Genomic DNA, 56,049 nt, shown 5'->3' with positions numbered 1-56,049 from the left:
GTGATTAACGCGGTGGCGCTGTCATAAATGGAGACCACCACGACTTCCCGGCGCTGGCGGGCTCTCCTGCTGGGCTCTGTGGCGGCCTGTGCTGCCTGCGGCCTGGTTTATGAGCTGGCACTACTGGCGCTGTCGGCTTCTCTTGGCCGCGGCGACGTCGTTGCGAATTCCCTGATTGTGGCCGGTTATGTCGCAGCGCTGGGTTTTGGCGCCGTGGCGGCGAAGCCGTTTGTGCGCCGTGCCGCGGTGTCTTTCCTCGGTATCGAGTGTGCTTTGGGTTTGCTTGGCGGTGTGTCCGCAACCGCTCTGTACTGGGTATTTTCGGTTACAGGTGAGAGCCTCGGAGCATTGGTCGCCGCCACTTTCATAATCGGAACGCTGGTTGGTGCCGAGGTGCCATTACTCATGACACTTCTGCAGACCGGCCGGACGTCCTCCGCCGAGGACACCGGTCGCGTGCTGGCGAATCTCAATGCTGCGGACTACTTCGGAGCCTTGGTCGGCGGTTTAATCTGGCCATTTGTGCTCCTGCCTACGGTGGGCATGCTGAAGGCCACTGCCATCGCTGGACTGATTAACGTCACCGCGGCATTGATAATCGCCGCGCTGCTACTGAAGCAGATGTTGACCCGCCGGGCACTGGTCGCATCTGTCGCCGCCCTCGTCGCGGCACTGGTTGGGTTGGTAGCGTTGCTGGCCGGAATCCGGGACATTGAGGCGACCGCCCGGCAGTCGCTCTACGCCCAGCCCATTGTTTTCGCCAAGCACTCGAAGTATCAGGACATCGTCGTCACTCGATTTGGCGGGGACCGGCGGCTTTATCTCGACGGGGGATTGCAGTACTCCAGTCGTGACGAGTACCGCTACACCGAGTCGCTGGTCTACCCGGCGGTGGATAAAGAAACGAAGTCGGCGTTGATTCTCGGCGGAGGCGATGGGTTGGCTGCCCGGGAGCTGCTGCGGATGCCCAACATCGAGCGCATTGTTCAGGTCGATTTGGATCCGGACGTCATCGAGGTCGCGCGCACTGTGCTGCGGGAGGACAACCGTGGCAGCCTGGACAATCCCCGAGTGGAGAAGATTGCTGCGGATGCTTTCGCATGGCTCCACGAGCAGGCACGTGGTAAGGCGCAGGTGCAGAAGTTCGACGCCATCTATGCAGACCTTCCCGATCCCGACAACGCAGTGCTAGCCAAGCTCTACTCTCAGGAGTTCTACGGGTTGATCCGCACGGTGGCCGCGCCGGGCGCAAAGTTGGTGGTGCAGTCGGGTTCGCCGTTTTCGACGCCGCAGGCCTTCTGGCGCACCGACAGTTCGATTCGCGCCGCAGGCTGGTCGACCACTCCGTACCACGTGCATGTTCCCACCTTCGGGGACTGGGGGTTTGTACTCGCGCAGGCCGGGCCTGAGCCTCCTACGCTCGAGCTTTACGACGACGCCCCGCCGCTGAAATTCCTCACTCCTGACGTGGCCCGGGCTGCGACCGTGTTCGGTGCCGATAACGGTCCGCAACGATTGGAACCGTCGACACTTGCTCATCCTCGAATTGTGGAGGATATTCGTCGAGGTTGGCGGCAGGCAGGGGAGTAGCCCGCCGAGTATTTCGCAAAGGGGCGGGCGAGTAGCAGGTCGGCGGTGTAGTCGGCTAACCTTTATAGCCGTGACTGACGCGAAGAAGACCCCTGAAAACACCGCCACCGTTCCTGAGCAGCTGCGCATTCGCCGCGAGAAGCGTGACCGCCTGCTCGAGGCTGGAATTCAGCCGTACCCGGTTGAGGTTCCCCGTACTCACTCTCTCAAGGATGTCCGTGAAGAGTGGGGCCACCTCGAGGCTGGCGAGGAGACTCAGGATGTCGTGACCGTCATTGGTCGTGTCATGTTTATTCGTAACACCGGCAAGCTCTGCTTTGCCGCTCTGCAGGAGGGTGACGGCACGACCCTGCAGGCCATGCTTTCCAAGGCTGAGGTCGGCGAGGACGCCCTGGCTGCTTGGAAGTCGGACGTAGATATGGGCGACTTCGTCCTCATTACTGGCCGCGTAATTTCTTCGCGCCGCGGCGAGTTGTCTGTGATGGCTACCGAGTGGCAGATGGCCTCGAAGGCTCTGCGTCCGCTGCCGGTGTCGTTCGCTGATCTGTCCGAGGACAGCCGCGTGCGTCACCGCTACACGGACCTGATTATGCGTGAGCAGGCTCGTACTAACGCACTGACTCGCATCAAGGTCATCCGCGAGCTGCGCCACGCACTTGAGCGTCGCGGTTTCCTCGAGGTCGAAACCCCGATGCTGCAGACTCTGCACGGCGGTGCAGCTGCACGTCCGTTCGTGACTCATTCCAACGCTTTGGACATCGATCTCTACCTGCGTATCGCGCCGGAGCTTTTCCTCAAGCGCTGCGTCGTCGGCGGTATGGAGCGCGTTTTCGAGATCAATCGCAACTTCCGCAACGAGGGCATCGACTCCTCGCACAGCCCGGAGTTCGCGATGCTGGAGTACTACGAGGCATTCGGCACCTACGATGACTCCGCCCGCACCGTCCGCGAGGTCATTCAGGAAATCTGCGTCGCGGTCTTCGGTTCGACGACTGTTACGCTTGCCGACGGTACGGAGTTCGACTTCGGCGGCGAGTGGAAGCAGATTGAGATGTACCCGTCGCTGAACGAGGCACTTGCTCGCAAGTTCCCTGGTCAGCCGGAAGTCACTATTGACTCGACCGTCGAGGAGCTAAAGGCAATCGCCGATGTGATTGGCCTTGAGGTTCCGGAGAAGGGCGGCTGGGGCCACGGCAAGCTGGTTGAGGAAATCTGGGAGCTGCTCTGTGAAGACCAGCTCGACGGTCCTATCTTTGTCCGCGACTTCCCGGTCGAGACCTCTCCGCTGACTCGTCAGCACCGCTCCAAGCCTGGCGTGACCGAGAAGTGGGATCTTTACGTCCGTGGCTTCGAGCTGGCTACCGGCTACTCCGAGCTGGTTGACCCGGTTGTCCAGCGTGAGCGCTTTGAGGATCAGGCGCGACTGGCCGCTGGCGGCGACGACGAGGCCATGGTTCTGGATGAGGACTTCCTGCACGCAATGGAGCAGGGCATGCCGCCGACGACCGGTGTGGGCATGGGCATTGACCGCCTGCTGATGGCCCTGACCGGCCTTGGCATTCGCGAAACCGTGCTGTTCCCGATCGTGAAGCCGGAAGCGTAAGCGACTGAATTCATGTGTAGTTATCCCGGTGTTATCACCGGGATTGTTTTTATCCCGTAATTTCTTCACCCGTGAATTCGGTAAATGGGAATAAGAAAATTGATCGGCGATCCGTATTGCGCTTGGGAGCAGTAGCGGGTGCGGGGGCTGTAGCGGTTGCCGTCAATAGCGTCGGGACGCGAGCAGTTGCATCGGCGGCCCCGAACCAGTCGCCGTTTCCATTCACCGGGTTGACCAGCGGCCTTGTTGTGACGGACCTGGAAGTCGTGACCGTGACCGCTACGTCGGTGACATTTTCGTGGGCGACGTATGCAGGCCCACACCCAGCGTGGGGAAAGCTGGCTCCACTGGCGCCGGCCGACACTGAAGTTGCGCTAGTGCCAGTCGATGCCGATGAGGGCGGCGAGCTACCCGTGGTACATAAGGACGAGACGCAGGTTGGCTACCACTTTGTGACCGTCGATAAGCTGCGGCCTGGGACCACGTACCGTTTCGAATGTCGATCGAATGGGCTGGTCGCAGAGCCGGGATTAATTACCCGAAATCTCCCCAATACACCCGAGCAAACTGGACAGTTCACGACGTTGGTCGCTCCGGAAGGGGAGTACCTGACCACGATTGCCATCCTTAATGACGCGCATATTGGCGAAAATGGGCACGGTATTATCACCGGCGATTTCCCCGCTCCTATCTTTTCTGAACCGGGTGCCGCGCCGTATCCCGAGGTCATGCTGACGGCTGCGCTCGCCGAGCTGCGGGGGATGGGGATTGAAAAGGTTTTCGTCAACGGTGATGCCACGTCGGAAGCACGTCCGGCGGAGGTGCGTCGATTTGCCGAGATTATGAATACTTTTGGTGCTCAGGAGCGGCAGTGGTTTGTCACCCGCGGCAATCATGATCGTCCGCATAAGCCGGATGCCGATCCATCTGCTGGCTACGACGAATTCCCGGTTTTGGAGGGTACCGAGAATCATCGCGATCCCTTCGGTGTTCTCCTGGGGCGTCCGCGGCAGGAACTGTGGGTCACTCAGCAGGGGCCGGTCCGTGTCATAGGGCTGGATTCATCGAAGTTGGATGAGTCCGGCGGCGAAATTAGCCCGGAACAGTTCGATGCACTGGAGCGGGAATTGCAGCGTGACCCCAGTAAGCCGACAGTTGTGCTGGCTCATCACCCAATTACCTCCGAGGCTGGTTGGACACATGCTGCCGGGCCCACCTTCATTCTCAACAGCGCTGATGCACGACGCTTGCAGCAGATGCTTAACGACGCTCCGGGTGTATTCTTTGCGGGGGCAGGTCACACCCACCGTGCAAAGCGTACTCGCGGTGATGTTGGGGCCGGCGTTGATTATTTGGAGACCGGCGCGTGCAAAGCATACCCCGGTGGCTACACACTGCTGCATGTCTACTCCGGTGGCTACCAGGTTAACTTTCACCGTTTGAGCAGCGAAGATGCGCTTGCGTGGACTGCGCGTGCCCGTTGGGCGATGTACGGTTTCGAGCCCGAGGCTCTGCTTGGTGAGCTCTCTGATCGCAACTACGTTGTTAACCGCGTTATCGCCTGACAAGTTAGAAGCCTGAAAGTTTTCTGTTACTTGGCAATGTTTTTTCAATTCTTGTGACAACGGTCACGTGATTGTTTTATTGTTATGCCAGTAATAGTTCTGACTCGAAAGGCCATGATCACATGAGCGAGAAGAAGAACCGCGAAGATTCGACTGTCGGCCGCAATAACCCTGGTCGCGACGCTATCGGAGCGGCAATGCGGTTCATCACGTCGATTACTGGTTCGGACTTCGCCCAGAAGTACGACCTTCAGCCAAAGATCGACCGCGTGGTGTACCAGTCCACCAAGTCCGGTTTTAAGACCCTTGGTGCCGCGAACCGTCAGTTTAAGAAGATTTCCGGTTCCGGTAAGCCGGAGCGTCCGGCTGAGGAAGCCCAGGCTGCACAGGAGGCCGCAGCCGAGGAGAAGGCAAAGAAGCTCTTCGACCTCACCCCGACCGAGGATCAGCAGATGATCGTCGAGACGGTTAAGGAGTTTGCTGAGTCGCGCTTGCGCGAGGCTGCTTACAAGTCCGACCACGAGGCAACTCCCCCGGAGAATCTCGTCTCTGAGGCTTCTGAGCTGGGCGTCACTATGATCAACGTCCCGGAGGCTTTCGAGGGCATCGCTACCGGCGAGGACGTCACCACCAACGCGCTGGTCGCGGAGGCTCTGTCCTACGGTGACATGGGTCTGGCTCTGGCAGTGCTGGCTCCGGCCGGTGTCGCTGCCACCCTGACCGCTCACGGCTCCGACTCGCAGCAGAAGACCTACCTGCCGGCATTCGCTGGCGAGAACGTCCCGGCCGCCGCTGTTGTTCTCGCAGAGCCGCGCCCGCTTTTCGACGCACGCAAGCCTGAAACCACCGCAAAGCGCGAGGGCGATTCGCTGGTCCTCAACGGTGTTAAGTCCTTCGTTCCGAACGCCGGCGCAGCTGAGCTGTTCATCATCGGTGTTGAGCTCGAGGGTAAGCCGGCTCTGGTTATCGTTGAGTCCGACACTGAAGGTCTCCACGTTGAGGCTGACCCGTCCATGGGTCTGCGCGGTGCCGCAATGGGTCGCGTCATCCTGAAGGATGTCAAGGTTCCGGCCGAGAACATTCTCGGCGGCGCTAGCACCTCGGCTGCAGACCGTGAAGAGGCATACCTCGACATTCTGCGTCGTTCCCGCCTCGGCTGGGCAGCTCTTGCAATGGGTACTTCTCAGGCAGTTCTCGACTACGTCATTCCTTACGTCAATGAGCGTCAGGCATTCGGCGAGCCGATTTCCCACCGCCAGGCAGTGGCCTTCATGGTCGCCGACATCAAGATTGAGCTCGATGGTCTCCGCATGATTACTCTCCGCGGTGCTTCCCGCGCTGACCAGGGTCGCGGCTTCGCTCGCGAGGCAGCTCTGGCTAAGACCTTCGCCACTGAAAAGGGTATGAAGATTGGTTCCGACGGTGTGCAGCTGCTCGGTGGCCACGGCTTCACCAAGGAGCACCCGGTTGAGCGTTGGTACCGTGACCTCCGCGCAATTGGTGTCGCCGAAGGCATCGTCGTTCTGTAAACCGCTAGATACTTCAGCCGAAAAGAATTAAGAGGAAAGAAAATGATTAACCTCGAACTGCCGAAGTTCCTCAAGGCGGGCGCGTCCCAGTCGCATCAGGCCGCCGCTGAGATCTTCCGACCGATTTCCCGTAAGTACGATCTCGCTGAGCACGAGTACCCGAAGGAACTCGACACCCTTGCCTCCATGATGGACGGCATGGCAGATGGTGGCCGTGGCTTCTCCGGTGCTTCCGGTGGACGTGGTGACGATAAGAAGCCGAAGCGCACCGGTGTAAAAAACGGTGGCAACATGGCTTCGCTGCTCAACGTTATTGAGACCTGCTGGGGTGACGTGGGTCTGACCCTGTCCCTGCCGTACCAGGGTCTAGGTAACGCAGCTATCGCAGCTGTTGCTACCGATGAGCAGCTGGAGGCTTTCGGTAAGACCTGGGCTTCCATGGCAATTACCGAGCCGTCCTTCGGTTCTGACTCCTCCGCAGTTTCCACCACCGCCAAGCTCGATGGTGATGAGTACGTCATCAACGGTGAGAAGATCTTCGTCACTGCTGGTGAGCGTTCCGACTCCGTCGTTGTGTGGGCGACCCTGGACAAGTCCAAGGGCCGTGCTGCCATCAAGTCCTTCCTGGTGAAGAAGGGCACTCCGGGCTTCACCGTTGAGCGCCTGGAGGAGAAGCTGGGTATTCGTTCCTCGGATACCGCAGTGCTCCGCCTGGACAATGTCCGCGTTCCGAAGGAGAACCTGCTGGGTTCCCCGGACATTGATGTTAAGAAGTCCTTCGCCGGCGCAATGGCGACCTTCGACAACACTCGTCCGCTGGTTGCGGGTATGGCCATCGGCGTCTCCCGTGCTTCGCTGGAAGAGCTGCGTCGCATCCTGGAAGAGGCTGGCATCGAGATTGACTACGATGCACCGGCACACACCCAGAGCGCTGCTGCAGCTGAGTACCTGAAGCTGGAGTCCGATTGGGAGGCTGCATACCTCCTGGCTCTGCGCGCTGCGTGGATGGCTGACAACAAGCAGCCGAACACTCTGGAAGCTTCCGAGTGTAAGGCCAAGGCCGGCCGTGCAGGCACCGAGATTTGCCTCCGTGCCGTTCAGCTGGCAGGTACCTTCGGTTACTCTGAGCGTAACCTGCTGGAGAAGTGGTCCCGCGACGTCAAGATCCTGGACATCTTCGAAGGTACCCAGCAGATTCAGCAGCTGGTCGTTGCTCGCCGCACCCTGGGCCTGTCCTCCAAGGAACTGAAGTAGTTACAGTTTCAGAGCAATCTACATACTGGTGAGCCGGTAAAAGCTCACAAAGATGCTCAAGCCACATTTTCCTAAAACACCGTCCTGCCATGACTTGGTAGGCGGTGTTTTATTTTGCGCTGTTTTGGCCGTGTGTCTCTTGTCGTTGCGTTCCTATTTTTCTGAGATTAGAGGGAGAGTTCATCTAATTTTCATCTTTAGGTTCTAGGCTTATTTGCCATGAGCATTTCCCGCCGGGCCTACCTCTCTGTTGCAACTCTTGCTGCAAGTTCAATGGCCGTCGCGAAAACCTCGGGAGCGTACGGCCTTGAGTACGTCACGTCGGGTCTGGGGCTTACCCAGTCGGATTCCAAGTCGTGGCAGGTACTGGCTAGCGACTTGGAGGTCATCACTGTCACAGACACGTCAGTGGCATTTACATGGGCAACATATGCTCCGGGAGTGCAGACAGCGTATGGCTTCATTAAGCCGACCGTTCCTTCGGATGAGCGGGTGCTGCTTGGTCCTGCGGATTCAACGCAGTTAGAGCTCGTGCACGAGGGGTACTCAGAGTCGGGCTACCACCATGTGGTCATTGACGGGTTGGAGCCGGGACGGGAGTACCGCTTTGAGTGCTGGTCACACAACTGTCGCGCGGTTCCGTCGCTGAATATCACCATGAGCAAAACGGCACCGGAGAAGACAGGCGTCGTAAGCACTCTGCCAGCGCTGGAGGGTGCACATTTGGCGACGTTCGCGCTGACGAATGACACACACATTGGTAAGCCCAATCATGACGGCATTCGCATTGGCAACCTCGGTCTTTCCTCCGGTCCGGGAGAGCAGCCTTTTGCCTCTATGCAATTGCAGGGTCTGGTGGACACGGTAAAGGCTGCCGGGTTAGACACTCTCGTCATCAATGGCGATTGCACGGATAGCAACCGCCCTGAGGAGTATGACGAACTCATCAGGGTTTTGGATACTTTCGGTGAGTTTGGGAAAAACTGGTTTGTCACCCGTGGTAATCACGATGTGCACCCGCCCGGGCTACCCAATATCAATGGTTTCCGGGGACGCGGAATCCGCAAAGGCAAGACCGCGGTTCCGGATTACTTCAGCCAGCGTCTTGTGCCGACGCAGCAGCACTGGTCGACTCGCGTCGGCGAAGTGCGCCTCATCGGTGTTGATACCGCCGAGTTTGGTTATGCAGGTGGACGTATTAATGAGCGGCAGATGCGTGCATTGCGTGCCGAACTCGCAGACGATCCAGAGCGTCCGACAATTTTGTTTGCGCATCACCCGTTTACTCAGGATGCGGTGCGTTCGCATTTCGGTGGTGAGGCATTCATGGTCGAGGCGCAGCAGGCCAAGATTTTTCAGGAGATTCTGGCCGCCACGCCGGGTGCCAAAGGCGTGTTCGCTGGTCATACGCACCGCAGCCGCCGTGGTATCGCTGACTACGGGGATACGGACTTCTGTGAGCGGGGTGCGGCACTCGGCTATCCGGGTGGATACACACAGATTCGAGTTCACACTGACGGTTACCAAATTAGCTACCACCGCACTACGACACCTCAGTCTCTGTCCTGGTCAACGAAGACTCGTTGGTCGATGTTCGGGTTGGAGCCAGAGTTTATGCTGGGAAAGATCTCCGATCGGAACTACGTCAATTTCTTCAAGAACAAAGTGCCACTCTGAGCTAGTGCTAGCTTCTAGCAGGGTACGCTGGGCAACGCATAGTGTTAATGGAAAATACGTAGTGGCAAGTTCCGCTGTGGGCGAAGTCGCAAGCCACCACGTTATTGGCCGAGCACAAGTGTGGCTCTGAAGTAATAAGGAATTTAGCGATGACCGACCAGTACAACCCGCGTTCGTCCTCCCCGCAGGATTGGGAGCAGGACGGTTATGCAACATCTGCCTGGGAGCAGCCGCAGGGTGGGGCTCAAGACGAGTACCAGCCTCAGTACCAGTACCAGTCGCAGGGGCCGAACCAGGGAGGTTCACCCCAGCAGTATCCGGCTTATCAGCAGGCTCCGGTACCTGAGCAGAAGAGCAACAACGGTCTGTACGTGGTTTTGGGCATCGTCGGTGTCGCACTTGCAGCGGTCGCCGGTATCGGTGGCGCGTACTACCTGAATAATTCCTCCGATAATTCCCCGCAGTCTCCCGATACGGTTGCGGCAGGGGACTCGTCGTCAAGCACTGCGTCCCCGGCGCCGGTGGAGACGTACACGGAAACCTATACCCAGACCGTCGAGCCGGAAACGACGAAGCAGCCGGAGAGCAGCGCTCCTACCACTACGCAGCGGGGAAACTTTGGTCTTCGCGCGTTCGGTATGAATCGCGATGATATCGATGCCAAAGGTTGGGTTGGCAGTACCGCTCGCTGCTCGGGTGGGTATTACGCGCGTGTGTTGGCGGAGACTTCTTCGGGTAAGGCCGTGATTTGTGAGAACTCCAATAACCGCCAGCAGCGCCATTACATTGGTGACTTCGGTGAGATTTCGGATACCCCGGATGCGTACACAGTAGATAGTTTCTCCGGGAACCGTGCTGTCGCGAAAAATGGTGGCTACACGTATACCGTCACTCCGAATGCGGTAACCGTGACCCAGGACGGCGAAGAGATTTTCCGTGAGCCCGTCACGGACTACGGTGTTTTGAACGCTGGCTAATCAGCTCTAGTTCTTCCTAGGACACGCAAAAAGGACGCGGTAACTTCCATAACGGAAGTTTTTACCGCGTCCTTTTCGTGTCTGCCGTTCGCTTTACGACGGTCCCTGCGCCCTAAGCCACCTTCTCCTCGGTGACATTCTCCCACGGCTTCGGCAGGTGGCGAGGAACCACCTTGCCGACTGCGTTGCGTGGCAGTTCATCGAGGAACACGGTCTCGCGCGGAACGGCGAATCGGCTGAGGCGCTGCTTGACGTATGTGCGAATCTGCTCATTGGTCAGGGCGCGGCCCTCAGGGGAGTCGTCGCGGACAACCCAGGCGACCAGGGCCTGACCGAAGCGCTCATCCGGGACACCTGCGACTGCGCACTCGCGGATACCCTCGAGCTGGCTGAGTGCATCTTCGGTCTGGCGTGGGAAGACGTTCTCGCCACCGGAGACAATCATGTCGTCCTCGCGACCGGAGATGTAGAGCAAGCCGTTTTCCATGCGACCCAGGTCACCGGTACAGACCATGCCGTCAATGACCTGCTTGTCCGCGCCCGGGCGGGTGTAGCCCTCGTACAACATGTTGTTGCCGACGAAGATTCGACCGGTCTCGCCGTCGGCGACGCGGTTGCCGTCTTCGTCGAGAATCTGGACACGAGTGCCCAGCGGTGCGCGACCAGCTGTGGTTGGGTTTGCCTTGAGCTCATCCGGGTTAGCAATGGTTGCCCAGCTGACCTCCGTGGAACCGTACTGGTTGTAGAGAACCGGCCCGAAGCGCTCGAGGGTCTTGGTGACAATTCCCTCTGGAATAGCCGAACCGCAGGATGCGATGACCTTTAGCGATGTCGCGCCGATGTCGTAGTTGTCCGGGAGAATCTCAATCATGCGCTGCAGCATGGTCGGCACCAGGAAGATGGTGTGCGGAGAGTGCTGCTCGATAATGCGCAGGCTGTCGGCTGGATCGAACTTGCGGCGCATAATCATGGTGGAACGCAGTGCGATGCACAGCTGCGCAGTCGCGAATCCCCAGGTGTGGAACAGCGGAGCCGCAAGGTAAGCCGGGCGGCGCTGACGCAGCGGAATGCGGCTCATGATGGAAGATGCCGGCATCCAGCTGCGCGGCTCCGGACGCTTGGCTCCCTTTGGAGTGCCGGTGGTTCCGGAGGTCAGAATAATAACGCGGCCACGGCGCGGACGGCTTGGCAGCTCGGAGGTCGGCCACTTTGCCGGCGGTGCAGTCTTCAGCATCTCCTGCATGGAGGTCCAGCCCTCGCGAACACAGGAGGTATCACCGTAGTTTTCAAACCACGACACTGCGACCGGGCACTCATCGAAGTCCTCCGGCAGCATGTGAGTGAATTCCTCATCAATGAACAGGAAGTCAATCTTCTGCTCGCGAATTACCGCTAGAGTCTGCTCGGCAGCGGCGCCAGTATTGAGCAGCACCAGATCGGTGCCGAGGCGACCGTGGGCGCACAGAGCCATAATGAAACCGCGGTGATTGCGAGCCAGCACACCGATGCGGTTGCGCTGCTGAATATCGCCGTGGCGGAGTGCCCGCGCCAGGGCAGTGGAGCGCTCGTGCAGCTCCTCGTAGGTCAGCGAGCCGCCGTCATCAATAATTGCGGTGTGGTGCGGATCGCGGCCGGCTGCAATGCCGAGGAGACCAGCTGGCAGGAAGTCCCAGCGGTAGATGGAATTTAATGCCTTACCAGCCGCGCCGGGTCCCATCGAGCCGAGGACACCAGCTTGCGTCACCGGTGCGAGACCGAGAACGAGGTCCGAGGTAGCTCGCGAAGCTTTGCGCACCTTATTGAGAATCGAGGTCTGTGGATCAGATGTCATAGTCACTCATCTTCCGTGGTTCATGTCCTGTGGTCTTCGGAGAGGCCTAATCAGGCGAAACCTCATCGGTAGGACCGCCGATTTAGTTTCTTTTACAGTAAGAATAAGTGTCCTAGGTCACTTTTGTGTAGCTTTTTGCAAAATTTTTTTATCAGAAACGAATGATTGTGAAGATATGTTGCGTGACTAGGGAATACGTTCAAAGGTGTGGGGCTTTTTTATCTCGAGCGATGTTGTCGCCGCACTTAGAGGCTCCGTTTTGAGGTAATTTCTCTAGAAAAAGTTCTTGAGAGATGTTCCAATTCAACTTCGCCCTCGTCGCCGTAGCGGAGGGTGAAGCCATTCGATATGTCCTAGGGGAACCCATGAAGTCCACTCTCAAGAGTCAAACTTTCCTACGCATTTCGGCAGCCCGAGTTGCCGTGGTCGGAGCAGCCGCAACCGGTGCGGCTTTCGGTCTTGCAGCATGTGGCGATAGCGATGACGTCGATCCGGCACCTGTCGAGACCACTACGGTGACTTCGACCGAGAGCGTGGACGACAATCGCAATGATCGCGATGATGACGATCATGACGATGACGACGACGATGATGACGACGACCGCGTGAACAACTAGGTGTCCGTTCCAGGATGAAACTGCCGTTGCGCCTCTCTTGACCAGACTGTTCGCTATTGGCGTACGGCTATAGGGATTAATCTGCGACGCGTCGCGTTTAAGCTAGGTGAAACAACCTTTATTGAATTACGGCAAAAATAGACACTTGAAAGGGCAGTGATGTTCGAGAGGTTTACGGACCGAGCACGTCGCGTTGTCGTCCTGGCACAGGATGAGGCACGCGAGCTCAATCACAATTACATCGGCACGGAGCACATCCTGCTCGGCCTGATTAGTGAAGGCGACGGTGTGGCTGCCAAGGCGCTCGAGTCCATGGGTATTTCCCTGGATGCTGTGCGCTCTGAGGTAGTCGACATTATTGGTCGTGGCTCCCAGCCGCCGAGCGGTCACGTGCCGTTTACTCCGCGTGCAAAGAAGGTGCTGGAGTACTCTCTGCGCGAGGCTCTGCAGCTGGGTCACAAGTACATCGGTACTGAGCACCTGCTGCTTGGACTGATTCGTGAGGGCGAAGGTGTTGCCGCTCAGGTACTGGTTAAGCTCGGCGCTGACCTGCCGCGCGTACGTCAGCAGGTTATTCAGCTGCTCAGCGGTTTCCAGGGTGATGAGTCGGATGGTTCTCCGGAGCAGCGTCCAGTCGGTGCTACTTCCGGCGCTCGTGTGCAGGAGGGTAACCACCAGTCCGGTTCGCTGGTGCTCGATCAGTTCGGTCGTAACCTGACCGTGGCTGCACGTGAGGGCAAGCTGGATCCGGTCATTGGCCGTGAGAAGGAAATCGAGCGCATTATGCAGGTTCTTTCTCGCCGTACCAAGAACAATCCTGTGCTGATTGGTGAGCCGGGCGTTGGTAAGACCGCCGTTGTGGAAGGCCTCGCGCTGGACATCGTCAACGGCCGTGTGCCGGAGACACTGAAGGATAAGCAGCTTTACTCCCTCGACCTGGGTTCCCTGGTTGCGGGTTCCCGTTACCGCGGTGACTTCGAGGAGCGTCTGAAGAAGGTGCTCAAGGAGATTAACCAGCGCGGTGACATCATTCTGTTTATTGACGAGATTCACACGCTGGTCGGTGCCGGTGCTGCAGAGGGCGCAATTGACGCGGCCTCGATTCTGAAGCCGAAGCTGGCTCGCGGTGAGCTGCAGACCATCGGTGCTACCACTTTGGATGAGTACCGTAAGCACATCGAGAAGGACGCCGCTCTCGAGCGTCGTTTCCAGCCGGTGAACGTGCCGGAGCCGAGCGTGGATCTCACTATCGAGATTCTGCGTGGTGTTCGCGATAAGTACGAGGCTCACCACCGCGTATCCATCTCGGACAAGGCGCTGGTTGCGGCAGCTACCCTCTCGGATCGTTACATCAACGACCGCTTCCTGCCGGATAAGGCTGTTGACCTTATTGACGAGGCCGGTGCTCGTATGCGCATCAAGCGCATGACTGCCCCGGCTGACCTGCAGGAGATCGACTCCAAGATTGCCGATGTGCGCCGCCAGAAGGAAGCCGCCATCGACGAGCAGGACTTCGAGAAGGCAGCTGGTCTGCGCGACAAGGAGCGCAAGCTGGGCGAAGAGCGCCGCGAGCGCGAGAAGAAGTGGCGTGCGGGCGAGTCCGACACCATCGCTGAGATTGGCGAGGAACAGATTGCGGAGGTCCTGGCTTCCTGGACTGGCATTCCGGTGTTCAAGCTCACCGAGGAAGAGTCCTCGCGTCTGCTGCGCATGGAGGATGAGCTGCACAAGCGCATCATCGGTCAGGAAGAGGCTGTCAGTGCTGTCTCCCGCGCTATTCGTCGTACCCGTGCTGGCCTGAAGGACCCGAAGCGTCCGTCCGGTTCGTTCATCTTCGCTGGTCCGTCCGGTGTTGGTAAGACCGAGCTGTCGAAGGCTCTGGCCGAGTTCCTCTTTGGTGAGGAAGACGCACTCATTCAGATTGATATGGGTGAGTTCCACGACCGCTTCACTGCTTCTCGTCTCTTCGGTGCTCCTCCCGGATACGTCGGCTACGAAGAGGGCGGCCAGCTCACCGAGAAGGTGCGCCGCAAGCCGTTCTCCGTCGTGCTTTTCGACGAGATTGAGAAGGCCCACAAGGAGATTTACAACACCTTGCTGCAGGTCCTGGAAGACGGTCGTCTGACTGACTCGCAGGGCCGAGTGGTGGACTTCAAGAACACGGTTCTGATCTTCACCTCGAACCTGGGTACCAGCGACATTTCCAAGGCTGTTGGTATGGGCTTCTCGGGGGTCGGCGAGGCCGATGAAGATGGCAAGTACGAGCGGATGAAGGACAAGGTCCACGACGAGCTGAAGAAGCACTTCCGTCCGGAGTTCCTGAACCGTATCGACGAGATTGTGGTCTTCAAGCAGCTGAGCCAGGCTGAGATTGTCCAGATGGTCGACCTTATGCTGGCCCGCGTCAGCGACCAGCTCGACGAGAAGCGCATCACCATGGAGATTTCCGACCGCGCCAAGAACCTGCTGGCCAAGCGTGGCTTTGATCCAGTGCTCGGTGCCCGTCCGCTGCGTCGCACGATCCAGCGCGAGATTGAGGATCAGCTCTCCGAGAAGATTCTCTACGGTGAGGTCGGTCTCGGCGAGACCGTCTTCATCGATGTCGAAGGCTGGGATGGTGAGTCCAAGGACGTCGACAAGGCGAAGTTCACCTTCACCAACAAGGGCAAGGTCGGTAACGTTGATGCCGACGGCGGTGCTCTGGGTGAGTCCGAGGAAGACAAGGACGTTCTCGGCAGCGCTGGTACCAGCGAGCCCGATATCATCACCCCGGATGTACTGGGTGACGGCGGTTCCACCGCCGCTGAAACCGACCTAGAGTCCGGTTCGGACTCCGATGACGACGGCCACAACCCGCCACCGGCTGGTGCGGGTGCTGGCCAGCCGCTCTAAGAGGTTTAGCTGCTAGCAGTACCAACGAACACTGCCACCCCAAGTTCCGACTCCGTTGTGGGAGGAACTGGGGTGGCAGTGTGTCTATATGCGGTCTTTCCTAAAAGCGCGGAGAGTCGTAGTTCTACTTGGCCACGCCGAGGTCGACCAATGCTTTCTTTGCCACTTCGGGGTCATCATTTTTGATCATGTACTCAACGATTCCCTGATCATCTGGGAGGATTTCCGCAACTGTGATGAGGGACTCCACTCGCTGCGCCTTGAATGTGGAACCGCGCGTTGATTCTGCCGGAATCTCAACGGCATCCAAGACGGGCTTGCCGTCACGAACGGCGGCGGTGGCGGCAGGGTCATCGGTGAAGACTACGTAACCAACGTCGGGTGCCTTCGTAGTATCCACGGAACAGTTGGTACCCATTGCCTGTGGGGCAGGGGCGCTATCCGCACCATAGTAGCTAAACACCACTTCATAGTCTGTGCAGGCCCGCACGAAACTAGCAATCGGTTCGGGTGCGTGGTCGGCAGAGGTGAGGCCGCCAGCGGTATCCCCACCAGTGGCACCGGTAGCGCCACCGTTGGAAGCGCCGGGATCGGCAGGTGCTTCAGCGGCGGACTGTGCGGGAGCAGCGGACTCGTCTGACTTGTCACTAAAGAGCGCGTCTTTAGCCGCAACGTAGGCAATCGCTAGCACCACGATGCCCGCTATCACTAAGGGGAGGAGTAATAGCTGCTTCTTTACACTGAGACCTTTCGATGCGCCGCTGGCCTGAGCACCTGTCGTGCCCGCACTGGAGTTTGACCTGGAGATAGCAGTCGTATTTGCTGGAGACGCTCCAGTTTCTAGTAACGAGCCATGCTTGATGTAATGGCGATAGCCATTTTGCGCAATAGCCAGGTTTTGCTCGATGTGTGATGTGTCTTCTGGCCCATTTAAGCGGTCGGGCGAACCCGGGTATGCAAGTCGAATCATTTTTCAGTCCACCACCGTGAATCAATGTCGGAGTACAGGGAGCGCATCGACTCTGCAAACTCTTCCAAGCTATTGCGATTGAGACGGTGCTTGTTTTCTTTCCATCGCTCAAACAGCTCAGTTGACGACACTGCACGCGAGGCCTCAGTTCGTGCCTCTCGGCCTGCGGTCAGAGCCCACTGGGCGGCAAATTGCACACGTTTCGCAGCCTTTTCTGTGAAACCGCTCCACACTTTATATGTGTTGTAGAGCTGGGCCACGACGGCCCAGCCGCCCTTGTAAGGCAGAACTGTGACGTTGCCCAGGTTGTCAAGTTCAAGGAACTCAAAATGGGATGGATCCTTCTTATCGGCGGTCACGAGGATCCTGCGGTTGGTGACAAACGCGGCACCATCCACCCCACTTGCTTTCGTGGCGGCGGCCTCGAGCACAATCTCGTCGACACCAAGACCTTCTACAACAGCGACGGCGGCAGTGCGCACAATCCCGGAATTACCGGTACGTTCAAGTGCGGCACCGAGATCTGGCCGGTCGGTCAATGCAATTTGGGGTCCTGTCATGCACACGAGACTAGCAACACAATAAAAACCGCGCCTGCCGTTCAGTGCTATGACATAACTCACCCCAGGTGTGGGGTGGTGTGTGAAGTAACGCTGACTCAACCCCGAAACCTCGGTACGTTCTGTGGGTATGAGCTCAACGTTCACGCCAGCAAAGTTTGATGATACTTGGATCTACCGCCTTACAAAGTTCCCATGGCCGGAACCGGCGCCGAGCAAAGATGAGGTGCGCCGCCACTCTTGGGGAATGGTGTACAAGAGCAATAAGGCGTTTGCGACCCCGCTAGGGGTTGAGGCCATCAACGCAAGGGCGGCCAAGTACTACAAAACATCTCTCGAGCAAAACTGGGGGGTCACTGGTGCACAGGAAGCGTATCAGGTTATTGATGCTCTGCTCGAAGGTGGCCAGCACGTGGAAAATGACCTGCTTTTACCGCTCGCATATGCAGTGAAGGACATCTCTGAGAACGAGCTCGAGGCAGAGATGGAGGAGCGAATCGAGTTTCTGAAAGACTTCTTTGTTGTCCAAGGCGTGGATCCGCGTGGTGCAGAACATAAGTTCCGTTACCTTGTACGGATGTTGCGCTCGGAGGGCTTTGCCAAAGCAGCGGCCCCGGCACTGCCCGCCACTACTCGCGCATGGGACATAATCCGTGTTCACAGCGTTGGTGGCGCGGCAACGGAGCTGGGGTGGATCTCTCCAGAAGAGTTCCTTCAGATTTCAGACAAGGCCGTGGCGGCGCTGCAGCGCTACTTCGTGTCGTGGGCTGACGTAGCCGCAAGTTTCTGGTGGGGTCGAATGATCTGGGCGAGTGATGGTGAGCCCGACGTCACCGCTGCGATGAAGGATCAATCGCAACGGCTCACCGAGCTGCTCGCACACAGTGATTCGCCTTGGGTGCGCGTGCCCTTGCACGACATCCAGGCCGAGGAGCCATTCGCATCCCTGGGCGGTTTGCACTAACTAGCTGTCGTCATTGTTCGGCGCGCTGTGGCGGTGGCCGGTTTCATGAGCTCACTAGGGGCGGTCACAAATAACGGATTGAGGCATCTATGGCGCAGGGACGGCGAGTTCAACGACATCTGCAAGGCGAAGTTACCTTCACCAATATGAGGCAAGGTCGGTAACGTTGATGCCGATGAGCGGTGCCTTGGCCGATTCTGAGGAAGATGACGGGCGTTCTCGGCAGCGCTGACGGTATCCTGAGCGTTTGTATCTGGCGACATCAAAGGTACTGCCAATCAGGCTACTGCCGAGGCAGAGACCGAATCTGATAACTCCGAGGGAGAGAACTAAATGGGGATTCAATTTCGCAAGAAGCAGAACCTGGACAAGGACACGTGGCTGAACTACTCGGGTTCGGGAGTCTCTGGTTCTAAGCGTATCGGTCCAGTGACCATTAACAGCCGTGGCGGTTACACCGTCCGACTGGGCAAAGGCTTGACCTTCCGCGGTCGCTGGAAGAAAAAGTAGCTGTATTTGCTAGATGGAGGAAAGTGGCGAATGTCGCCGCTAGTACCCCATTTTCTGATTCACCCACGCAAGCATCTCTTCGTGAGTGAGCACGTAGGCAAGGCCGTGCGTCCCATCACCGAGGTCAGTGTCGACCTCCACGTAGGTGATGTCGGCGCCGGCCTTTTGCCACTTCTGCACAAGCTCGCGTGCCGACGTCACGGGTAACACATCATCCAATGCATTATGGGTAACGAACACGGGCATACTGGGAGTCTTTGTGCCCAGAGCCTGTTCGTCCACGTGGCGTCGAACGGCGGGGGAGAGCTCCGGCGAGCGCAGATTCTCCGCTATCCCCAAGTCGTTGGCCGTAAATGCCTTGGTGTCATTGCGAGGCCAACGTTCGACAGTGGCGCCAATGCATTCATCGGCTGTGAGCTTCAAGAAGTCCTGCCCGAGCGGGCTCAGCATGCGCTCGATTGGTTCTTTTGTCTCTGGGTACTCTGCAATCAAGCCGTTCATGAAGTATCCAACGAGTCCCGCCAGCGCCGAGCCGCGAATATGCAGCGCAGTGTCGGTGAGATCGGCCGGAATAGCCCCGGCGTAAACAGCGCGGATGTTCAACTCCGAGGCGTACTCATCGGCTAGCTCGGCGGCTGCAGCGGTGGCACCTCCGCCCTGTGAGTAGCCGAACAGCGCAATGGGAGTATCTGCAGGTAGTTGTAAAGTTTCAATAGCCGCTCGCGCCATATCGAGCGTGTTATTCCCGGCAACCTCACGGTTGAGATACGGATGTACCCCGGGCGTGCCGAGCCCCTGGTAATCCACGATGGCAACATTCCATCCCTGTGCCAGCAACTGAGGTGCCGGAGGCGTCGGAGGTGCTTCGTAGCGCAGCGCAACCGAACTGGCACAGTTATCGGCCATCCCGAGAGTCCCCGGCGCAATCACCGCCAGAGGCCGTGGGGACTTCTCCGACCAGCGGGCATAGGGCTGCAATACGGTACCAGATACTGCTGTTTGGCGGTGGTCGCGTGCACCTGTGGAGGAAAACACGACCCGCTGTGCGCGTGGGGGCGCATTGACCGGAAATGGTGTCTGCGTAATTACCTGCCCCGGAGGCAATCGCTTCACCGCAGAAGAGTCAGAATCTGAGGAGCCGAAGTCGATGGAACCTAGTCCATCCACCGCTGAGCAACCGCTGATCCCACCCGCGCTAGTGCCAATCAGAGAAATTCCGAGCACCATGCTCAGTGCAATTCTGCGCTTACTAGCCCCAAAGAGACAGCGTTGGCGCTGAGATCGATGGAGCGAGGCATTCATGCTCCTAATTCTAGGCAACGCACTTGTTCGAATCTGGTCTTTACCGGAGCATTGCCTCGGTGTTAACGGGGCAACTGGAAGCGGCCATCGGGAGTTTGCTCCGCAAGACCGTCGTCAAGCAGGGAAAACAGTGCGCGGGAACGCTGATGTGCATCATCCCAGACCGCATCGAGAGCGGCCTGTTCGACGGGGGAGTCGGCGGCGCGGAGCACGTCGAGAAGCAAGCCCCGGACTTGGCGGTCGGTGCCTTCGAACTTCTGCACACGCCGTTTAGCAGCGGCGATTTCGTGGTCTTCGGGTTCGGGGCGACCGGCGGCAATCCATGCGCAACTGGTGGCGATGGGGCAGACCTCGCACTCGGGTGTCGTTCGACAGACGGTAGCGCCGAGTTCCATGAGCGCGACGGAAGTCTCGGCCGCAGTCGTGGGGTCGAGTGGTAGGAACTCTTCGACGAGCGCCATGTCGGCGCGTTTGGCGATGCCGGGTAGGTACGTGCCCTGGCGGTGTCGTCGGAGTACGCGGCGCACGTTGATGTCCACCACCGGCGTGCGCGCGCCAAAAGCAAACGCCGCTACCGCCCGAGCGGTGTAGTCTCCTACCCCCGGAAGGGCTAACAGTGTGTTCACGTCGCTTGGTACTTCGCCGTCGTGCTTTTCGACGATCTTTTCTGCGCATTCACGCAGCCGGAGTGCACGTCGGGGGTAGCCGAGTTTTCCCCACATACGTAGGACTTCATCCTTGGGCGCGACTGCCAAATCGGCTGGGGTGGGCCATTTTTCCAGCCAGGCGCGCCAGGAGGGGATGACGCGGGCGACGGGAGTCTGTTGACTCATCACTTCGCTGACGAGCACAGCCCATGGTGAAGTGCCTTCTTCGCGCCAGGGAAGTGGCCGCATGTTGGTGCGATACCAATCACGTAAGGCGGCATCGACGTGTTCGTCGAAGTCGTCGGATTGGTTAATTGCAGAGGTCAATCTACATTCTCGCTTTCCCATAAACAGCAGAGTCGTTGCACAATATAGCTATGAGCAATTCTGAGAGGACTCCTGAGAGTGTATGGCAATCGATGGTGCGCGGAAACCTCCGCTTCTGCGAGAGCAAGACTGCGCATCCTCGCCAGGACTTGGTTCGTCGTAAGCAGCTGACGCAGGGGCAGAAGCCGAAGGCCGTTGTGCTGGCTTGCTCGGATTCCCGCGCTCCGGTGGAGATTATTTTCGATCAGGGCTTGGGCGATGTATTTGTAATCCGTACTGCCGGTGAGATTACTGACCTGTCGGTGCTGGCTTCGCTGGAATTCGCAGTTGATGGTCTTGGAGTTCCGCTGGTGATTGTTCTCGGTCACGAGTCCTGCGGCGCTGTGGCTGCGGCGAAGAATGCACTGGATGGTGGCGAACTGCCGGGTGGTTTCCAGCGTGTGCTGATTGAAAAGGTCACCCCGTCGCTGCTGGCGGCTCGCAAGGATGGCGAGACTGAAATCGACGAATTTGAGCGTCGCCACGTGCGCGAGATTGTTAATCACATTATTGATCGCTCTCCGGAGATTTCGTCGCGACTGGAGACCGGCGAGGTAGGCGTTGTCGGTATGCGGTACCGCTTGGAGGACGGACGCGCTGAGACCGTCGTTACCCATGGAGTCAGCGAGAACCCGCTAACCTAAATGTGTGACCAATAAGCTGCCTCCAGAAATCTACCGGCGTCGGCGTATCGCCGCGGCGGTGTTGCTCGTTATCATCCTCGTTCTCCTGGGCTGGGGTATTTCCGCACTGGTAAACCGGGACAGCGAGGATTCTGAACCGGTGAATGTCACCAGGGATGACGGGAAAGAGGTGACTCCTCCGGAACAGCCCAAGGAACCTTACGCGCCTAAGTCTGACAAGGACTCGGAGAACGACAAGTCTGACAAGGACGCCAAGAAGGGCGACAAGGAAGGCGAAGACTCCGCGAAGGATGACGCTCAGGCGGCGCTTGCGAGCAAAAAGGACTGTACCCTTGCAGATCTGCAGGTGACGGCCACCTCGGATCAGCCGAACTACGGCGATGAGCAGCCGACTCTGGCGATTACCGTCCACAATCCCACCGGCGGTGAATGCCGCGTGAACCTTGATGAGCAGCAGTTGCGCTTCGAGGTGTACGACCTGGCAACGTATGAGCGAGTCTGGTCGGATGTGGATTGCAATGACTCCGAAGGCCACGGTGAACTGGTATTGGCACCGGGCGAGGAAGTCAACTATGCCGCCACCTGGTCGCGTCTGACCTCGGCGCCGAACAAGTGCTCCGAAGAAGACCGGGTCCCAGTTCCCTCCGGGTCGTACATCTTCTACGGCGTGATTGGTGACAACAACTCTGACGCCTACACGTTCAACATGCGCTAGCGCTTAGCTCCTAACCCAAGCTCAATGGCCTCGGCAACGGTGGCTGCTTCCAGCAGCTGCATCCCTGCCGGGCCTTTTGCGCCTCTGGGCACAATTGCCGTGTCGAAGCCCATTCGATGAGCTTCCTTAAGGCGCCACTCCAAATCGGTCACTCGCCGCACTTCGCCGGCCAACCCCAGTTCGCCGAGTGCAATGGTTTTGTCCTGGAAGGTCCGCTTAGTCATGGATGAGGCCAGTGCCAGCGCAATCGCCAGGTCCGCGGCCGGCTCCGACAGCGTCATTCCGCCGACGGTGGACACGTACATCTCCATGCGGGCCAACTGCTTGAAGTTACCGTGTTCAGTCAGCACGGCCGCGACCATCGGCACGCGCCTCGGGTCGAGACCAGAGACATTGCGTCGTGGATTATGTGCCTCGGTGTTGATTACCAGGCCCTGCACCTCCGCCAGCAGCGGTCTGCGGCCATCCATGGCCACGGTAATTGCAGTTCCCGAGGTCGGTGTTCGGTGATGCAAAAACAGCCCCGAGGGATCCTCAACTTCCGCAATACCGCCCGCGGTCTGCTCGAAGCAGCCCACCTCATCGGTGCTGCCGAAGCGGTTTTTCAGACCCCGCAAGAAGCGTAGCCCCGAGTGTCTATCGCCTTCGAAGTTGAGTACCACATCAACGAGGTGTTCCATCGTGCGCGGGCCGGCCACATTGCCGTCCTTGGTCACGTGCCCTACCAAGAAAATCGCAGTCCCGGTCTCCTTTGCCAACGCCGCCAGGGCAGAGGTTACGGCGCGGGCCTGAGCAACGCCACCGCGAGCACCTTCGACGTCGGCACGCATCGTCTGCACGGAGTCCACAATGAGCAGACCGGGGGAGAGCTCTAGCGTCAGATCGATGACGTCCTCGATATTCGACACCGCCGACAGGTACAGCGAGTCCGACAGCGCGCCAGTGCGCTCGGCACGCAGTCGCACCTGACCGACCGACTCCTCACCTGTGACGTAAAGTGTCGGCCCCAAATCGCCGTCCGCGCAGCGATAGGCCACTTCAAGCAGCAACGTCGACTTACCAACCCCCGGCTCGCCGGCCAAGAGCACCAACGAACCCGGCACAATACCCGAACCGAGCACCCGATCCAGCTCACCGATGCCCGTGCGCACCGCGTGCGCAGCTTTGGCGGAAATCCCGGTAATGGCCGTCAGCTCAGAAGAAGAAGTGGGGATTCGATCTGTTGCGGATGTCTCGGCGAGGAAACGTTCCTCCGCATCGTCGTCAAGCGCGCGCTGTGCTAAACGCTGGCTCTCAGCCGCGACGGAAGTGGAAGATGCTTTACGACGGTCACCTCGCGTGCCGGGCTCCGTTGTGGCAGCACTCCGGCGACGTTGCTTGGCTGCCCGGGTGGCGATTTTGTCCTCAAGGGTGGAGCCGGACTTCCCTCTGCTGGAGCGGATAGTGACCTTCTCCAGTGTGCCCCACTCTTTGCAGTTGGGACATTGACCAACCCATTTCGACACCTGCCAACCGCATGCCGAGCATTCGTAGGCTTCGTCTTTGGTCTTGGCCACGGTGCAACCGCCTTTGCTTCAAACGAGGGGGCGACAGACCCGACAACGTTTGGTGCGGGATGTGCGGGAAATGTCGCTAAAAAATTGCCCCAGATACGCGAGAACGGGCCAGGGCAGAGTCAATGACATGTGTCAAGGACTGACTGTACCGCCGTGGCCCGTATCAAGCGACCAATCGCCCATGCCCGCTCGATGAAGCTCCTCGCGTTATTTGCGGGACAGGACTGCGCTGTACCAGCGCCTAAAAGTGCGCTGCGCGCGAACAGCGCAGGAACACCACTGTGCTGCGATTACTTGGATTCAATCATGCCGTCAGCACCGCGGTTCGGTGCGCCAGCTTCCAGAATGTCAGCAGAGATGGTGATGTCCAGGTCGTAGGTGTTGGTCTGGCCCTGTGGGTCAGTGAACTCGAAGGTGGCCTCGCGGTTCTGGCCGGCAGCGCTGCTCTTGTCGCCAACCAGGGTGCTCGGGTCCAGCTCATTGGTGTAGTACGCGATGCAGCCGGTGTTGTCCTTAGCGGTCTTAGCCAGCGGATCGATGACGGACTTCGGGCCGGCAACGATCTGGCACTCACGCGGTAGGGAGTTCTCGCCCTTGGCAGCCTTAGCGAAGGAAGGAGTCTCAGCGACCTTCTTCAGCTCAACCTCGCCGATACCTTCAACGGTGACGGACTTCAGCGTGTAGACTGACTCGGCAGCGCGCTGCTGGTTGCTGGCGGAGAACTTCAGACCAGCGGTACCAGCCTCCGGGTCAACCAGGATGTGAGCGTCGCGGATGTTGACGAAGCCAAGAGCCGAGTTGGTGTTCTCAGCACCCTTGCCGGCAGCATCTTCGCCGCCGTTCATCGCACCGTCGACAGCCGGGTGCTGATTTGCGGTCTGCGAAATCTGACCGGCGCCACAAGCAGCAAGTGCAACTGCAGATGCTGCGGAGACGGTGATGAGGGCGCTGCGGCGAAGTACGGACTTGAAGGCCATGACTAGATTTCCTCCAGTAGCTTGAGGATGGGCGATAGGATTTTCAGTATTTAAAGAACACCTTAGTGTCTTCCTAAGATGTTCCCATACTACCCGTAAAATCATGGGGGGACATGATAGGGTGGAAGGCCGTTGGAAGGGCGTGTGCATTACATGGAATTCAGCATTGGCGATACCGTAGTTTATCCGCACCACGGAGCTGCGAAAATCGAAAACATCATTGAACGAGAGCTTAACGGTGAGACCGTTCAGTACCTCGTACTGCAGATTCTGCAGAGTGATCTGAATATCCAGGTGCCCGCCAAGAATGCCGAGCTGGTCGGTGTCCGCGATGTTGTCGGTGAAGAGGGGCTGCTGAAGGTCTTCTCCGTTCTGCGTGAGACCGACGTGGAAGAGGCCGGCAACTGGTCCCGTCGCTACAAGGCCAACCAGGAGCGCCTGGGTTCGGGCGACATTAACAAGGTCGCTGAGGTAGTTCGTGACCTGTGGCGCCGCGATCAGGATCGCGGTCTGTCCGCCGGCGAAAAGCGTATGTTGAGCAAGGCTCGCCAGGTTCTCGTCGGTGAGCTCGCGCTTGCCGACGGCGTTGATGAGGCCAAGGTCGAGGAAGTTTTTGCCCGCGTCGATGCCACTATCGAGCGTCACCGCGCGCTGGCACAGGAAGGTACCGCCGGTGAGAAGAAGGACGGGGCCGACGATAAGCCGGTGGACCTGGACGCAGACGCATAAGTCGTTTCCCTTCCCCGGTTCCTTCCAGTAGGGATTTTCTGCACTTTTCCGGTTAACGGCTAGCGCACATACATTGCCCGTGTGCGCTAGCCGTTTTCTCTTTTTCACCCGTATCTATTTCCCCGCTATGCTCGGGGCTGTGACTTTTCAAATCTTCGATACCGCAACCCGCCAACTGAAGGATTTTGAGCCTCTCCGCGAGGGGCATGCCTCCATTTACCTGTGCGGTGCGACTCCGCAGGCTCAGCCGCACATTGGCCATGTTCGCTCTGGCGTGGCCTTTGATATCTTGCGCCGTTGGCTGATCGCCAAGGGGTATGACGTCGCGTTTGTGCGTAACGTCACCGATATCGATGACAAGATCTTGAATAAGGCCGCCGAGCACGGCCGCCCTTGGTGGGAGTGGGTCTCCCGCTTTGAGCGCGAATTTACCTGGGCCTACAACCAGCTCGGTGTTCTTCCGCCGAGCGTTGAGCCGCGTGCCACCGGACATGTCACTCAGATGGTGGAGTATATGCAGCGTCTGATGGATAACGGCTTCGCCTACGCTGTCGATGGCAGCGTCTATTTTGACGTGGACGCCTGGTCCAAGGCTGAAGGCAGCGACTACGGTAGCCTGTCCGGCAACCGCGTTGACGAGATGGAGCAGGGCGAGACCAACACTCCGGGCAAGCGCGGTGCGCACGATTTCGCGCTGTGGAAGGCGGCCAAGCCGGGCGAGCCCTCGTGGCCGACGCCGTGGGGCAATGGCCGTCCGGGCTGGCACCTGGAGTGCTCCGCCATGGCCACCTACTACTTGGGCTCGGAGTTCGACATCCACTGTGGCGGTCTCGACCTGCAGTTCCCGCACCATGAAAACGAGATTGCGCAGTCGCACGCAGCCGGCGACGGCTTTGCTCGCTACTGGATGCACAATCACTGGGTCACAATGGCCGGCGAAAAGATGTCGAAGTCGCTCGGCAACGTGTTGTCCGTGCCGCATATCCTGACCATGGTTCGTCCGGTTGAGCTGCGTTACTACCTCGGTAGTGCGCACTACCGCTCCGTGCTGGAGTACTCCGAGGAGGCTCTGCAGGAAGCGGCAGCGGGCTACCGTCGTATCGAGGCGTTTATGCACCGTGCCGTCGATAAGCTCGGCGATATAGAAATCGGTGAGTGGACGCCGGCGTTCGAAGCAGCGCTCGACGACGACCTCGCCGTCCCACGCGCGCTCGCGGAAATCCACAACGCTGTTCGCGGAGGTAATCAGGCGCTTGCCGACGGCGACGAGACCAAGGCCAAGGAGATTGCCGGTGCTGTCCGCGCTATGGCCGCAGTCCTTGGGTTCGATCCGCTGAATGAGCAGTGGGCAACCTCCGATTCCGGTTCCGATGCGGCAATGCATGCGCTCGGTGTGCTGGTTGAGCACCAGTTGGAGGAACGCACCCGGGCTCGTGCAGAGAAGGACTGGGCTACGGCTGATGCTGTGCGCGACCGTCTGAAGGAAGCGGGTATCGAGGTAACTGATACCGCGGATGGTCCAGCATGGTCTGTCGCTGACTAGGGCTGAAAAGCTGGCTTTAGGCTAAAGAAAACTATTAACAACAGGAAGCAGGTAGCTATGGCAGGCAACGGTCGTCGTGGTGCAGTGCGCAAGGCAAGCAAGAAGAACGTTGGCGGCTCCGGTGGCCAAAAGCGTGGCTTGCGTGGCAAGGGGCCGACCCCGAAAGCAGAGGACCGCGTTTATCACGCAGCTCATAAGCGGGCGAAAGAGAAGCGCCGCCGTGACTCGGGGCGTCATGAGCGCAAGGGGGATGGCACCGAGCTGGTAGTTGGCCGTAACCCGGTCGTGGAGTGCCTGCATGCAAAGGTGCCAGCGGCCGCGCTGATTGTGGCGCTGGGTACCGACAATGACGAGCGCCTGCAGGAGTCAGTGCGTATTGCTAACTCCCGTGGTATCCCGATTCGCGAGGTACCCCGCCACGAGTTGGACACCATGACCGGCAACACCATGCACCAGGGTATCGGCCTGCAGATTCCGCCGTACAAGTACGCATCTGTCGAAGATCTGATTGATTCTGTGGCCCAGACCGGTGAGCCGGGCCTTATCGTCTGCCTGGATAACATCACTGATCCGCGTAACCTGGGTGCGGTCATTCGCTCGGTGGCGGCCTTTGGTGGTCACGGTGTGGTGATTCCGGAGCGTCGCTCGGCTGCCATTACGGGCGTCGCCTGGCGTACCTCTGCTGGTACTGCTGCGCGTCTGCCGGTTGCGCGGGCGACCAACATGGTGCGCTCGCTCAAGCAGTTCCAGAAGGCTGGTTACCAGGTCGTTGGACTGGATGCCGGTGGCGATCACACTCTGGACACTTACGACGGCACCACCCCGGTGGTTATGGTCGTCGGCTCTGAGGGCAAGGGACTTTCGCGCCTGGTGCGCGATACCTGTGACACCATCATGTCCATTCCGATGACCGGTTGGGTTGAGTCGCTCAACGCTTCCGTTGCTGCCGGCGTGACTCTGAGTGAGTTTGCCCGCCAGCGCCGGGCTAAGAGCAGTCAGTAGCGCATTTGATACCCCCGTAGGCGCCATTATCAATTCGTTATAGTAATGGCGTTTACGTGGGGTATTTTGCGTTCTAAATGGCGGCCGGTACTTATGGCTACCCCCAGTAGTTCAGCGCTTTAAAGATAATTCTATTTCCGGCGTGCGCTGCAGAAATGACGGCGTTATTATCACTTCCAACAGAAAATTATCCGTAGTTTCCTGAAGGGGAGGGCGGGCATATCATGCTCCTAGAAATGGGGGCGTAATTGGCCGTAGTTTAGGGAAGCGCACGGACCTAGCGGTGGCTTGTACAGCTAGCTTTGGGTCACTGAGATGTCAGACCACGACATCCTCAGCGTTAGTTTTTCTGTCTGCCGGGGCAACCCATTTCGGCAGTCTCGCAGTCTTAAAAAGAGCTGGGGGTATTGGAGTCTGCTTTTAGAGAATCCAGCAAAAATACGGGCAGCCCCTCGGTGGCGAGAGGGAAGGTGCGCACCTTCTCCGCAATCGTCACTCGAGGGGCTGCCCGATGTTTTTGTTGTTTTAAAAGCCACTCCGAAAAGCGTATGTGTCTATTTGCTCCACTTGGCAGCCTGGACGTCGTCACGCGTTGCCTTGCGCGATTGCACCGTTCCGATGGCGTAGCAGATCAGGTAGATGACAAATGCGATTGTCGTCACTAGAACGCTGACCGGGATGCCCGGTGCGAGTGAGAGAACAATGCCGCCGACGGCCGCGACCTCGGCGAAGATGGTCGACAGGATGATGGCCTTTACAGGAGAGGCGGTGACGAATGCGGCCGCAGCACCAGGGGTGATGATGAGGGCGATGACGAGCAGAGAGCCGACAATCTGTACGCCCTGGGCGGCGACGAGACCGGTGAGAATCGCGAAGTAAATCGATAGCGCCTTCACGTTGACACCACAGGCGGCGGCCATGATGGGGTCGGCGGAGGCGAATAGCAGCGGGCGCCATTTCCAGGTAACGCCGCCGACGACGATGACCGCGACGATGGCCATCGTCCATAGAGAAGTGTCAGTCAGACCAATGATTTGGCCGGTGAGAAGTGAAAACGCGGTACTTGTCCGGCCGGGGTAGAGGTGGATAAACAGCACCGATAAGCCCATGCCGAAGCTCAAGACCACGCCCACGACCGCATCTTGGCGCCCTCGAAGCGACAGTGCCGCCAGGACTATTGCGATGAGCACCGAACCGATAATGGCACCGCTGCTGACACTGACACCAAGTAGTAGGGCCGCGGATGCACCCATAAGTGCCAGCTCGCTGGTGCCGTGGACCGTGAAACTCATCTGTCGCATGACGATCAGGGGCGAAATGATGCCGGAGATTAGCCCGAGTAGAGCTGCCGCGATGAGAGCATTGTGGACGAACCCGACTTGGAGCAGAGCAGCGGTGTCGGAGAAATACTGAGTCAGTAGGGTCATTAGACGATAACCAGCTTTCCCTCGACACGGGCAACCGCAATGTTGGTTTGGTAGAGCTCCGAGAGCGTCTCTGAAGTGATAATTTCCTCGACTGACCCGACCGCATGTCCGTGCGGCGTCAGGTAGAGCACCCGGTCACAGACGCCCAGGATGGGGTTGATGTCGTGGGTGACAAAGACGACTGCCGTGTCGTTTTCCCTCCGATGCCGGTCCAGGCGCTCGACCGTGGTCCGTTGCGCCGCAGGGTCGAGGGAGAGCAGAGGCTCGTCGCAAAGCAAAAAATCTGGTGCCGAAACGAGCGCCTGCGCCTGACGGACAAGCTGCTGCTGACCGCCAGAGAGCGTGCCGACGCGACGGCCTGCAATACCGCCCGCGCCGACAAAGTCCAGCATTTCGTCGGTGGCGGAGCGGTTCTTGCCGGCCGCCAACTCGACGAGGTCGCGAACCCGAATGGGCAGTGAGGGCTCGAACATCCGCTGCTGTGGAATGTAGCCGAGGTTCCCGTCGACTTTTACTGAACCGTGAGTCAGCTGGCGCATGCCAAGGGCAGCGGTCAGCAGCGTGGATTTGCCGACGCCATTGGGGCCCAGGATGGCCAAGAACTCGCCGGGCTCGATATTCAAATTGAGACCGGACCACAGCGGCTCGACGGCTGCGTCAGTAAAAGTCAGTGAGGGCAAAGTTATGCGGACTCCATATCGGAAAGGGTTTTCTTGTAGAGGTCAAAGAACGACTGGTCAGCGCTCGGCGACTCAAAAACATCGACGATTTTAACGCCCTTTGCCTTGGCAGCCTCGACGAGTCGCTGCGAGACCTGGTCGTGGGTCTGCGGTGCGTCGATGAGGTAGTCCAACTCGCCGGACTCAATCAGCTTCAGCATTTCATTGACATCGCTTGCCGACGGCTCGGACTCATTCAGTGTGGACTGACGGTAGCCCTTCGGGGTGATGTCCTCGACCTTCGTGTCCTTCAGGATGTCATCGGCCAGCGGGTGAACCTGAGCAACCTTAGCGGCCTTGAGCTTGCTCTTGGCCTCTTCGATGTCCTTGATTTCCTTATCGACGGCCTTGGTGTCGGCCTTGGCGCCCAGCTTGGTCAGAGCTTCGGCGAGCTGCTCTGCAGTTTCTTCAACCGCATCGGTGTCGTACCAGACGTGTTCGTTGGCTTCGCCGTCATGGTGGTGGTGCTCGTGGCCTTCGTGGTCGTCGTGACCTTCGCCATCATGCTCGTGGCCTTCATGGTCGTGCTCGTGGCCCTCGTGATCATGGTCGTCGTGGCCCTCGTGATCATGGTCATGTTCGTGGTCATGGCCTTCTTCCTGCGGCAGCGCAGAGATGATGACCTTGTCCTTTGCGTCACGCAGAGAGGAGGTCAGCCATGCGTCGTAATGCCCGCCACCTGCGACGAGAATATCGGCGTCCTCTACCTTTGCCATGTCGGCTGCGGCCGGTTCGTAGGAGTGAGGGTCGATGTCGTTGGACGCGATAATCGGGTCGATGGAGACCTTCTCGTCGTCGGTGACTGCGTCGGCGACGTCTGCCCAGACCTTGGTGGAGGTGACCACCTTAATGGTGTCTTCGGACTTGCCCGCGGACGTAGCGCTGTCATCATTGCTGGAGCATGCGCCGAGACCTGCGACGAGGCCGGCGCTGGCGACTAGCGCCGCGATGCGCGTGGAAAAGCGTGCCTTCATATATGTATCCAATCCTGTTGCGGGCTGAATTATTCCTTTTATTCAGCTCCTGAGCATCAACCGCTATTGAAAACAGTTGTCTTTTAGTTCAAAGAACATAGTAGGGGCTGCGGAGACCCAGTCACAAGGCGGGCCTCTGCCGGAGTGGCCGAAATGACAGTCGCGCACATTCGTTGGGTAAAGTTGTCCGCGATTAGATGCGTGTGATGCTCGTTGTAGTTCTTTTCCATAAAATCGAGGTTTTCTACCTGAGGTAGCTGGACGAAGATATCTGAGCGGGCAGTCGCTGTTGGTTTTTCAAGAAGGGTCGGTATTCCGTGCAAAGTCGGCGTCGTCGTGGCACCTTGGCTTCCATCGCTGCAGAACTTGGGGTCTCGCGCACGACTGTGTCCAACGCGTACAACCGCCCTGACCAGCTCTCGGAGAAGTTGCGGGAGCACATCTTGGAAACTGCGGAGCGGCTTGGCTATCCCGGGCCGGACCCAATGGCTCGCGGTCTGCGCATGCGCCGGGTTGGCGCCATCGGCGTGCTGTTCACCGAGCACCTCCCGTTCGCTTTTGAAGACCCTGCGTCGGTGGATTTTCTCGCCGGCCTCGCAGAGGAGCTCGGCGAAATGGGCGACTCCATGTTGGTCATTCCAGCTTCCTCCGAGGAGGGCGGGGACGTAGATCTCAATCTGATTCGGCAAGCGGTGGTCGACGGTTTCGTGGTCTACTCCGTCGCGGACAACGACCCGTTCCTCGCTGCCGTGCGCGCCCGTGGCTTGCCGACGGTCGTGTGCGACCAGCCTGCAGATGCGGTGGCTCTACCGTTTGTGGGCATCGATGACCGTGAGGCCATCAAGCCCGCGGTGCGACACCTGACTGAACTGGGACATCGCAAGGTGGGAATCTTGTCAGTGCGATTGTCGCGTACCCCGAACTCGGGATATGTCACGGAGAAGCGGCTGGCAGAAGCTCATCACCAGGTGCAGAAGAACCGCGTCGAAGGTGCGCTGGAAGCGCTTGCCGAGGCTGGTATTCAGCAGGTGGATGTGCCTATCATCGAGCGCCACCTCAATGACCGCGAGAATAACCGCGATGCGGCTCGCCAGCTGCTGACCGACAACCCGGATCTCACGGCGGTGGTCTGTACCACGGATACTCAGGCAATTGCGGTCTTGGAATATGCCAAGGAGAACGGAATTCGTGTTCCGGAGGACCTGTCCATCACAGGCTTTGACGGAATCGAGCGCGCCCTCTTCCACAAGCTGACCACTGTAATTCAGCCGAATAGGCAGAAGGGCATTGCCGTCGGCCGCGCGCTGGCCGAGGAGCTTGAGGCCGCACGCGAGGACAGCGGTCGCGCTCCTCGCGTCTTGTTGGAGACTGAGTTTGTCGTTGGATCGACAACCGCAGCGCCGTCGGCACCGTCAGCCGGGTAGCGGGCCGACGAGGGTAACAACATCGTGGCGCTATCGGGGGCTCTTGGGGTGGTAAACCCCACCTCGTCTTTACTGTGTTCGGATTCAGATTAAGGTCTATTACATGACAGATTCAACAAATTCGAGCACCGACCGATCAGCTGCGGCTCTCAATAGTCCGGAAGCTACCCGCGACGACCATGTCGAACTTGGCGGCCCCGTCGAATTGGATGAAATGTCTATCCGTGGCGCGATGAGTGAGTTCACCACTGGCGTGACCATTATCGCCACCGAGGATGAAGGCGAAGCGTACGGTTTCGCCTGCCAGTCTTTTTCCTCGCTGAGTCTCACTCCACCGATGGTTCTGTTTACTGTCATGAAGACCTCGCGGTCCTGGCCGCATATACGGAACGCTGGACGCTTCTCCGTCAATGTGTTGGCCGAGGATCAGGAGGATATCTCGGCAGCCTTCGGCCGCAGTAATGGCGAAAAGTTCAAGACGGGGAAGTGGACCCGCTCTGAGCTGGGCAACCCTTTATTGCACGGCTGCTCCGTGTGGATTGATTGCACCGTCGTCGATGTTTACGAAGGCGGCGATCACTGGATTGTGACGGCGGATATTGTGGCTATCGGCAAGCGTGAAGAAATCAATCCGCTCATTTACCACCGCGGTTCTTACGCACGGGTTTCTCACCCCGGCACCGATGCGCCTGTCGATCAGAAGTGGCGTCAGCGCCCCTCGGTGTAACCCGAAGTTGTCGCAGTCCAGCCACGGCGATCCTCGCCTGGCTTGGGGTCTTTCATCTCTCGCATGCGCAGACCATTGTTGTCCTGCGTGTAGACGAATTCGCCCGCCACAATCTTGTGGAAACGCTCCGAATAGGTCTGCGCCTGGTCTGAGCAGTCCAAACTGCGAGTCTGCTCCGGGGTACCGAATTCGACCGCCTCGCCCTTCCACTGCAGCGAACCAGAGCCGTTGCCACAGGAATCAGCGAAGGTATATGTTGTCTGCCCCAACGTAATAGTCGGCGCCTGAGTTCCGTCCGGCACACCGTGGGGCAGGTTTGGGTCATCAAAGATCGCGGTTATCTGCCATTGCTTGCCGACGATCTCCGCTGCCGGCTTTGCCTGGCATGCGGTAGCCGTCATGGACACTGCCGCAACGACAGCTACTGCGGCAACCGCTTTTTTCCCGCTCCGACCCATGCTGCGTGACCCCGTTAGTTAGCTGCCTTCTTGGTGGTCTTCTTAGCAGCCTTCTTCGTCGTCTTCTTAGCGGCCTTCTTGGCAGCCTTCTTCGCCGTCTTACGAGTGGTCTTCTTTGCGGCCTTCTTGGTCGACTTCTTCGCAGTCTTCTTAGTGGACTTGCGTGTGCGCTTTGCGGTCTTCGGAGCGTTTTCCTTCACGTATTCCTCGTGAACCTTCTTGAAGCTCAGGCCTTCCTTCTCCACTCCGAGCATGCACATCAGAGTGACGGCATCGTAGAAATCCTCGGCGAAGGTAGCAACAATTCGCCGTGCGCCAGCAGCGGTCTTTTCTTCGACCTTGTGAAGAGCCTCGTTCTGAGCAGTGCGAGTGTCTGTGACCTTCGGTGGCACGAATCCTCCTGGCAAGCATGGCCTTAATTGCGCCCCATACACCTACTTCTGCCAGCCATCTCGCCACATGCTCCCGGCACTGAGCTCAACCGAGTTCAGTGAAGAAGGAATGGGATTGTGATGACGCAGTTTCAGCTTTAAGCGCTACTTACAATTCAAAAACCTTATTCTACCACGTTGTTGATAGGTCGCGCGGTGTGGATAATGCTCCCATGGATACGGCTAGTCCACGCAGCGGCTGTCCCGCGGATTGAGCAGTGGCTGCCCCGCGGAATGGCTAGTCCACACGCGGGTTCATACCGCCCTTGAAGCGGTAGTTGCGTGGACGGCGAGGCTTGTTCCGCGGATTCACAGGACGGATGCGACGCATACCGGCCCGGATTGGACGGGTCAGGCCACTGTCTTCGCGCAGTGCGCGAGGGCGACGGAGCCTGCGCGCCATCCATTCACCGAGGACAATACCCGCAGCTAGTGCCGTCGCAATGCCTAGCGCTGAGGCTAGCGCCGTAAACCCCTTGGTCGGGTGGTCGTGCAGCAGTGCGTGCATACCGCGGTAGATCGTCATACCCGGAAGCAGCGGGGTTACGCCTGCCACTGCCGTAATCAGCGGCGGGATGGACCAACGTCGTGCCAGCAGGCCACCGATGAGACCAATCAGCGTTGCTGCCGCGCCTGCGCTGGTCACCGGATGAACTCCCAGTGGAGTCAACACGTAGTAGTAGGTCATCGACCCCAGCAGAGCGACCGTTCCGGACACTGACAACGCGGTGAACCCAGCATTCGAGGCCAACGCAAATGCGATTGAGGCGGTAGTTCCCGCTATCACCCTCACTGTCGCCTGTGCCAGGTTGAGGTCAGAACCCGCGATGACGTCGGGAAGCGGAATGCCCAGCATTCCGGAAAACTCGATGCCCATTGCGATGCCAGCGACGATTCCGCCGGTCAACAACATGGTGTCGAAGAAGCGCGCGGAGCCAGTCACAGGTGCGCCGGTGATGCCGTCTTGCAGTGCTTGCACGAGGGTTAGGCCGGCGAGCATCACGATAATTCCCGAGGCGATCAGCCTGGATGGCTGCATCTCAAAGGGGAGATACGCCTGCGCCGCATTGAGCACAGCAGCGGAGAGCGTGGCAATGAGACCGCCGACTGCATTCTGAAAGAATGTGGGCAACTCGCGGGCAGCGAGTTCACCAATCACGATGACGATGGCCAGTGTGACCGCAGCCGCGATAAGGGCGACCTCGAAACTCGAGCCGAGCAGCACTGTCACAGATGAAGCCAGCAATGCCCAGCCAGTGTAGATGACGCGGAGGCGGTATTTTGCGGGCTCACGCTCGACCTTGTCGATAGCCTCAATAGCCTCCTCCAAGCTCAGGTGGCCCGCGCGAATTCGGCGGATGACACGGTCGGTGTGACGCAAGCGCTCGAAGTCGGGCACTGGTGCGGTGACAACGCGCATCGCGGTAATAGGGGTACGGCGCGCGCCGATGAGGTGGTAGACCGTCACGGAGGTCAACGTGATATCGACTTGGATTTGGGTGAGGCCATAGGCTGAGGTCACGGCCTTAATTTGTAGCTCGGTATCGCGGTTGCCCGAGCCACATGCCAGCAATAGCCCGCCGATGCGAGCAGCGAGATCGAGTACGGCCGTGACCTGACTCGGGTCGGAATAATCGATCGGTGCCAGCGGCAGCGGGGTAGTAGTCGAGTGCACTAGGTCGACAGTTGCCGTTGGGCCGGAAACGAAATCAATCACGCGCTGCTTGAAGGTGGACTGACCTTCGATTGCAGGAAACTGGGTCTGCGGAGTGTCGTCGTAAGAGACAGTGGCTTCAGCGTCGTAGAGATCATTCTTCGCAGCGGAGTTTTCTCCGGCGTTGGAATTGCTGTCACCAGCGAATGACATGTCGACACTTCCTTTCCCCGATACTGCCTGGGGTGCATTGCAGTGATGCTGCAAAGACGCGATGCGGAGACGTTGCAGAAACATAGCCCCAGTGATTTAGCGATAGTCACACTACCCCGTCAGTGACCGAGAATCTTAATTCGTTTTTGAGGCGGTGAATTTGCCTATCTGAGCGGGGCTTTTAGCGTGTGGAAAAGTGTTCAAGAAGTGCGGTTGCAGTTTTCCTGTGGTGTCGTTTTTAACTTCTGCTTGCCAACCTGTACAATCGCCTGTCAGCGGCACAGCTGAGTTCGATTCTCAGGTTGACTCTGATTCTTTCGAGCCAGCGACGGCTAACGCCAAAAGGTCGCTTTAAAGTTGCCGGGATGGCGCAATTGGTAGCGCAACTGATTTGTAATCAGTAGGTTACGGGTTCGAGTCCCGTTTCCGGCTCCAAAACCCCAGGCCAGGAAGTTTTCCGGCCTGGGGTTCTTTGGTTTAAAGGGTGCAACTCCGGAAAAACTCCGGAAAAACTCGGCCCGAGTCCAGAAAACCCCCTCGCGGAGGGCTAACCGAACAACCGCAGCGCGTCAGCGGCGAACGCCTCAATCACGGCGCTGTTGTCTACGTCTACAGCGCGATTGATGTAAGCGGCCTCGGTAGTGGAGGCTGACGCGTGACCAAGCTGCAAGGTCGCCAGCGCGGCGTTGCCGGTTGCAGCCATGGCAGTGGCTACCGTGTGACGGAGGTCATGGTAGGAGATAACCGGCGGCAGCAGTTCACGGTCGGCCTGCACCACGTCGTCGCCCGAGCGGTGCGGCAAGCGTGCCCACGTCAGAGCTTCGGTGAGGGTTTTGCCGGAGCGGGTCATGGGGCGGGTAGGGTCGTCGCGCATAGGCAGCACCCATGGAGAGAGCACCTGCTGGGAGCGCCAGCGTCGCAGCACAGGAATCACTGATGGTGGCAGGGCGATACGTTCCTGGACTCCGCCGGTATCCCGCTTCTTCTGTCGGTGCGGGGTGACCCACCACAGTCGGGAGTCGGTCATGTCAAAGTCCTCCCAGCGGAGGTTGTTCACCTCGGTAATGCGCAGACCAGTAGAAAGTAGCAGTGCGAGCTGGGGCACGAGCCACTGCGAACGCGGTGGAGTTGTCCGCAGCGTAGTGGTCTCCGTGTAGGCATGAACCGCGCGCATGAGTGCGCCCATCTGCTCACCGCGGAGAACACGCGGGGCTGACTTCCGTGCCGCCGGTACCGTAGGCTTGGCTATCTCACGCAAGGGGTTAGCGGGCACAACGCCGTTATCGGCTAGCGCAGTGTAGAGGCCACGCAGCACAACCCACGTCATTTCCGCGCGCGACGGATATAGCAGCGTCGCAGGGTCTACGTCAGGAATCGGCGCGGTTACGTCGGCAGGTAGCGGGTACGCGGCTAGCCCCTCGGAGCGGCGAACCGCCGCCCACTTATCCCAGGCGGCAACGATTTTCCGCTGCGTGTCGCGTCGCTTCTCGACCTGCGCCTGCTCCTTGGCAATATCTTCGGGAGTGGGGCGGCGCTGCAAGTAAATAAAGTCGCGCGCAGCTTTGTGCGTCACCTGCCCCACGGTGAGGTGCAGCCCCCGCTGGGGGTCGGCGATGTAGTCCGCGACGTAGCCGTACACGCGCGAGGTCTCTCCATGGACGCGGGTTAGGTCTTCGGTGTCGTCGCTGGTGCGCAGCTCAAGCCAGGCGCGCGCTGCGTCTGCCAGCGGAGTGTCGATAGTAACACCCGACCACGTGGACGAGGAGCCGCGCGCCAGTGCCGCGTCAACCTTGGCATGGGCTGCTTCCACCGCGTCCGTCTGCCGTACCCGGTGGACACGCACCTCGGAGGACTTACCGTCCCACCCGCAGTAATAGATTGTGCAGTTCCAGCTGCGAGCCTTGTGACCCGGCGTGTTGCGCACGGCACGCGGGATTGTTTTCCCGTCGCTGTCGAGCGGGGTCAGGGTAGGTTCTCCGCGCTGGCCGGGTGCAAGTTTCGGTCTGGGCATATGCCTAGTCTAGTAGGTACAGCGGATACCTTTTACCTGCACGCCCGCAGCCATGCAGCAGTCTCCACGCACGCGGCGGCATGCACTCCGGCCAAGGTGCCAGCGGGCACGCCTAACAGCGACTCCGCCTCGGCGGTAGAGATACCACGCGCAGCAGTGTGGACACCGGTCAGGGGCGCGGTGCCTGCGAGGATACTGCGAAGAGCTGCAAGGTCTGCCATGCGGGTCTCCCCGCCCCGGGCGCGGGGGAGGGGGATTGCGCCCGGGGCACGTCTGAATATAAAGCTACATTTGCCAGGCCGCGCGGCGAGGGTACCCGGTGCTAGTGAAACGGCCCCCTGCACCGTCCTCTGGCGCAGGGAGCCTAGCCCAGGGCCGACCACAAGGGGCGACCTGGCTATAGCCTACAGGTTCGCACGGCTGTGCGAAAGTGCCCGGCGCTAGTCCGGGGTGCCCGATACTGTGGCAGCGTATCTAGCCCAGGACACCTAGGAGTTGACCATGATTGACCTCGACAAGGCAGTATGCAACAACCGCACCATGATGATAACTTTCCCGGAAGCAGTGTTTTGCTACGACGACCGCGAGGTCTACACCCAGGCGGTATTGAAGCTGAACATGTTAATTTTTGGCTTCGCCTCGGGTATCAGCGACGCGTTACCGCAGATGAGCCTAGAGGAGCTAGAGGCGTACCTACCCAGCCCTCAGCAGCTCGTCACCCTGTAACCTCCGCAAGCCCGGTCGTCATGGCCGGGGTTTTCTCATGTCGCCAGCTGCATGGTCATTATGACCATGCAGGTATGGTCATAATGACCATGCCTTGCCAACCATTGCCATAACGACAATGGTTAGCGGGGGCTTTTCAGGCCGCCAGCCGCCGTAGCGCGCCAACCGTGGTCGTCATGACCACGGTTGGCCAGGACACCCTGTCGAGACGCTTATGCTGGCGGCGGTATCCAACCCCAGGGTTTCAGTCGTCCCTCTTAGGGGTACAACCGTCCCTCTTAGGGGTACAAATGACCGGGGTTTTCTCATGCCGCCAGCCGCCGCAGCGCGGCCACCGTGGCGGCCTCCTGCGCCGTAGCCGGGCGCTCGTGACCGTTCAGCAGTGAGGCGAGGCGGTAGGCGGCTACCGGACCACTGGCACCCGCCACAGGCCGCCCGACGCGGCTCACGGTTCCCTCGGTCAACTCTACGACGTACATTTTAGGTCTCCCTGGGCATAGAAAACATGTGTCAAAACTTGCCTCCTATTCTACTATTAGTGCAGGTAGAATAGGGTGCATGACACAGAGAATCGAAGTCAATATCGAAACCACACGGCACGCCGCGGTAGAGACCCGCGCCATTGCCGCCGACCTCCGCCAGCTCGCCGACGACACCGTGACGGAAATGCTTGCCGCAGTGAAAGCGGACTTTTCCCAGGCCAGCCAGGACGGCCAGGTATCGCCGCTGTTCACCGCCCCGCTAGCCGCCGTCGAGGCTGCACTGGAACGGTGGCGCGTGGCGCACTACGCCTACGCTGACAGCCTGGACAGGGCAGCCGCGGGGCTGGACGCGACCGCCAACGCAGCCGAGACAGCCGAGACGGACGCTGTAGCTGCCGCCGGGCGCGTGGAGCCGGGCACGGCGACCAGTCCAGACCGCGGGCCTGACTACACGCACCTCGTTGAAAGCAGCGTGCGGGAGCCTGACCGTGGCCCCGACCTCACCCACCTCGTCGAGAGCAGTGTGCGGGAGCCAGACAGGGGGCCTGACCTCACACAGCAGGTGGAAAGCCACGTATGGGAGGACGCGGAACCCGACTACACGGCGGAGGCAGAGCACGCAGTCCGCGGGCCACTGAAGCCGGGCGACGATGTACCGCACGAGTGGGAAAACTCCGAGGCGCTAGCGGCTCACGTCCGACGCGGAGTTGACTCCTCCGACGAGGGCAGCCGCGTCGGGCCGACCATCGACGGAAGCGGGGAGAGGGTGGAAAAGTCGCGTCGGGCCGTCTCCTGGACGGAAGACGTTTTCGCCGTGCCGCTACACACCGACTGAATCTAGCCCCGCGCCGCTTGGTGCGGGGCACACTTGGGGGACAAGGAAACCGCAGGTCGGCCCAGCGGTAGGGGAGTGGGGCGGGTAGCACGGGGAGGGTGGGGAGTCAACGCGGAACTGGCGGCGGGGGTGGGCGCTAGTGACCTGTAGAGATGTGTTGACACAGGTCAACGCATAAAAAAGACCTTGTAAAGTGGTCACGATTGGCCATATAATACGGGGGTGACCGAAACTCGACGAGGTAAGGAGCACCCCATGAGTCACATCACAGAGGCAGAGGCCGCCACCCGGCTCGGCGTATCCCGCCGGACGCTACGACGGTGGCGCGCGGCAGGCCGCGATGTTCCCGCACACGCCCGCCTGCACGGGCGAATCGTCTACGACCGCGAGGACGTAGAAGCGTGGACGACCCGCCAGTTCACCCCGCGAATCGCCGCCTAAGAAAAACGAAACCCCCGGGCGGTCACCCAGGGGCTTCAAACACAGTTACTAGAAAAGGAACTAACTCCTATGACTACAAGCGTATCAGACAACGCCCCGATTGTCTGCACTATCGACGACCCTGCCGCCCACGGTGAGCAGGTAAAAGCTACCGCGCGTGAGCTACTTGCCGCGGGTTTCCGCCCCATGCTGGTGGGCGCACCCCAGACCCTCGACAGCGAGGCCGACCGGCGCATGACCAAGGTTGGCGCGCCGCAGCTCCCCGGCGAGGAGGTGCGCTGGACAGCGAATAAGGGCACCGACGATATAGCCCACATCGACCGCGGCGTGGAGCTACGCGGCGGAATCGTGAACCTCGCTGTCGTACCGTCCGCCACCACCATGGCGGTTGACATTGACGGCGACCAGGAATGGGCCGCTTTTTCCACGGCAACGGGTCTCGACGAGGCCGCCGTTTACGAGACGACTCCGGGTAGCCACGCCCACGGGGAGCGTGCCGCGCACGACCAGGGCCGCCACGTCCTTATCACTATCGACGAGGGCGACACCGAGCTGCTAGAGGCCAAGGCAGAGCTAGGCAAGTCCCACACCTGGGATATCGACGGCACCTCCGTCCTGTTCCGGTTGAACGGTGGCTACGCTGTAACTTACCCCTCGGTGCGCGCAGACGGTCGTTTTAACGGCGGTCGTTACGAGCGCACGGGAGCAATCCGCAAATGTCCGCCTGCCCTGCGCGAGCACATCATCGCCGAAGCGGAGAAGAAGCGACAGGCAGAGGCCAAGCGCGACGCTGGCTGTAATGTGCAGGGAGCCGTCGAGGTCGCCACAGTAGACCCGGAGGCGTTGCCGTCCGGGTTCGGGCGCGTCGGCGAAGCAGCACGTGAGCACGAAACACTGCGCTGCACAGCTTTCCTGGCTGCATGGGAACAGGAACGCACCATTGAGTCCGTCCTCACTGACCCCCGTGTCCCGGAGGAGTGGCGCTTCGAGTACGCCGGTACCGACGGGGCGGGAGTAGAACAGTGGACAGCTCCTGGCCCACACACTAGCCCCCGGTCGGCAGTGGTAGGTCGCAGCACCACTACAGGTAACGAACTGCTCAACATCTTTTCGCCGAATGCTCCTGACGACCTCAAAGCAGCGTTTCACGACGCTACCGAGGGCAATCAGCCGTACGGTGCAGGCGCTTCCTACGGGGCGTGGCAGCTGACCGTAGCCCTGGTCTACCGCGGCGACTGGCGTGCGGCCAAGGTGGGCGAGGGGCTAGCCCTCCCGGAGTTCGCCGAGCAGGGTTTTGGTGTCCCGTTGCGGGCAGACATGACTGCGGAGAGGACATCTGCGGAGTATGACCAGTACCGCCGTGCGTACCTAGCGGCGCGGGGCTTCGAGTGGGCAGAGGACTACCCGGCACCGTGTCGATACATTGACGCTGTAACTGTGGACGGTCAAACTACCGTCTACGTGGAAACGTCGGGGGAGGGCAGCACTGGCCACGAGGAGGTGACGGGGGCGGACACTGCTGCAGCCACTACGGAGGAGGCAACACTGTACGCAGTACAGCTGAGCCAGTCGTCTGGTTTCCTGACGCTAGACCCGGAGGCAGGGACACTGACTGCCGCCCCTGCAGTGACAGAGTTGCCCACCGCCGAGCCACCCGTAACAGTTACCCCTGCAACATCGACCCCGCCACAGGTGGCAGCGGTGCAGCCGCAGGCGGTGCCGGAGCAGCCACAGCTGCAACCACAGGCAACAGGGGAGCAGCTGCAGGAGTCCACCCACGACCGTCTCATGCGGAAAATGAACGAGGTGCTGGATAAGTGGGTGCCGGAGATTGAGGCCGGTCTGGGGCGCGCGCTTACTGCCGAGCAGCGCGACGCGTTGGGGCGCACGCTGTACCCAACTGCGTTTCGACATGACCCACGCTTCACCGAGCTGCTGGACGTAATCGGCGCGCCGATGGGTACCGAGAACAACTGGTACAAGTCGGGTGGCCCGGTAGCTCCCGAGGTGGTGGCGCAGCTGTTCAACGACAGCGAGCTAACCCGGGCAATCTACTGGAATCACGTAGACAATAATCTGCCTGGCTCCCCGCTGGGCGGGATTATCGCCACCCTGCTGGGTACAGTCCGCCGGATTGACCCACGCGTGTCGTCCTCACCTATCGGTAACGGGCAACCCTTGAGTCTGTTCACAGCAGCGGTGGGGCGCGCAGGTATCGGTAAAACGTCCTCACTGGGTATCCCGAAAGGTATTCGGTTTACTGACCCAGGACATGCGGGCCCTGTCAGTGACGACGAAGTGCTGGACTATGACCGCGCGGAGCAGCCCATCTCCTCACGTGCCATGGGCGAGCTGTTGGTTACCCTAACCCCTGACCCGGAAACGAAGAAGCAGGTTTGGCGGCCTGCAAGCCACCCGACCATGCGCATTGTGGCCGACGAACTATCCATCTACCTGCGGGAGCTGTCAGGCTCCGACGTGTCGGGGCTGGGCACACTCACGGCAGCGTTCTCGGGAACCAACTTCGTTGCAGGTTCCTGCCGCAACGGGCACCTGAAAACCCCGGAGCACTACACGGTGACCCTGGAGGCAGGTATTCAGCAGGACACCGCGCACCTGCTGCTGGAGTCGGCTGGTTTGGGTCTGCTGCAGCGTTTCGTGTTGTTCCCGGCAGCGTGGCCGTGGTCGCAGGTACTCGACGAACGCGACATTGCCCGTCCACAGCGACCGTTGGCCGAGCAGCCACCCATCACACTGCCGATAGTGGGCGAAAGTTTTAAGTGGTGCCCCGAGATGTTCCAGGAGTACTACATGAGCCAGGAGCTGCGAGCAGCTGACCGTGTACCAGCATGGTTGGCAGCACGCGCACACGAGCTACCGCTGCAGTACCGCGTGGCGTGCATGTATGCCGCGGTGCAGGGGAGGGCCGACCTTACCGCAGCTGACTGGGATTGGGCGCGACTGCTGGTGAGCCGAGTCAGCTCCCGCACCCTGGACGGGCTGCAGGCTGCAGCCAAGGCACAGCAACGTCAGTCGTCTACAGCTAAGGGTGGTCAGCGTGCCTACGAGCGCCTGGGAGCGGAAGAGGCACTGGCAGCGGAGCAAGAGGAGCTGCTGCAGGACGTGCTGACTCGCCTGGGTGAAGAATACGGAAACGGCGACGGCTCCCCGGTGACCGAGAGTGCGGTGTGCCGCAGGTTCTCCGGCGGTAAGCGGCGACGCGTCAAGGACGCACTGACCACGCTGCTGGAGATGGGTAAGGTGGATATGGTTATCACTACTGGCAGTCGGGTAGGTAAGGCATACACACCACTCGATACGGCGGTGTAATCCCGCTGACAAAACCCCGCACCTTTTTACAGGGTGCGGGGTTTGTCATGTACGTACTGTGTAGATGGGTACCATGCGGAGGTATTTACAAGGGTGCATTCTGTATCTAAGGGCAAAAATACTGATGTCTCCTTAAAAGCGACGGTAAAAGCGACGGTAAAAGCGACGGTAAAAACCCCCTCTGACCTGCAAAAGCGACAAAAGCGACAAAAGCGACGGGTGGGGGTGTGCGTGGGAAAACGAAGAAGTTTTCTCCTCGCGCGTACAACGAGAGTGAATAGTTATATTTTTATATACATCTCTTGTAAACTGCTCCTTTTTCCTGCGTACGACGAGAGTAGATAGTTATGTTTTCATAAACAGCTCTTCGTCTATTCAACTTTTCCTGTTTCCGCTCCACGCACACCCCCCCCCCGTCGCTTTTGTCGCTTTTGTTACTTTTGCAGGTCAGGGCATGTTTTGGGGTGTCGCTTTTGCGTCGCCTTTAGCGTCACTTTTAAAAACAGCAGTGTTTTTTTGCCCCCGGTACACGGTTTACCGTCGGCTTGTTTCCTTTCCCGTGCCTCGTAGTCCCGTACCTGAGTTGTCTGACCGCAGTCTCCTGCGGGCTGTGTAGGGAGCGAGTGCTTGCTAACCGTCCCATGGGACGGCCTCGGTGTAGGTACCCCCGCAGGTTCCCCGAACTGTCTACTAGGTTCCCGGTGCCCGTCACGCGTCCTAGCTGTGCCCGTGGGTTGTCAGTTAGGGGCATGGTGTCCCTTGCTCCTGGTGCGCCCCGCGTCGGGCCAGGGTGCCCGTTCCCGCGCCTGTAGCACGCCTCCAATCGTCCGTAGCCCACTGTCGGGTAGTTCTGCCCGACGCGAGCTACAGCGCGTCTGTGCTGGCTAAGGTGCGTTTTAGGGGTGCATACTGAATTGAGTACAGAGCCTACTATCACAGTGTCCGTCCTGTGTCTAGCAATTGTGGCAAATTCGTCACCCGAAAGGGTGGACAAGGGTGTCCACCCGGGTTTATATTTAAGTCAGAGAGTCCGACAAGCGGACACTGACGATAGGAGCAGACACCTTGAGAACCGACGACTTACTCACCCAGACAGCGGCAGCCGCCGCCCTCGGTATTTCCCAGCGCACCATGCAGCGGTGGGCAGCAGAGGGCCGCGGGCCGCGCGTCCACTACGTACTGGGCCGCCCCGGCTACAAGCAGGCGGATATTGACGCGTACGTGCGAGGAGGCAGCCATGCCTAACGTCACGTTTTCCGTGTTCGAGGAGCTAGGCGCAGGCAACAGCCTCATGGTGACCGCCCGCGACGACTACAGGACGCTCGGTACCGCCGAGCTGGATACCCGCCGCGAGGGCAGCTTGACGCTGGCCGCATGGTCGCTACACTCCGCCACCGCAAGCGACCTGCGTATGACCGAGCAGCAGGTCGGCGACAACATCTACGCGGCTGTACGACGCGCAGGTCGCAGCCTCGACGAGTACCAGGCAGCGGAGGGTCTGCTGGCACGACTGGCCCTCATGCTCAACATGCAGATGACCGAGCAGAGCGTCACTGTTGTGAGCGGCAGCGAGGTCACCTGGTGCGGCTGGCGCATTCGTGGCGACCGCGTGGCGCTGCTGATTGACGACACCCTGCGCGGGGAGGCGTGGACACTGCGCCAGGCTATCGACGCAGGCCTGATGGTGCGCTACACCCTGGCCGCTGGTGACGAGCGTCTGGCGCGTGTCGCCCGCGCCCAGGCGCTCCTAGGGGAGGCCACCCCGCTGGCACAGGCGGTAGAGGCCAGCTGCACTGGCTCCTCGCCGCGCGCCGAAGCGCAGGCGTACCTGCGCGGGTGGGCTGACAACTTCATCGACGAGCTGGTGGAGGAGTGCCGCTACATGTACCCGGACGCGATGTACCGCGACGGCACCCTGACCCTCGGCTCATGGTCAATCGAGGAGGAGCGCACCGAGCTGGCGGAAGTTATCAGCGGCGTGGAAACGGGTGAGCTGGACTCCCTGGCCGCGGCACTGACCGCGCTGTACGACGGTGGCCTCACTCCCGTGTGCGGCGACCTGCCGCAGGAGCCAGCACTGCGCCGCGCGGTAATCGCCACAGCTGACGAGCGGACAGCTACAGGCGGCATGGAGCCGGGCACTGCGGCTATCGTCGAGCTGCTGGCAGCGCAGGAGTAGCGACCATGTTGGATTATTTCGCTGGCCGTTCCGAGTACCAGGCCGACCGCCCCGTCACCCCTGCCTGGGACGGCTCCCGCGTTATCAACGGTATCGAGATTGTGGCAGGTACGGGAGCCGCCGACGGCATGAAGCGGCTGCTAGCACGTAACGCCCCTCTGGCGGCGGACTGCGAGACGACGGGAACGGAGCCGTGGCAGCGGCGACAGGTGAGAGTTGTCGTGTTCGGTCATGCTGACGATTACAACGCGCCGCTGGCGGTGGCGCTTGACCCACGCGACCCGGAGCAGCTGCAGCTAATCCGGCAGGGGCTAGCGGAAGCGCCACAGCTTCTTTTTCACAACGCGTCGTTCGACGCGCCAGCACTCTACGAGTCGGGTATCTGCACCGACCTGGAATGGATTGACCGGCTGTTCGACACAGTGGTGGCCGCCCGTCTCGTCCGCAGGTGGAATGAGACGCAGACTAACACGTTGTCGGCGGACTTGGAGCAGTCCTTGCACACGTACCTGAAACTCGGCGACCCGAGCGCCCAGACTTTCGCCCGCGTCAAAAAGGCGCATGGTTTCTCGTCCGACGCTGATTGGTTCGCTTCTGCCGACATTGACATTGCTGCTTACCTGGTAGGTGCCGCCGCCGACGTGGTACATCTGCCGCGACTGGCACACGTCGTCGGTCAGTACGTCGAGCGCATGCTGACTAGCGCTGACAGCGTATACACCAACCCCGCCGTGTGCTCGCCGGAGCAGGCAGCGCACCTCATGGAGCGCGAGCAGACCGTCAACCGAGTGCTACTGCGCGCAAACCTGCGGGGCTTCAAGATTGACGTGAACTACGCCGAGCAGTACCTGGAGGCCGCCCGTATCCGACTAGCGGAGCTGGCGGAGTACCTGCTGTCACTGGGGGGGGGGCGAGACGCACGACCTGATAATGAGCCGTGGAAGCGGTACTCACTCGTGGGCGAAGCAATCACAAACACTTTGGTCACCGACGGGTGGATTGACCCTGCAACCTGGCCGAAAACCGGCAAGGGTAAAGGAAAAGGTAAAGGAAAAGGTAAGGGTAAGGGCAAGCTGTCACTTGAGAAGAAGCACCTCAAGAAGTGCTGCGACCCTAAGACGGGAGAGCTGGAGCCACGAGTAGCCGCCCTCATTGAGTTCAAGGAGCTTGCCAAGACCGCGAGTGACTACGTAGTTAAGTCGCTCGCGTCCATGCATACCGACGGGCGTATCCGTCCTAGTACCTCGGTGCTGGGAGCAGTGACAGGTCGAATGTCGTATAGCGGTATCCCGCTGCAGCAGTTCGACAACGCCGCCCGAGGCATTATCGAAGCCAACAACTGGGTTTCGCTTGACTGGACAGCAGTGGAGCCAGTGATTGCAGCCGCACTCGCAGGGCAGTGGGATTACGTAGAGAAAATTGAAAACGGGGCTGACCCCTACATTCCGATTGGTCGGGAGGCTGGAGTAATCCCCGCGGATATTCCTGATACCCCGCCGCCCGGCCTCACTGAAAAAGAGGCCGAAGAGTTTCCGTGCGCCAAGAACCACAAGGGCAGGAAACAAGCGAAAACCATTCTGCTGGGTCTCATGTACGGGCAGCAACTACCGTCGCTGGCGAAGTCACTGAACCTGGACATTGCCGAGGCAGAAGCGCTGCAGCGCAAGGTGTTCGAGGTCGTTCCCCGCATGGCGGAGTACCTACACGGGCGAAAAACCTATGCCGAGCAGCACGGGTTTGTGTGGTCGGCCAGTGGCCGCCTCATGCCCATCGAGCGAGGGTACAACGGGGAATGGAAAGGGTACCTTGGCCAGAACTACACGTGCCAAGGGTCGGCCTACGACATGCTGGCGGAGACCATATACGATGCCGAGCGGCGGGGGCTGGGCGACGCTATCCACCTCGCCATGCACGACGAGCTGCTGGTGGACGCGGCAGCAGTCGCCGAGTTCCAAGACATTATGGAGGCCGCCATGCACAGTCTGGTGCGCGTCGCGCCCGAGGCAGTAAACCACAAGTTCGTTACAGATAATCACGCGCTCCCGGAGCGCTGGAGGTCAGTGTAATCATGCTGGGAGCAGAGTCACTTTTCATGCCGCTTATGACGGTGCGAGACAACACGGTAGAGGCCGTAGAGTTCGTCGCACACTCCATGGCGGTAAGCGGGGTAGCGACCGTTCTGTTAGACCCCGAGGGGCGAGCGGTGGTCGATGGTCGCACGAAACCCATGCAGAAGAAACGACCGTCGCCGGTGCTGGAGCCGGGTAACGGTCGCGCCGCGCAGACTGCACGCGAGGCAGTTGTCAGGTGGTCGGAGGCTAACGGCGGAGCCGTCCCGCAGATAGCCGCCGTCGTCCGCGACACTGACCCCTTTATCTTTCTCACGGGGGCAGGGCTAGAGCAGTGGTGGCAGGTCACGGGTGGAGGAGTGTGCCCGCCCCGAACGTTTGGACGGTTCCTGGTGGTGGAAGGGATTACCGCAGGGGTGGCGCGGGGCACCCAGCAGCTACAAGTCGCCGGAGTCGGCTCCATCGTCCCGCTGCCCCCTAGTGGCGACGTGTACATGACCGCGGACACGCTTACCGCGCCGCCCGCCCTAGAGGCAGCACTCATGCGCCTGCCGCAGCTGTAGGTATCGGGCAGAGAGGAAAATCATGCACATCTTCGAACACGACGACGGCACTGTGACCGCCACCTGTAGCAGGCGCAGCGGAGTCGTCACCTCTGTAACTTTCACCCCGGACACGGCAGAGAGGGTCACTGCCGCCGCCGAGTGCCTACCGGGCGACCCGGAGGAGCGCGAGGACGACCTGTACCTGGCGCTGTCGCGGGTGTGCCGCGCCCCTGCCGCCTATGTGGCGGCGCAGCAGCGGGTCGCTGATTTGCTCGACGAAATGAACGACGAGGTAAACCCCGCCGAGGTGGAGCTATCCTCGCTGGGTGACTTCACCTGGCGGCAATGGTGGTTCCATGGAGCGGGTACCCGCCGCCTGCTCCGGCTGCTGTTTAGCGACGTGGTGACACTCGGGCAGCTGGTCGAGGAGGCACACCGCACCGGAGTAAAGCTGACCTACTCGGACGTGTTGGACGATGTTGACGTGTACCGCGTCGCCCGGCTCGGCGACTACTATGCCGGGCCGCCTCACTGGGCAGACCGCGCGGTGACCGCCTACGTGGAGAATGCCCTGGTAGTCGGCTGCGGTAATCTCGCAGCAGACGCGCCTATCCTCGCGCGCAAGACCGCGTAAGCTACCCGCCACCTATCCACCCGCCCCGCCCGACGCGACTTTGCACTGTCTCATGCAGCAGTGCAATCGCGCCGGGCATTTCTTATGTCTGACCTAGGAAAACGCACCCCGCTGACGAACAGGTTTCCTATCCTGCACCCTGTTTACAATCGCACACACGTGTTAGAATAGGGTCAAGTGTCCAGAGTTGATTAAAGGAGCGTACAGAATGGATACATCGTTTTTTGAGCGTCAGCAGGAAGCTATGGCGCGGGTAGCGGAGTCGCAGGAGTCTTACGACCGTGCAGAAGCCGCGTACCAGGAGGCCGTGGCCGAGCGGACGGATACCTACGACGCGGTAAAGTCAGAGCGCGAACAGCGCATGGCAGCACTTGAGGAGGAGCAGGCGCGTGCCCGTGCCGCGCTTAACGAGCAGATGGACAATGACTACGCCGAGACGCTGGCAGAGGCAGACCGTACGGTGAACTCGGCGGTGGAGGCGGTCAACGCGGCGCAGGACGCTTGGCGCGAAACTATCACCGCCGAGGTCGAGTCGAAGACGGTCACTCGACCGCAGATTGAAATGGCGGGGCTGACGCTGCCGCAGCGCCGCCACACGCACCGAAAGGCCGTCGCATAGCGACCCGCACCTAGCCCCCAGGTATTTCACCTGGGGGCTTTTCACGCGTCAAAACTCGTCTGCTGCCGTGCGCTGTGACAGGCTACCGGCAGCAGGGAACAGGCCGCCTGCGGCAGGTTGCAGGTGGTAGGCAGACCGTGCCCTGTACCAGGCGCTAGACCACCGTCTAGACCAAGAAAAGTAAACCCTGTATCCGGGGAATGGACATAGACTCGGAGCGTTAAACCCCTAGACGCTTAGGGTTAAAGTCCTAGACGCTAAGCGACAGAAAACCCGTCCCAACCCAGGTTTTCCCAGGAATGAGGCGGGTTTTCGGGGTCTAGGCCCGGGAAATCAGAGGGTCGAGCGGTCTAGAGCCGGGTACAACCGCCAGTCGCGCCGACATTAGAGTGCTCGAAGTGTCCATGAGCCGGGCTACATCTGCCACTGCTAGACCGGCCATTCGATATGCGCCCAGTCCCCTCGTAATCGCCAGCCGGTCTAGCTCGGTCAGCTTCTCGCAGGCCAGCCAGGCTGCCACGTCGCCTGCGTCAAAATGAGCCTTGTCCTGGCTGCTTTCTATCCCCACCTTGCGGCACTTCCATGTAAAACGTAGCTGCGCCAGCGCCTGCCGCATGAGGCGTGTGGCAGCCTCCGTAGGGGCAGGCGGTGCAGTCACGGGCAGCGTTTTCAAGCCGGGCGCGCGAGTAGTTACGAATGCAAACAATCGGTTTTGCGATACGCCTGCGAGTTTCGCCACAGCCCGCTCCGGCACGCCGAAATTGAGCAGCGCACCTAGCGCGTCGCGGTGCCATTGCAGCGTGCCGAGCTGTCCCGCGGCCTCCAAATCACGGAGCAGCGCGGGGGCTGCGGCCCACATCTCGGGGTCGTCGGCAGCGTTCGCCGCGGCCTGTAGCCGTGCCTCTAGCTCCGCGCGTGCGCGCCCTGCTGCGTCGAAAATCTTCTTAGTGTCTTTCATTGTTTCCTCCTAGTGATAAGTAACGTGCTCGTTGCCAGTAATGCGTGCCTCGTGGCCGCGGTAGGACGGTGAGAGCACGTCGTACTCGGCTGCCCACGGCAGCGGTTTCCCGGCTAGCTGCGACTCGGTAACCCGCACCCACGGCAGCTGTGCCAGCTCATCGCAGGTGTAGTCTTGCCACCTCGGCGGCAGCTCCTCTCCCTTTTTGCGACCGGCAGGTTCGACTGCCGCGTCGAACATTGGCGCGAGACGCGGGGTGACGTTTGGAATGGTTTTGTAGACTGCTTCGACTGTCCGCCACGTCTTGCGAACGTCCGCATTTTTCTCCCCGTCCAAGCGGCCTGGCACATACCCGTAGGGTGCTGCGACGCGCTGCGCGGTGACCGCGCCGCTCGGTAGCGTGCTCATGGCGATACCCTGGCCCGGAGTGCCATGAGGTATCGCCGCGGACAATTCTTTGGCGGTCTCCGCCGCGTCGCCAGCCACCACGCCCAGCGTGTAGGTCTCGGGCACACCCAGCGACAAGCGGGCCTTAATATTGCCCTTCATATCGCCAGGAAAAGTTTCTGCATACAGGGTCTGCGCCACGAAAAGCACATGGATACGGGCAGCACGCGCCTTTTGCAGAACGGTCGTCAGCTTCGCCTGCACCCCAGCCCAACCCGCGTTCTGCGGGTGCGACTTCACGTTGATGGACTTCGCGAAAGCACCATATTCGTCGAACAACACAACGAGCGGGCGAGGCTCGTAGACCTCCCCAGAGATAGCTGCGGCTTTCTGCTGCGCGTAGCGTCGCTCCATCTCGGCGTGTACCCACTGGATAAGACGGACATGCTCCGCGTCAGTCGAGGTATACATGGCTACATTAGGCAGGTGCTGCACCAGGGGTACGTAGTCAGAGCTACCTTTACCGTCGGCAATCATAACGTCGGCACCCGCCAGCACACAGCTAGTGAGTAGCCAGCTTGCCCAGAATGACTTACCGGAACCTGTGCCGCCACCGACGAGTGCGTGAGGCGACTGCGCCATGGCAGCCGACAGTACCTCACCGTCCGCCGTGCGACCCTGCACCCACGACAGACGCGGGTACGCGGCAATCGAGGACGCGTAAAAATCTTCCAGCGTCTCGGTACCCGTAACGTGCAGCTGTTCGTCCGCGCCTGGCACCCACGGGGTCATGCGGGCAGCCCGCGGCGGGGTGACGATTGCCACCCGGTCGGCAGCCAACCGGCGCAGTTCAACGTCGCATTTCACCACGCCGCGCAACTTCTCGACGGTGCGGTTCCATACATCAAAGCCGACAGTCGGCGGAGTTTTCACCACCAAGTAACCGCGCTCGTCGCCGGTCACACCCCAGCCCTGTGGGGTAGGACAGAGATAGTTGGTCACACCGTCCGCGCGTTTAGTTACGTAGGCCAAGCCGAGCTTGTGCATGGTGCGGTTCCAGTGCGCCAGCGTCGTGGACTGCACCAGCTCCCACAGCTGCCGCGCGTCCCGCTTTACCAGTTGGTAGCCACGTGTCGCCTGCATATCGTGACCTGCGACCTGTGCCGTGAGGCCAGTACCGGTCACGTCGTAGAACCCCGCCGAGCGTAGTGCCTCTACCGCGTCGCCCTCGTCGAGTTCCAGCGTCAGGCCCACGCTGTCCGGCTCGAAACGCACCACGTGGTCGTGCCACGGCTGCGGGGAAAACGCTGCTCCGTACACGCGCAGCAGGTCGCGCACCGCCTCGGCGGGCAGCTTGCCCACACCCGGCTCATGGAAGCTGCCGCCGGTTACGTGCTGGGCTAGCTGTGCGTACTTTTCGCGGTATGCTGCCAGGTCTGCCACAGCCTCCTCGATAAGCGCCGAGTCGCAAAAACCCTCGTCTACAGTGTCCGTCTCTGCGGCCTGCTCCATGTCGCCGGTAACCTGCGGCAGGAGGTCGTCGCCGAGACCGGCGAAAAAGTTTTTAGCCATTTTCCTCTCCTAAACGTTTGTCCATGATTCCGTTGCGACCTCTGCGTCCGGGCGGTCAGCGGTCGTCATAGTGAACACAAAATTTCCGTTCGCCCGGTCGATGTGGAAGTCGAACAGGTCTTTTACATTGAGCCGTCGCCTAATGCGTTCTTCGTTCTTTTCCAAGTCGGCTAGCTGGTACTGACTAGGCGCGTAGATACGCGCTTCCACGTCGCCGGTTTCCGCCAGCGGTGTCAGCGCTACCGTGCAGCAGCCGGTACGCACGGCCTTGCCGTTGTCGTCGTAGGTGGTTTTCGCCATGCCGCCCGCTTCCAGCGCCTCGTCTAAATCGGCGAAGCGACCTTGACCGTTCTTCTGGTTGAAAATCACGGTGACCGCGCTGCGGGGCAGTACCTCTATCTCGTAGCGCCGCCCCTTGAACCATGCGAAAAGCCACAGGGCAATGGCGGCCACCGCCGTGTACCCGGCAGCGGCGTTGTGCAGCAGCACCGACACCAGGTACAGCACCGCGAGCACGGCGAGCCAGCGGAGCCACCGCCTGCGCCATGTCGGCTGCCACAGCCACCTCGGCGTGTTGATGTGCGGCAGGCTCCACTGCGGGCGGGGCAGCCCCAGCCAGTCGAGCAGCCCGACGCGCCTGGCCGTCTCCTGTGGCTGAGCAAAGTCCACGTCGGGGTCTCCGAGCGGCTGCATGAGCGCGGTCTCTGTATCGTCTACCGGGTAGAACGCGCGGGTTTCATCATTCATTGTTGCCTCCGCAAATCATGGTGTAAGCCACTAGGTAGGTCGCGTACGGCTGCCGCACGCGCCCCTCGTCCAGCGCTTCGTTATAGATGGAGTACCGCTTGGAGTCGCTAACTTCGCCGCAGACCCATGCCTCTTGTGGCAGCTCCGTGCGCCAGCCACGGTCGCAGCCGTCCGGCACTAGGTAGGTATCAGCGTTCGGGTCAGCGTTGACCTGGAACGCGGGCGGTGTACCAGTGCCCACCCACTGAAAACATGCCTTGAGTATGTCGGGACGATACGGGCGGACTTGCCCGAGGTCGTCTACAAGCTGCTGCCCGCGCTCATACGGCGACGACGTGGTAGACGGAGACGGCTGCGGGGTAGCGGTACTGGTCACAGCCGGGCTAGCGGTCGCCGCCTCGCGGCTGGTACTAGTGCCATGCGGCAGCCACAGCCACACCGTGAGTAGCGCGAGCGCCGTGCAGGCGGCGTACGCGAGACGCGATACCTCACGAGGGTGCGGACGGCCACCGCCGTACTTGGCGGTAATTAGCTCGGGGCCGGGCAGCGTGGAGGAGAACTCCTCAAACTCGCGTTGCGCCCCGTCGCTGTGGAACGGCGGAACGTCAAGAATTACGGACTTCACGGCTCTACCTCCTCTCTAAATGTCACTGTGACGTTTTCCTGTGTGCTCACAGCAGGCCTCCCAGTAGAGATAGGAGACTGCTCGGGTCGATTCCCGCAGCTGCTCCGCCGCCACCGGCCAGCAGGAACCCCAGGCCGACGTAACCGAGTTTCTTTTTCAGCGACTTGCTCATTTCCCGGTCACCAGTCCCAGCGCCTCGCGCAGCGGGCGGGCAGGCCACCGCAGCACACGACCAACCTGCACGGCGACGATTTCCTTGTCTCCGACGCTGACGCGCCTGGCGCGTGTCAGTGTGCGCGGGTCAACGTGCAGGAGGTCGGCGACCTGCTCCGTGGACAGGGTGGAGGGGGTGCTTCTCGACATTTCAGTTTGCCTTTCACTACATCATCTGTTAGCTAACTACATCTTACTACTACTCGGGACAGTAAAGTCAAGGGTTTAGACTTAACTTGATTGCTAAGTTGCCTGGTGGGGTTTAGAATGGAGGTGTGGCAGGGCATTTCCGCAGGTCACCGGCAAACACACAGGTGAGAGCGGCGAGGTTCTGACACGGCGAAAATCAACTTGACAACAGGGAGTTTTGACCATGACAACCGGATTACCCCCGATTACATACGGAGACGACACTCTCCGCTATCTCCGCACCGCGTCGCCGGAGGACGTGCAGCGATGGGTACGGGAGCAGGCCGCAGTAATCCGCGACCTTGATTTGCCTAGCAGCCAGCGCGGCTGGGTAATCGACGAGGGGCCGGTTCCCTTGGAGCTAGCACCCTACTGGGCTGTTCGCCGTGCGCTGCGAGGGCGTGGCCGCGACGAAGAGGTCACCCGTGCGCTCGATAGTCTGCGCCACCCTGTCGAGGAGGCTCCCGACGGTTACGGCACCGCTTTCGTGGCACGCTGCTCCATCTGCGGCAAGCCACTAACTAATCCCCGCAGCTTAGCGCGTGGAGTCGGCGACGAGTGTTGGGGAAAGGTGGGGGTGCAGTGAGGCCGCGACTGATTACCGAGGAGCGCACTGACCTGGTGCGGTGGCTCGACGAGCAAGGAAAGAGTACAGCGGAAATCGCCGATATTCTGCGCGTGAGTCCGTCTACCGTGCAGCGAATGAAAAGGAGTATCTAAAATGCAGAAGTTTAATAAGCCGCTTGCCGCAGTGATTGCGCTGGTAGCCGTGACATGCCTCGCGGTAGCGGGGCTACTAACCGTCGCTATCTACCAGGCGCAGGATACGGCGCTACCGCCAGGCGCGGCGCGGGAGGTAGACACTAGCGGCGACAGCTACCCGACGGTTCCCACGGAGGGTGTTGCACCCGACGACGCAGGGAGCCTGTAGCAGGTAGTCGGTAACCGAGGGGCTGGGAGCAATCCCGGCCCCTTTTTTTTCTATGTGCGGGGCAGGAGGCGCGCCTGGCAGGTTTTCTACGGGGAGCGAGGGGCGCGAGGCCTGCCGCAGACACCTCGCAGCCACCGCACAGTAGGTCATGTACCCAGGTCACGGCACATATCCGGCTCCGGGTTTACTCCTGAAAAACTCCGGAAAAACTCCGTACAATCCCAAATACTTGCCTCAAAATCAGCAAGGGGGCCCCCTGGTACCCCGTGAGAAATGGCTTTGACAGGCATAAATGGTATTTTGGGGCCAAAACGTTACAGGGTAACCGTAACAGTAGGTTACGGGTTCGAGTCCCGTTTCCGGCTCCAAAACCCCAGGCCAGGAAGTTTTCCGGCCTGGGGTTCTTTGGTTTAAAGGGTGCTCGCGTCCTTTTTGGGTCCTTTTTCGTCGCTCCAATGCAAAAACCCCCGCGCCAAGAGGGGTTAAGTAAAGAAAAGTGTGTCTTTTCC

Annotated in this window: 54 protein-coding genes and 1 tRNA gene (1 of these 55 only partly in view); 33 read left to right on the top strand and 22 right to left on the bottom strand. The window is 60.0% G+C overall.

What is annotated here, in order from left to right; genetic code table 11:
* The 8 genes from HMPREF3130_RS08495 to HMPREF3130_RS08460 form a co-directional block, all read left to right on the top strand.
* Positions 1-27 carry the 3' end of a DUF350 domain-containing protein gene (locus HMPREF3130_RS08495; RefSeq protein WP_083276369.1) on the top strand. It extends 495 nt beyond the left edge of the window, so 27 of the gene's 522 nt are visible here — the last part of the coding sequence; its start codon lies beyond the left edge, outside the window; it ends in the stop codon at positions 25-27.
* On the top strand, positions 28-1,590 hold the full coding sequence (locus HMPREF3130_RS08490) for a polyamine aminopropyltransferase (protein WP_070429760.1): 1,563 nt from the start codon (positions 28-30) through the stop codon (positions 1,588-1,590).
* 70 nt (positions 1,591-1,660) lie between these two features.
* A complete protein-coding gene (gene lysS / locus HMPREF3130_RS08485; RefSeq protein ID WP_016421478.1) occupies positions 1,661-3,193 on the top strand; it encodes a lysine--tRNA ligase in 1,533 nt (510 codons plus the stop codon).
* Between the two features lie 71 nt (positions 3,194-3,264).
* Positions 3,265-4,758, top strand: a complete 1,494-nt coding sequence (locus HMPREF3130_RS08480) for a metallophosphoesterase family protein (RefSeq protein ID WP_070429759.1) — start codon at positions 3,265-3,267, stop codon at positions 4,756-4,758.
* Positions 4,759-4,880: 122 nt separating this feature from the next.
* Entirely contained in the window at positions 4,881-6,287 is a 1,407-nt protein-coding gene (locus HMPREF3130_RS08475) for an acyl-CoA dehydrogenase family protein (protein ID WP_048731769.1), read from the top strand.
* Between the two features lie 42 nt (positions 6,288-6,329).
* Entirely contained in the window at positions 6,330-7,541 is a 1,212-nt protein-coding gene (locus HMPREF3130_RS08470; protein WP_016421475.1) for an acyl-CoA dehydrogenase family protein, read from the top strand.
* A gap of 219 nt (positions 7,542-7,760) precedes the next feature.
* Positions 7,761-9,218 (top strand): purple acid phosphatase family protein, encoded by a 1,458-nt coding sequence (locus HMPREF3130_RS08465; protein ID WP_048731772.1) that lies wholly within the window; start codon positions 7,761-7,763, stop codon positions 9,216-9,218.
* Between the two features lie 149 nt (positions 9,219-9,367).
* Positions 9,368-10,195 (top strand): hypothetical protein, encoded by an 828-nt coding sequence (locus tag HMPREF3130_RS08460; RefSeq protein ID WP_038626626.1) that lies wholly within the window; start codon positions 9,368-9,370, stop codon positions 10,193-10,195.
* Between the two features lie 112 nt (positions 10,196-10,307).
* Here HMPREF3130_RS08460 and HMPREF3130_RS08455 read toward each other — a convergent pair whose 3' ends face one another.
* Positions 10,308-12,026, bottom strand: a complete 1,719-nt coding sequence (locus HMPREF3130_RS08455; RefSeq protein WP_070429758.1) for an AMP-binding protein — start codon at positions 12,024-12,026, stop codon at positions 10,308-10,310.
* A gap of 365 nt (positions 12,027-12,391) precedes the next feature.
* On the opposite strand from HMPREF3130_RS08455, the gene HMPREF3130_RS08450 reads away from it, so the two are divergent.
* Entirely contained in the window at positions 12,392-12,643 is a 252-nt protein-coding gene (locus tag HMPREF3130_RS08450) for a hypothetical protein (protein ID WP_210387126.1), read from the top strand.
* 159 nt (positions 12,644-12,802) lie between these two features.
* Entirely contained in the window at positions 12,803-15,535 is a 2,733-nt protein-coding gene (locus HMPREF3130_RS08445) for an ATP-dependent Clp protease ATP-binding subunit (RefSeq protein WP_070429756.1), read from the top strand.
* A 124-nt stretch (positions 15,536-15,659) separates the two neighbouring features.
* On the opposite strand, the gene HMPREF3130_RS08440 is transcribed toward HMPREF3130_RS08445, so the two are convergent.
* Both HMPREF3130_RS08440 and HMPREF3130_RS08435 read right to left on the bottom strand, forming a co-directional pair.
* Positions 15,660-16,244 carry a hypothetical protein gene (locus HMPREF3130_RS08440; RefSeq protein ID WP_246815135.1) on the bottom strand — a complete coding sequence of 195 codons (585 nt, stop codon included), beginning with the start codon at positions 16,242-16,244 and terminating at the stop codon, positions 15,660-15,662.
* Positions 16,245-16,501: 257 nt separating this feature from the next.
* On the bottom strand, positions 16,502-17,065 hold the full coding sequence (locus HMPREF3130_RS08435; RefSeq protein WP_042388222.1) for a hypothetical protein: 564 nt from the start codon (positions 17,063-17,065) through the stop codon (positions 16,502-16,504).
* A gap of 130 nt (positions 17,066-17,195) precedes the next feature.
* On the opposite strand from HMPREF3130_RS08435, the gene HMPREF3130_RS08430 reads away from it, so the two are divergent.
* Entirely contained in the window at positions 17,196-18,029 is an 834-nt protein-coding gene (locus tag HMPREF3130_RS08430) for a DUF1266 domain-containing protein (RefSeq protein WP_016421456.1), read from the top strand.
* 333 nt (positions 18,030-18,362) lie between these two features.
* A complete protein-coding gene (locus HMPREF3130_RS11380) occupies positions 18,363-18,539 on the top strand; it encodes a hypothetical protein (RefSeq protein WP_005510144.1) in 177 nt (58 codons plus the stop codon).
* Between the two features lie 39 nt (positions 18,540-18,578).
* Here the strand turns inward: HMPREF3130_RS11380 and HMPREF3130_RS08425 are convergent, their stop codons facing one another.
* Together HMPREF3130_RS08425 and HMPREF3130_RS08420 are read right to left on the bottom strand one after the other, a co-directional pair.
* The gene (locus tag HMPREF3130_RS08425; protein WP_070429754.1) at positions 18,579-19,766 is read right to left on the bottom strand and encodes a lipase family protein; all 1,188 of its coding nucleotides are present in this window, start codon (positions 19,764-19,766) and stop codon (positions 18,579-18,581) included.
* A gap of 137 nt (positions 19,767-19,903) precedes the next feature.
* Positions 19,904-20,836 carry an HhH-GPD family protein gene (locus HMPREF3130_RS08420; protein WP_070429753.1) on the bottom strand — a complete coding sequence of 311 codons (933 nt, stop codon included), beginning with the start codon at positions 20,834-20,836 and terminating at the stop codon, positions 19,904-19,906.
* A 29-nt stretch (positions 20,837-20,865) separates the two neighbouring features.
* Here HMPREF3130_RS08420 and HMPREF3130_RS08415 point away from each other — a divergent pair, with 29 nt between their 5' ends.
* Positions 20,866-21,498, top strand: a complete 633-nt coding sequence (locus HMPREF3130_RS08415; protein WP_038626595.1) for a carbonic anhydrase — start codon at positions 20,866-20,868, stop codon at positions 21,496-21,498.
* Positions 21,499-21,502: 4 nt separating this feature from the next.
* Positions 21,503-22,213 (top strand): hypothetical protein, encoded by a 711-nt coding sequence (locus tag HMPREF3130_RS08410; RefSeq protein WP_038626593.1) that lies wholly within the window; start codon positions 21,503-21,505, stop codon positions 22,211-22,213.
* Here HMPREF3130_RS08410 and radA read toward each other — a convergent pair.
* Both radA and HMPREF3130_RS08400 read right to left on the bottom strand, forming a co-directional pair.
* Positions 22,210-23,769 carry a DNA repair protein RadA gene (gene radA, locus HMPREF3130_RS08405; protein WP_049180934.1) on the bottom strand — a complete coding sequence of 520 codons (1,560 nt, stop codon included), beginning with the start codon at positions 23,767-23,769 and terminating at the stop codon, positions 22,210-22,212. The genes HMPREF3130_RS08410 and radA overlap by 4 nt on opposite strands.
* Before the next feature lie 290 nt (positions 23,770-24,059).
* Positions 24,060-24,746 (bottom strand): hypothetical protein, encoded by a 687-nt coding sequence (locus HMPREF3130_RS08400; RefSeq protein ID WP_070429752.1) that lies wholly within the window; start codon positions 24,744-24,746, stop codon positions 24,060-24,062.
* A 153-nt stretch (positions 24,747-24,899) separates the two neighbouring features.
* Here HMPREF3130_RS08400 and HMPREF3130_RS08395 point away from each other — a divergent pair, with 153 nt between their 5' ends.
* From HMPREF3130_RS08395 to rlmB, 3 genes are all read left to right on the top strand, one after another.
* A complete protein-coding gene (locus HMPREF3130_RS08395) occupies positions 24,900-25,475 on the top strand; it encodes a CarD family transcriptional regulator (RefSeq protein WP_070429751.1) in 576 nt (191 codons plus the stop codon).
* Between the two features lie 139 nt (positions 25,476-25,614).
* Positions 25,615-27,018, top strand: coding sequence for a cysteine--tRNA ligase (cysS, locus tag HMPREF3130_RS08390; protein WP_042388940.1), 1,404 nt, complete (start codon positions 25,615-25,617; stop codon positions 27,016-27,018).
* 57 nt (positions 27,019-27,075) lie between these two features.
* Positions 27,076-28,020: a 23S rRNA (guanosine(2251)-2'-O)-methyltransferase RlmB gene (gene rlmB / locus HMPREF3130_RS08385; RefSeq protein ID WP_016421447.1), complete on the top strand. Its 945-nt coding sequence runs from the start codon at positions 27,076-27,078 to the stop codon at positions 28,018-28,020.
* Positions 28,021-28,574: 554 nt separating this feature from the next.
* Here the strand turns inward: rlmB and HMPREF3130_RS08380 are convergent.
* From HMPREF3130_RS08380 to HMPREF3130_RS08370, 3 genes are read right to left on the bottom strand one after another with little or no spacing between them, the layout of a single operon-like run.
* The gene (locus tag HMPREF3130_RS08380; protein ID WP_016421446.1) at positions 28,575-29,447 is read right to left on the bottom strand and encodes a metal ABC transporter permease; all 873 of its coding nucleotides are present in this window, start codon (positions 29,445-29,447) and stop codon (positions 28,575-28,577) included.
* Entirely contained in the window at positions 29,447-30,127 is a 681-nt protein-coding gene (locus HMPREF3130_RS08375; protein WP_016421445.1) for a metal ABC transporter ATP-binding protein, read from the bottom strand. Before HMPREF3130_RS08375 ends, HMPREF3130_RS08380 begins: the two co-directional genes overlap by 1 nt.
* A gap of 2 nt (positions 30,128-30,129) precedes the next feature.
* On the bottom strand, positions 30,130-31,140 hold the full coding sequence (locus tag HMPREF3130_RS08370; protein ID WP_016421444.1) for a metal ABC transporter solute-binding protein, Zn/Mn family: 1,011 nt from the start codon (positions 31,138-31,140) through the stop codon (positions 30,130-30,132).
* 317 nt (positions 31,141-31,457) lie between these two features.
* Between HMPREF3130_RS08370 and HMPREF3130_RS08365 the strand changes: the two genes are divergently transcribed.
* Both HMPREF3130_RS08365 and HMPREF3130_RS08360 read left to right on the top strand, forming a co-directional pair.
* Positions 31,458-32,564, top strand: a complete 1,107-nt coding sequence (locus HMPREF3130_RS08365; RefSeq protein ID WP_016421443.1) for a LacI family DNA-binding transcriptional regulator — start codon at positions 31,458-31,460, stop codon at positions 32,562-32,564.
* Between the two features lie 103 nt (positions 32,565-32,667).
* Positions 32,668-33,291, top strand: a complete 624-nt coding sequence (locus HMPREF3130_RS08360) for a flavin reductase family protein (RefSeq protein WP_016421442.1) — start codon at positions 32,668-32,670, stop codon at positions 33,289-33,291.
* Here the strand turns inward: HMPREF3130_RS08360 and HMPREF3130_RS08355 are convergent.
* From HMPREF3130_RS08355 to HMPREF3130_RS08345, 3 genes are all read right to left on the bottom strand, one after another.
* Complete coding sequence (locus HMPREF3130_RS08355) at positions 33,273-33,749, bottom strand: META domain-containing protein (protein ID WP_016421441.1); 477 nt, start codon at positions 33,747-33,749, stop codon at positions 33,273-33,275. The two genes, HMPREF3130_RS08360 and HMPREF3130_RS08355, sit on opposite strands and share 19 nt — an antisense overlap.
* 14 nt (positions 33,750-33,763) lie before the next feature.
* Entirely contained in the window at positions 33,764-34,141 is a 378-nt protein-coding gene (locus HMPREF3130_RS11375) for a hypothetical protein (protein WP_070429750.1), read from the bottom strand.
* Positions 34,142-34,418: 277 nt separating this feature from the next.
* On the bottom strand, positions 34,419-36,047 hold the full coding sequence (locus tag HMPREF3130_RS08345; protein WP_016421439.1) for a threonine/serine exporter ThrE: 1,629 nt from the start codon (positions 36,045-36,047) through the stop codon (positions 34,419-34,421).
* 359 nt (positions 36,048-36,406) lie between these two features.
* Here HMPREF3130_RS08345 and HMPREF3130_RS08340 point away from each other — a divergent pair.
* Positions 36,407-36,482: transfer RNA gene (locus tag HMPREF3130_RS08340), tRNA-Thr, on the top strand.
* A 112-nt stretch (positions 36,483-36,594) separates the two neighbouring features.
* Here the strand turns inward: HMPREF3130_RS08340 and HMPREF3130_RS08335 are convergent.
* Positions 36,595-38,058, bottom strand: coding sequence for a tyrosine-type recombinase/integrase (locus tag HMPREF3130_RS08335; protein WP_083276368.1), 1,464 nt, complete (start codon positions 38,056-38,058; stop codon positions 36,595-36,597).
* Between the two features lie 32 nt (positions 38,059-38,090).
* Positions 38,091-38,279 carry a hypothetical protein gene (locus HMPREF3130_RS11270; RefSeq protein ID WP_141737799.1) on the bottom strand — a complete coding sequence of 63 codons (189 nt, stop codon included), beginning with the start codon at positions 38,277-38,279 and terminating at the stop codon, positions 38,091-38,093.
* Positions 38,280-38,559: 280 nt separating this feature from the next.
* On the opposite strand from HMPREF3130_RS11270, the gene HMPREF3130_RS08330 reads away from it, so the two are divergent.
* The gene (locus HMPREF3130_RS08330) at positions 38,560-38,784 is read left to right on the top strand and encodes a hypothetical protein (protein WP_070429748.1); all 225 of its coding nucleotides are present in this window, start codon (positions 38,560-38,562) and stop codon (positions 38,782-38,784) included.
* 305 nt (positions 38,785-39,089) lie between these two features.
* Here HMPREF3130_RS08330 and HMPREF3130_RS11370 read toward each other — a convergent pair whose 3' ends face one another.
* The gene (locus HMPREF3130_RS11370) at positions 39,090-39,263 is read right to left on the bottom strand and encodes a hypothetical protein (protein WP_168157920.1); all 174 of its coding nucleotides are present in this window, start codon (positions 39,261-39,263) and stop codon (positions 39,090-39,092) included.
* Between the two features lie 79 nt (positions 39,264-39,342).
* Between HMPREF3130_RS11370 and HMPREF3130_RS08325 the strand changes: the two genes are divergently transcribed.
* The 9 genes from HMPREF3130_RS08325 to HMPREF3130_RS08290 all read left to right on the top strand — a co-directional run bounded on the left by HMPREF3130_RS08325 (position 39,343) and on the right by HMPREF3130_RS08290 (position 49,918).
* Entirely contained in the window at positions 39,343-40,101 is a 759-nt protein-coding gene (locus HMPREF3130_RS08325; protein WP_070429747.1) for a hypothetical protein, read from the top strand.
* A gap of 255 nt (positions 40,102-40,356) precedes the next feature.
* Entirely contained in the window at positions 40,357-40,542 is a 186-nt protein-coding gene (locus HMPREF3130_RS11170; RefSeq protein WP_083276367.1) for a helix-turn-helix domain-containing protein, read from the top strand.
* 69 nt (positions 40,543-40,611) lie between these two features.
* A complete protein-coding gene (locus HMPREF3130_RS08320) occupies positions 40,612-43,872 on the top strand; it encodes a bifunctional DNA primase/polymerase (RefSeq protein ID WP_070429746.1) in 3,261 nt (1,086 codons plus the stop codon).
* 1,065 nt (positions 43,873-44,937) lie between these two features.
* A complete protein-coding gene (locus tag HMPREF3130_RS08315; RefSeq protein WP_070429745.1) occupies positions 44,938-45,117 on the top strand; it encodes a helix-turn-helix domain-containing protein in 180 nt (59 codons plus the stop codon).
* Positions 45,110-46,051, top strand: a complete 942-nt coding sequence (locus HMPREF3130_RS08310) for a hypothetical protein (RefSeq protein WP_070429744.1) — start codon at positions 45,110-45,112, stop codon at positions 46,049-46,051. The genes HMPREF3130_RS08315 and HMPREF3130_RS08310 overlap by 8 nt, the downstream gene beginning before the upstream one ends.
* Positions 46,052-46,056: 5 nt before the next feature.
* Positions 46,057-48,117, top strand: coding sequence for a DNA polymerase (locus tag HMPREF3130_RS08305; protein WP_070429743.1), 2,061 nt, complete (start codon positions 46,057-46,059; stop codon positions 48,115-48,117).
* Positions 48,118-48,143: 26 nt separating this feature from the next.
* Positions 48,144-48,683, top strand: coding sequence for a hypothetical protein (locus tag HMPREF3130_RS08300; protein ID WP_141737798.1), 540 nt, complete (start codon positions 48,144-48,146; stop codon positions 48,681-48,683).
* 22 nt (positions 48,684-48,705) lie between these two features.
* Positions 48,706-49,299, top strand: a complete 594-nt coding sequence (locus HMPREF3130_RS08295) for a hypothetical protein (protein ID WP_070429741.1) — start codon at positions 48,706-48,708, stop codon at positions 49,297-49,299.
* Positions 49,300-49,507: 208 nt separating this feature from the next.
* Positions 49,508-49,918, top strand: a complete 411-nt coding sequence (locus tag HMPREF3130_RS08290) for a hypothetical protein (protein ID WP_070429740.1) — start codon at positions 49,508-49,510, stop codon at positions 49,916-49,918.
* Positions 49,919-50,237: 319 nt separating this feature from the next.
* On the opposite strand, the gene HMPREF3130_RS08285 is transcribed toward HMPREF3130_RS08290, so the two are convergent.
* Genes HMPREF3130_RS08285 through HMPREF3130_RS08265 form a run of 6 tightly spaced genes read right to left on the bottom strand, consistent with a single transcriptional unit; the run spans position 50,238 to position 54,570 of the window.
* Positions 50,238-50,876: a hypothetical protein gene (locus HMPREF3130_RS08285; RefSeq protein ID WP_070429739.1), complete on the bottom strand. Its 639-nt coding sequence runs from the start codon at positions 50,874-50,876 to the stop codon at positions 50,238-50,240.
* A 9-nt stretch (positions 50,877-50,885) separates the two neighbouring features.
* Positions 50,886-52,835, bottom strand: a complete 1,950-nt coding sequence (locus HMPREF3130_RS08280) for an FtsK/SpoIIIE domain-containing protein (protein WP_070429738.1) — start codon at positions 52,833-52,835, stop codon at positions 50,886-50,888.
* Positions 52,836-52,844: 9 nt separating this feature from the next.
* The gene (locus tag HMPREF3130_RS08275; RefSeq protein ID WP_070429737.1) at positions 52,845-53,582 is read right to left on the bottom strand and encodes a hypothetical protein; all 738 of its coding nucleotides are present in this window, start codon (positions 53,580-53,582) and stop codon (positions 52,845-52,847) included.
* Positions 53,575-54,207, bottom strand: a complete 633-nt coding sequence (locus tag HMPREF3130_RS08270; RefSeq protein WP_070429736.1) for a hypothetical protein — start codon at positions 54,205-54,207, stop codon at positions 53,575-53,577. Before HMPREF3130_RS08270 ends, HMPREF3130_RS08275 begins: the two co-directional genes overlap by 8 nt.
* Positions 54,208-54,253: 46 nt before the next feature.
* Complete coding sequence (locus HMPREF3130_RS11580; RefSeq protein ID WP_256364868.1) at positions 54,254-54,379, bottom strand: hypothetical protein; 126 nt, start codon at positions 54,377-54,379, stop codon at positions 54,254-54,256.
* Positions 54,376-54,570 (bottom strand): MerR family transcriptional regulator, encoded by a 195-nt coding sequence (locus HMPREF3130_RS08265; protein ID WP_070429735.1) that lies wholly within the window; start codon positions 54,568-54,570, stop codon positions 54,376-54,378. Before HMPREF3130_RS08265 ends, HMPREF3130_RS11580 begins: the two co-directional genes overlap by 4 nt.
* 223 nt (positions 54,571-54,793) lie before the next feature.
* Between HMPREF3130_RS08265 and HMPREF3130_RS08260 the strand changes: the two genes are divergently transcribed.
* The 3 genes from HMPREF3130_RS08260 to HMPREF3130_RS08255 are packed head-to-tail and all read left to right on the top strand — an operon-like array spanning position 54,794 to position 55,540.
* Positions 54,794-55,195: a DUF6011 domain-containing protein gene (locus HMPREF3130_RS08260; RefSeq protein ID WP_070429734.1), complete on the top strand. Its 402-nt coding sequence runs from the start codon at positions 54,794-54,796 to the stop codon at positions 55,193-55,195.
* Positions 55,192-55,329 (top strand): helix-turn-helix domain-containing protein, encoded by a 138-nt coding sequence (locus HMPREF3130_RS11165; RefSeq protein WP_160310018.1) that lies wholly within the window; start codon positions 55,192-55,194, stop codon positions 55,327-55,329. Before HMPREF3130_RS08260 ends, HMPREF3130_RS11165 begins: the two co-directional genes overlap by 4 nt.
* 1 nt (position 55,330) lies before the next feature.
* Entirely contained in the window at positions 55,331-55,540 is a 210-nt protein-coding gene (locus HMPREF3130_RS08255; RefSeq protein ID WP_070429733.1) for a hypothetical protein, read from the top strand.
* Positions 55,541-56,049: the final 509 nt, after the last annotated feature.

It is taken from the genome of Corynebacterium sp. HMSC14B06 (assembly GCF_001807075.1).
Classification (GTDB): Bacteria; Actinomycetota; Actinomycetes; order Mycobacteriales; family Mycobacteriaceae; genus Corynebacterium; species Corynebacterium jeikeium_D.
Note: the sequence above shows the minus strand (reverse complement) of the source record. Positions and strands in the feature narration are given on the sequence as shown.

What these genes read in the sequence shown, in the direction of transcription:
- HMPREF3130_RS08490 (WP_070429760.1), top strand. Translation starts at nt 28, where the DNA reads ATGGAGACCACCACGACTTCCCGGCGCTGGCGGGCTCTCCTGCTGGGC.
- HMPREF3130_RS08475 (WP_048731769.1), top strand. Translation starts at nt 4,881, where the DNA reads ATGAGCGAGAAGAAGAACCGCGAAGATTCGACTGTCGGCCGCAATAAC.
- HMPREF3130_RS08470 (WP_016421475.1), top strand. Translation starts at nt 6,330, where the DNA reads ATGATTAACCTCGAACTGCCGAAGTTCCTCAAGGCGGGCGCGTCCCAG.
- HMPREF3130_RS08465 (WP_048731772.1), top strand. Translation starts at nt 7,761, where the DNA reads ATGAGCATTTCCCGCCGGGCCTACCTCTCTGTTGCAACTCTTGCTGCA.
- HMPREF3130_RS08460 (WP_038626626.1), top strand. Translation starts at nt 9,368, where the DNA reads ATGACCGACCAGTACAACCCGCGTTCGTCCTCCCCGCAGGATTGGGAG.
- HMPREF3130_RS08455 (WP_070429758.1), bottom strand. Translation starts at nt 12,026, where the DNA reads ATGACATCTGATCCACAGACCTCGATTCTCAATAAGGTGCGCAAAGCT.
- HMPREF3130_RS08450 (WP_210387126.1), top strand. Translation starts at nt 12,392, where the DNA reads ATGAAGTCCACTCTCAAGAGTCAAACTTTCCTACGCATTTCGGCAGCC.
- HMPREF3130_RS08445 (WP_070429756.1), top strand. Translation starts at nt 12,803, where the DNA reads ATGTTCGAGAGGTTTACGGACCGAGCACGTCGCGTTGTCGTCCTGGCA.
- HMPREF3130_RS08435 (WP_042388222.1), bottom strand. Translation starts at nt 17,065, where the DNA reads ATGACAGGACCCCAAATTGCATTGACCGACCGGCCAGATCTCGGTGCC.
- HMPREF3130_RS08430 (WP_016421456.1), top strand. Translation starts at nt 17,196, where the DNA reads ATGAGCTCAACGTTCACGCCAGCAAAGTTTGATGATACTTGGATCTAC.
- HMPREF3130_RS11380 (WP_005510144.1), top strand. Translation starts at nt 18,363, where the DNA reads ATGGGGATTCAATTTCGCAAGAAGCAGAACCTGGACAAGGACACGTGG.
- HMPREF3130_RS08425 (WP_070429754.1), bottom strand. Translation starts at nt 19,766, where the DNA reads ATGGTGCTCGGAATTTCTCTGATTGGCACTAGCGCGGGTGGGATCAGC.
- HMPREF3130_RS08420 (WP_070429753.1), bottom strand. Translation starts at nt 20,836, where the DNA reads ATGGGAAAGCGAGAATGTAGATTGACCTCTGCAATTAACCAATCCGAC.
- HMPREF3130_RS08415 (WP_038626595.1), top strand. Translation starts at nt 20,866, where the DNA reads ATGAGCAATTCTGAGAGGACTCCTGAGAGTGTATGGCAATCGATGGTG.
- HMPREF3130_RS08400 (WP_070429752.1), bottom strand. Translation starts at nt 24,746, where the DNA reads ATGGCCTTCAAGTCCGTACTTCGCCGCAGCGCCCTCATCACCGTCTCC.
- HMPREF3130_RS08395 (WP_070429751.1), top strand. Translation starts at nt 24,900, where the DNA reads ATGGAATTCAGCATTGGCGATACCGTAGTTTATCCGCACCACGGAGCT.
- rlmB (WP_016421447.1), top strand. Translation starts at nt 27,076, where the DNA reads ATGGCAGGCAACGGTCGTCGTGGTGCAGTGCGCAAGGCAAGCAAGAAG.
- HMPREF3130_RS08380 (WP_016421446.1), bottom strand. Translation starts at nt 29,447, where the DNA reads ATGACCCTACTGACTCAGTATTTCTCCGACACCGCTGCTCTGCTCCAA.
- HMPREF3130_RS08370 (WP_016421444.1), bottom strand. Translation starts at nt 31,140, where the DNA reads ATGAAGGCACGCTTTTCCACGCGCATCGCGGCGCTAGTCGCCAGCGCC.
- HMPREF3130_RS08360 (WP_016421442.1), top strand. Translation starts at nt 32,668, where the DNA reads ATGACAGATTCAACAAATTCGAGCACCGACCGATCAGCTGCGGCTCTC.
- HMPREF3130_RS08355 (WP_016421441.1), bottom strand. Translation starts at nt 33,749, where the DNA reads ATGGGTCGGAGCGGGAAAAAAGCGGTTGCCGCAGTAGCTGTCGTTGCG.
- HMPREF3130_RS08345 (WP_016421439.1), bottom strand. Translation starts at nt 36,047, where the DNA reads ATGTCATTCGCTGGTGACAGCAATTCCAACGCCGGAGAAAACTCCGCT.
- HMPREF3130_RS08335 (WP_083276368.1), bottom strand. Translation starts at nt 38,058, where the DNA reads ATGCCCAGACCGAAACTTGCACCCGGCCAGCGCGGAGAACCTACCCTG.
- HMPREF3130_RS11270 (WP_141737799.1), bottom strand. Translation starts at nt 38,279, where the DNA reads ATGGCAGACCTTGCAGCTCTTCGCAGTATCCTCGCAGGCACCGCGCCC.
- HMPREF3130_RS08330 (WP_070429748.1), top strand. Translation starts at nt 38,560, where the DNA reads ATGATTGACCTCGACAAGGCAGTATGCAACAACCGCACCATGATGATA.
- HMPREF3130_RS11370 (WP_168157920.1), bottom strand. Translation starts at nt 39,263, where the DNA reads ATGTACGTCGTAGAGTTGACCGAGGGAACCGTGAGCCGCGTCGGGCGG.
- HMPREF3130_RS08325 (WP_070429747.1), top strand. Translation starts at nt 39,343, where the DNA reads ATGACACAGAGAATCGAAGTCAATATCGAAACCACACGGCACGCCGCG.
- HMPREF3130_RS11170 (WP_083276367.1), top strand. Translation starts at nt 40,357, where the DNA reads ATGAGTCACATCACAGAGGCAGAGGCCGCCACCCGGCTCGGCGTATCC.
- HMPREF3130_RS08320 (WP_070429746.1), top strand. Translation starts at nt 40,612, where the DNA reads ATGACTACAAGCGTATCAGACAACGCCCCGATTGTCTGCACTATCGAC.
- HMPREF3130_RS08310 (WP_070429744.1), top strand. Translation starts at nt 45,110, where the DNA reads ATGCCTAACGTCACGTTTTCCGTGTTCGAGGAGCTAGGCGCAGGCAAC.
- HMPREF3130_RS08305 (WP_070429743.1), top strand. Translation starts at nt 46,057, where the DNA reads ATGTTGGATTATTTCGCTGGCCGTTCCGAGTACCAGGCCGACCGCCCC.
- HMPREF3130_RS08300 (WP_141737798.1), top strand. Translation starts at nt 48,144, where the DNA reads ATGCCGCTTATGACGGTGCGAGACAACACGGTAGAGGCCGTAGAGTTC.
- HMPREF3130_RS08295 (WP_070429741.1), top strand. Translation starts at nt 48,706, where the DNA reads ATGCACATCTTCGAACACGACGACGGCACTGTGACCGCCACCTGTAGC.
- HMPREF3130_RS08290 (WP_070429740.1), top strand. Translation starts at nt 49,508, where the DNA reads ATGGATACATCGTTTTTTGAGCGTCAGCAGGAAGCTATGGCGCGGGTA.
- HMPREF3130_RS08285 (WP_070429739.1), bottom strand. Translation starts at nt 50,876, where the DNA reads ATGAAAGACACTAAGAAGATTTTCGACGCAGCAGGGCGCGCACGCGCG.
- HMPREF3130_RS08280 (WP_070429738.1), bottom strand. Translation starts at nt 52,835, where the DNA reads ATGGCTAAAAACTTTTTCGCCGGTCTCGGCGACGACCTCCTGCCGCAG.
- HMPREF3130_RS08275 (WP_070429737.1), bottom strand. Translation starts at nt 53,582, where the DNA reads ATGAATGATGAAACCCGCGCGTTCTACCCGGTAGACGATACAGAGACC.
- HMPREF3130_RS11580 (WP_256364868.1), bottom strand. Translation starts at nt 54,379, where the DNA reads ATGAGCAAGTCGCTGAAAAAGAAACTCGGTTACGTCGGCCTGGGGTTC.
- HMPREF3130_RS08265 (WP_070429735.1), bottom strand. Translation starts at nt 54,570, where the DNA reads ATGTCGAGAAGCACCCCCTCCACCCTGTCCACGGAGCAGGTCGCCGAC.
- HMPREF3130_RS08260 (WP_070429734.1), top strand. Translation starts at nt 54,794, where the DNA reads ATGACAACCGGATTACCCCCGATTACATACGGAGACGACACTCTCCGC.
- HMPREF3130_RS08255 (WP_070429733.1), top strand. Translation starts at nt 55,331, where the DNA reads ATGCAGAAGTTTAATAAGCCGCTTGCCGCAGTGATTGCGCTGGTAGCC.